56 protein-coding genes and 1 tRNA gene are annotated in these 54,913 nt (G+C 67.8%); 25 read left to right on the top strand and 32 right to left on the bottom strand.

Translation table 11 applies throughout. The features are described 5' to 3' along the window. Positions 1-120 precede the first annotated feature (120 nt). A complete protein-coding gene (locus Q0916_RS10260; protein WP_299237163.1) occupies positions 121-1,608 on the bottom strand; it encodes a lipopolysaccharide biosynthesis protein in 1,488 nt (495 codons plus the stop codon). Positions 1,609-1,868: 260 nt separating this feature from the next. On the opposite strand from Q0916_RS10260, the gene Q0916_RS10255 reads away from it, so the two are divergent. Next, on the top strand, positions 1,869-2,276 hold the full coding sequence (locus Q0916_RS10255; RefSeq protein WP_299237162.1) for a cyclic nucleotide-binding/CBS domain-containing protein: 408 nt from the start codon (positions 1,869-1,871) through the stop codon (positions 2,274-2,276). An 18-nt stretch (positions 2,277-2,294) separates the two neighbouring features. Here Q0916_RS10255 and Q0916_RS10250 read toward each other — a convergent pair whose 3' ends face one another. The 7 genes from Q0916_RS10250 to Q0916_RS10220 all read right to left on the bottom strand — a co-directional run bounded on the left by Q0916_RS10250 (position 2,295) and on the right by Q0916_RS10220 (position 7,495). Next, positions 2,295-3,200: an acyltransferase gene (locus Q0916_RS10250; protein ID WP_299237161.1), complete on the bottom strand. Its 906-nt coding sequence runs from the start codon at positions 3,198-3,200 to the stop codon at positions 2,295-2,297. A gap of 257 nt (positions 3,201-3,457) precedes the next feature. Next, entirely contained in the window at positions 3,458-4,267 is an 810-nt protein-coding gene (gene pyrF / locus Q0916_RS10245) for an orotidine-5'-phosphate decarboxylase (RefSeq protein WP_299237160.1), read from the bottom strand. 91 nt (positions 4,268-4,358) lie between these two features. After that, a complete protein-coding gene (locus tag Q0916_RS10240) occupies positions 4,359-5,711 on the bottom strand; it encodes an NAD(P)/FAD-dependent oxidoreductase (protein ID WP_299237159.1) in 1,353 nt (450 codons plus the stop codon). A gap of 45 nt (positions 5,712-5,756) precedes the next feature. Then, positions 5,757-6,293 carry a cob(I)yrinic acid a,c-diamide adenosyltransferase gene (locus Q0916_RS10235; protein ID WP_299237158.1) on the bottom strand — a complete coding sequence of 179 codons (537 nt, stop codon included), beginning with the start codon at positions 6,291-6,293 and terminating at the stop codon, positions 5,757-5,759. A 37-nt stretch (positions 6,294-6,330) separates the two neighbouring features. After that, entirely contained in the window at positions 6,331-6,537 is a 207-nt protein-coding gene (locus tag Q0916_RS10230; RefSeq protein WP_299237157.1) for a hypothetical protein, read from the bottom strand. A 73-nt stretch (positions 6,538-6,610) separates the two neighbouring features. Continuing rightward, the gene (locus tag Q0916_RS10225; RefSeq protein WP_299237156.1) at positions 6,611-6,889 is read right to left on the bottom strand and encodes a PadR family transcriptional regulator; all 279 of its coding nucleotides are present in this window, start codon (positions 6,887-6,889) and stop codon (positions 6,611-6,613) included. Between the two features lie 459 nt (positions 6,890-7,348). After that, entirely contained in the window at positions 7,349-7,495 is a 147-nt protein-coding gene (locus Q0916_RS10220) for a hypothetical protein (RefSeq protein WP_299237155.1), read from the bottom strand. Positions 7,496-7,654: 159 nt separating this feature from the next. Here Q0916_RS10220 and Q0916_RS10215 point away from each other — a divergent pair, with 159 nt between their 5' ends. Continuing rightward, on the top strand, positions 7,655-8,371 hold the full coding sequence (locus tag Q0916_RS10215; protein WP_299237154.1) for a DUF7117 family protein: 717 nt from the start codon (positions 7,655-7,657) through the stop codon (positions 8,369-8,371). 143 nt (positions 8,372-8,514) lie between these two features. Beyond that, positions 8,515-9,591 carry a citramalate synthase gene (locus Q0916_RS10210; protein ID WP_299237153.1) on the top strand — a complete coding sequence of 359 codons (1,077 nt, stop codon included), beginning with the start codon at positions 8,515-8,517 and terminating at the stop codon, positions 9,589-9,591. A gap of 132 nt (positions 9,592-9,723) precedes the next feature. On the opposite strand, the gene Q0916_RS10205 is transcribed toward Q0916_RS10210, so the two are convergent. The 4 genes from Q0916_RS10205 to Q0916_RS10190 all read right to left on the bottom strand — a co-directional run bounded on the left by Q0916_RS10205 (position 9,724) and on the right by Q0916_RS10190 (position 13,077). Continuing rightward, positions 9,724-10,227, bottom strand: a complete 504-nt coding sequence (locus Q0916_RS10205) for an NUDIX domain-containing protein (RefSeq protein WP_299237152.1) — start codon at positions 10,225-10,227, stop codon at positions 9,724-9,726. Further along, positions 10,228-11,121, bottom strand: coding sequence for a tetrahydrofolate dehydrogenase/cyclohydrolase catalytic domain-containing protein (locus tag Q0916_RS10200; protein ID WP_299237151.1), 894 nt, complete (start codon positions 11,119-11,121; stop codon positions 10,228-10,230). It lies immediately after the preceding gene. Positions 11,122-11,187: 66 nt separating this feature from the next. Next, positions 11,188-12,597 (bottom strand): FAD-dependent oxidoreductase, encoded by a 1,410-nt coding sequence (locus tag Q0916_RS10195; protein WP_299237150.1) that lies wholly within the window; start codon positions 12,595-12,597, stop codon positions 11,188-11,190. A 96-nt stretch (positions 12,598-12,693) separates the two neighbouring features. Further along, entirely contained in the window at positions 12,694-13,077 is a 384-nt protein-coding gene (locus tag Q0916_RS10190; RefSeq protein WP_349254527.1) for a hypothetical protein, read from the bottom strand. 158 nt (positions 13,078-13,235) lie between these two features. On the opposite strand from Q0916_RS10190, the gene Q0916_RS10185 reads away from it, so the two are divergent. Further along, positions 13,236-14,030: an N-acyl homoserine lactonase family protein gene (locus Q0916_RS10185; protein WP_299237148.1), complete on the top strand. Its 795-nt coding sequence runs from the start codon at positions 13,236-13,238 to the stop codon at positions 14,028-14,030. A gap of 6 nt (positions 14,031-14,036) precedes the next feature. Here the strand turns inward: Q0916_RS10185 and glyA are convergent, their stop codons facing one another. Beyond that, the gene (gene glyA / locus Q0916_RS10180) at positions 14,037-15,311 is read right to left on the bottom strand and encodes a serine hydroxymethyltransferase (RefSeq protein WP_299237147.1); all 1,275 of its coding nucleotides are present in this window, start codon (positions 15,309-15,311) and stop codon (positions 14,037-14,039) included. A 288-nt stretch (positions 15,312-15,599) separates the two neighbouring features. Here glyA and tbsP point away from each other — a divergent pair, with 288 nt between their 5' ends. The 3 genes from tbsP to Q0916_RS10165 all read left to right on the top strand — a co-directional run bounded on the left by tbsP (position 15,600) and on the right by Q0916_RS10165 (position 19,550). Next, positions 15,600-16,406: a transcriptional regulator TbsP gene (tbsP, locus tag Q0916_RS10175; protein WP_299237146.1), complete on the top strand. Its 807-nt coding sequence runs from the start codon at positions 15,600-15,602 to the stop codon at positions 16,404-16,406. A 121-nt stretch (positions 16,407-16,527) separates the two neighbouring features. Then, positions 16,528-18,225: a YcaO-like family protein gene (locus Q0916_RS10170; protein ID WP_299237145.1), complete on the top strand. Its 1,698-nt coding sequence runs from the start codon at positions 16,528-16,530 to the stop codon at positions 18,223-18,225. Positions 18,226-18,401: 176 nt separating this feature from the next. Further along, positions 18,402-19,550, top strand: coding sequence for a mechanosensitive ion channel family protein (locus Q0916_RS10165; RefSeq protein WP_299237144.1), 1,149 nt, complete (start codon positions 18,402-18,404; stop codon positions 19,548-19,550). On the opposite strand, the gene Q0916_RS10160 is transcribed toward Q0916_RS10165, so the two are convergent. Both Q0916_RS10160 and Q0916_RS10155 read right to left on the bottom strand, forming a co-directional pair. Then, positions 19,534-19,935: a universal stress protein gene (locus Q0916_RS10160; protein ID WP_299237143.1), complete on the bottom strand. Its 402-nt coding sequence runs from the start codon at positions 19,933-19,935 to the stop codon at positions 19,534-19,536. The two genes, Q0916_RS10165 and Q0916_RS10160, sit on opposite strands and share 17 nt — an antisense overlap. Positions 19,936-20,030: 95 nt before the next feature. After that, positions 20,031-21,392: a bifunctional metallophosphatase/5'-nucleotidase gene (locus Q0916_RS10155; protein ID WP_299237142.1), complete on the bottom strand. Its 1,362-nt coding sequence runs from the start codon at positions 21,390-21,392 to the stop codon at positions 20,031-20,033. Positions 21,393-21,491: 99 nt separating this feature from the next. Here Q0916_RS10155 and Q0916_RS10150 point away from each other — a divergent pair, with 99 nt between their 5' ends. Further along, the gene (locus tag Q0916_RS10150; RefSeq protein WP_299237141.1) at positions 21,492-21,728 is read left to right on the top strand and encodes a DUF5816 domain-containing protein; all 237 of its coding nucleotides are present in this window, start codon (positions 21,492-21,494) and stop codon (positions 21,726-21,728) included. A gap of 115 nt (positions 21,729-21,843) precedes the next feature. Next, positions 21,844-22,158, top strand: a complete 315-nt coding sequence (locus Q0916_RS10145; RefSeq protein ID WP_299237140.1) for a DUF7116 family protein — start codon at positions 21,844-21,846, stop codon at positions 22,156-22,158. 169 nt (positions 22,159-22,327) lie between these two features. On the opposite strand, the gene Q0916_RS10140 is transcribed toward Q0916_RS10145, so the two are convergent. Then, the gene (locus tag Q0916_RS10140) at positions 22,328-24,334 is read right to left on the bottom strand and encodes a hypothetical protein (RefSeq protein ID WP_299237139.1); all 2,007 of its coding nucleotides are present in this window, start codon (positions 24,332-24,334) and stop codon (positions 22,328-22,330) included. A gap of 357 nt (positions 24,335-24,691) precedes the next feature. Here Q0916_RS10140 and Q0916_RS10135 point away from each other — a divergent pair, with 357 nt between their 5' ends. The 3 genes from Q0916_RS10135 (at position 24,692) to Q0916_RS10125 (ending at position 26,958) form a co-directional block, all read left to right on the top strand. After that, the gene (locus tag Q0916_RS10135) at positions 24,692-24,889 is read left to right on the top strand and encodes a dodecin (RefSeq protein ID WP_299237138.1); all 198 of its coding nucleotides are present in this window, start codon (positions 24,692-24,694) and stop codon (positions 24,887-24,889) included. Positions 24,890-25,013: 124 nt separating this feature from the next. Then, entirely contained in the window at positions 25,014-25,736 is a 723-nt protein-coding gene (locus Q0916_RS10130; RefSeq protein ID WP_299237137.1) for a DICT sensory domain-containing protein, read from the top strand. 67 nt (positions 25,737-25,803) lie between these two features. Beyond that, positions 25,804-26,958, top strand: coding sequence for a DHH family phosphoesterase (locus Q0916_RS10125; protein ID WP_299237136.1), 1,155 nt, complete (start codon positions 25,804-25,806; stop codon positions 26,956-26,958). A 30-nt stretch (positions 26,959-26,988) separates the two neighbouring features. On the opposite strand, the gene Q0916_RS10120 is transcribed toward Q0916_RS10125, so the two are convergent. After that, complete coding sequence (locus Q0916_RS10120) at positions 26,989-28,143, bottom strand: acyl-CoA dehydrogenase family protein (protein ID WP_299237135.1); 1,155 nt, start codon at positions 28,141-28,143, stop codon at positions 26,989-26,991. A 111-nt stretch (positions 28,144-28,254) separates the two neighbouring features. On the opposite strand from Q0916_RS10120, the gene Q0916_RS10115 reads away from it, so the two are divergent. From Q0916_RS10115 to hemA, 3 genes are read left to right on the top strand one after another with little or no spacing between them, the layout of a single operon-like run. Further along, complete coding sequence (locus Q0916_RS10115; RefSeq protein WP_299237134.1) at positions 28,255-29,313, top strand: Lrp/AsnC family transcriptional regulator; 1,059 nt, start codon at positions 28,255-28,257, stop codon at positions 29,311-29,313. A gap of 1 nt (position 29,314) precedes the next feature. Next, entirely contained in the window at positions 29,315-29,962 is a 648-nt protein-coding gene (locus tag Q0916_RS10110; RefSeq protein WP_299237133.1) for a precorrin-2 dehydrogenase/sirohydrochlorin ferrochelatase family protein, read from the top strand. Beyond that, positions 29,959-31,329: a glutamyl-tRNA reductase gene (hemA, locus tag Q0916_RS10105; RefSeq protein ID WP_299237132.1), complete on the top strand. Its 1,371-nt coding sequence runs from the start codon at positions 29,959-29,961 to the stop codon at positions 31,327-31,329. The genes Q0916_RS10110 and hemA overlap by 4 nt, the downstream gene beginning before the upstream one ends. A 40-nt stretch (positions 31,330-31,369) precedes the next feature. Here the strand turns inward: hemA and Q0916_RS10100 are convergent, their stop codons facing one another. Together Q0916_RS10100 and carB are read right to left on the bottom strand one after the other, a co-directional pair. After that, positions 31,370-32,515 carry a CBS domain-containing protein gene (locus Q0916_RS10100; protein WP_299237131.1) on the bottom strand — a complete coding sequence of 382 codons (1,146 nt, stop codon included), beginning with the start codon at positions 32,513-32,515 and terminating at the stop codon, positions 31,370-31,372. Between the two features lie 139 nt (positions 32,516-32,654). After that, positions 32,655-35,885, bottom strand: a complete 3,231-nt coding sequence (gene carB / locus Q0916_RS10095) for a carbamoyl-phosphate synthase large subunit (RefSeq protein WP_299237130.1) — start codon at positions 35,883-35,885, stop codon at positions 32,655-32,657. Positions 35,886-36,074: 189 nt separating this feature from the next. Between carB and Q0916_RS10090 the strand changes: the two genes are divergently transcribed. Next, positions 36,075-36,389 carry a cupin domain-containing protein gene (locus Q0916_RS10090; protein ID WP_299237129.1) on the top strand — a complete coding sequence of 105 codons (315 nt, stop codon included), beginning with the start codon at positions 36,075-36,077 and terminating at the stop codon, positions 36,387-36,389. 54 nt (positions 36,390-36,443) lie between these two features. Here the strand turns inward: Q0916_RS10090 and Q0916_RS10085 are convergent, their stop codons facing one another. Then, positions 36,444-37,097, bottom strand: coding sequence for a MogA/MoaB family molybdenum cofactor biosynthesis protein (locus Q0916_RS10085; RefSeq protein ID WP_299237128.1), 654 nt, complete (start codon positions 37,095-37,097; stop codon positions 36,444-36,446). Between the two features lie 86 nt (positions 37,098-37,183). Between Q0916_RS10085 and Q0916_RS10080 the strand changes: the two genes are divergently transcribed. Genes Q0916_RS10080 through Q0916_RS10070 form a run of 3 tightly spaced genes read left to right on the top strand, consistent with a single transcriptional unit; the run spans position 37,184 to position 39,834 of the window. Further along, positions 37,184-38,239, top strand: a complete 1,056-nt coding sequence (locus Q0916_RS10080) for a zinc-binding dehydrogenase (RefSeq protein WP_299237127.1) — start codon at positions 37,184-37,186, stop codon at positions 38,237-38,239. Beyond that, positions 38,236-38,502 (top strand): hypothetical protein, encoded by a 267-nt coding sequence (locus tag Q0916_RS10075; protein ID WP_299237126.1) that lies wholly within the window; start codon positions 38,236-38,238, stop codon positions 38,500-38,502. Before Q0916_RS10080 ends, Q0916_RS10075 begins: the two co-directional genes overlap by 4 nt. Before the next feature lie 45 nt (positions 38,503-38,547). Then, the gene (locus tag Q0916_RS10070) at positions 38,548-39,834 is read left to right on the top strand and encodes an MmgE/PrpD family protein (RefSeq protein ID WP_299237125.1); all 1,287 of its coding nucleotides are present in this window, start codon (positions 38,548-38,550) and stop codon (positions 39,832-39,834) included. A gap of 87 nt (positions 39,835-39,921) precedes the next feature. Here Q0916_RS10070 and Q0916_RS10065 read toward each other — a convergent pair whose 3' ends face one another. Both Q0916_RS10065 and Q0916_RS10060 read right to left on the bottom strand, forming a co-directional pair. Then, the gene (locus tag Q0916_RS10065) at positions 39,922-40,515 is read right to left on the bottom strand and encodes an NUDIX hydrolase (RefSeq protein ID WP_299237124.1); all 594 of its coding nucleotides are present in this window, start codon (positions 40,513-40,515) and stop codon (positions 39,922-39,924) included. Between the two features lie 39 nt (positions 40,516-40,554). Beyond that, a complete protein-coding gene (locus Q0916_RS10060) occupies positions 40,555-40,968 on the bottom strand; it encodes an Lrp/AsnC family transcriptional regulator (protein WP_299237123.1) in 414 nt (137 codons plus the stop codon). Between the two features lie 102 nt (positions 40,969-41,070). On the opposite strand from Q0916_RS10060, the gene carA reads away from it, so the two are divergent. Beyond that, the gene (gene carA / locus Q0916_RS10055) at positions 41,071-42,114 is read left to right on the top strand and encodes a glutamine-hydrolyzing carbamoyl-phosphate synthase small subunit (RefSeq protein WP_299237122.1); all 1,044 of its coding nucleotides are present in this window, start codon (positions 41,071-41,073) and stop codon (positions 42,112-42,114) included. Positions 42,115-42,203: 89 nt separating this feature from the next. Here carA and hmgB read toward each other — a convergent pair whose 3' ends face one another. Then, a complete protein-coding gene (gene hmgB / locus Q0916_RS10050) occupies positions 42,204-43,541 on the bottom strand; it encodes a hydroxymethylglutaryl-CoA synthase (protein ID WP_299237121.1) in 1,338 nt (445 codons plus the stop codon). Between the two features lie 99 nt (positions 43,542-43,640). On the opposite strand from hmgB, the gene Q0916_RS10045 reads away from it, so the two are divergent. Further along, positions 43,641-43,781: a hypothetical protein gene (locus tag Q0916_RS10045; protein WP_299237120.1), complete on the top strand. Its 141-nt coding sequence runs from the start codon at positions 43,641-43,643 to the stop codon at positions 43,779-43,781. A 250-nt stretch (positions 43,782-44,031) separates the two neighbouring features. Here the strand turns inward: Q0916_RS10045 and Q0916_RS10040 are convergent, their stop codons facing one another. Genes Q0916_RS10040 through Q0916_RS10030 form a run of 3 tightly spaced genes read right to left on the bottom strand, consistent with a single transcriptional unit; the run spans position 44,032 to position 46,260 of the window. Next, entirely contained in the window at positions 44,032-45,273 is a 1,242-nt protein-coding gene (locus Q0916_RS10040) for a hypothetical protein (protein WP_299237119.1), read from the bottom strand. Positions 45,274-45,310: 37 nt separating this feature from the next. Beyond that, on the bottom strand, positions 45,311-45,895 hold the full coding sequence (locus Q0916_RS10035) for a DUF2150 family protein (protein ID WP_299237118.1): 585 nt from the start codon (positions 45,893-45,895) through the stop codon (positions 45,311-45,313). A gap of 53 nt (positions 45,896-45,948) precedes the next feature. Further along, entirely contained in the window at positions 45,949-46,260 is a 312-nt protein-coding gene (locus Q0916_RS10030) for an MTH1187 family thiamine-binding protein (protein WP_299237117.1), read from the bottom strand. Positions 46,261-46,342: 82 nt separating this feature from the next. Here Q0916_RS10030 and Q0916_RS10025 point away from each other — a divergent pair, with 82 nt between their 5' ends. Next, positions 46,343-47,251, top strand: coding sequence for an alpha/beta fold hydrolase (locus tag Q0916_RS10025; protein WP_299237116.1), 909 nt, complete (start codon positions 46,343-46,345; stop codon positions 47,249-47,251). A 15-nt stretch (positions 47,252-47,266) separates the two neighbouring features. On the opposite strand, the gene menD is transcribed toward Q0916_RS10025, so the two are convergent. The 4 genes from menD to Q0916_RS10005 all read right to left on the bottom strand — a co-directional run bounded on the left by menD (position 47,267) and on the right by Q0916_RS10005 (position 51,128). After that, positions 47,267-49,036, bottom strand: coding sequence for a 2-succinyl-5-enolpyruvyl-6-hydroxy-3-cyclohexene-1-carboxylic-acid synthase (menD, locus tag Q0916_RS10020; protein ID WP_299237115.1), 1,770 nt, complete (start codon positions 49,034-49,036; stop codon positions 47,267-47,269). Positions 49,037-49,040: 4 nt separating this feature from the next. Beyond that, positions 49,041-50,378, bottom strand: a complete 1,338-nt coding sequence (locus Q0916_RS10015; protein ID WP_299237114.1) for an isochorismate synthase — start codon at positions 50,376-50,378, stop codon at positions 49,041-49,043. Positions 50,379-50,460: 82 nt separating this feature from the next. Next, positions 50,461-50,739 carry a UPF0058 family protein gene (locus Q0916_RS10010; protein ID WP_299237113.1) on the bottom strand — a complete coding sequence of 93 codons (279 nt, stop codon included), beginning with the start codon at positions 50,737-50,739 and terminating at the stop codon, positions 50,461-50,463. A gap of 176 nt (positions 50,740-50,915) precedes the next feature. After that, complete coding sequence (locus Q0916_RS10005) at positions 50,916-51,128, bottom strand: ribbon-helix-helix domain-containing protein (RefSeq protein ID WP_299237112.1); 213 nt, start codon at positions 51,126-51,128, stop codon at positions 50,916-50,918. Positions 51,129-51,315: 187 nt separating this feature from the next. Between Q0916_RS10005 and Q0916_RS10000 the strand changes: the two genes are divergently transcribed. Next, the gene (locus Q0916_RS10000) at positions 51,316-51,903 is read left to right on the top strand and encodes a molybdopterin-dependent oxidoreductase (protein WP_299237111.1); all 588 of its coding nucleotides are present in this window, start codon (positions 51,316-51,318) and stop codon (positions 51,901-51,903) included. A 65-nt stretch (positions 51,904-51,968) separates the two neighbouring features. After that, positions 51,969-52,985, top strand: coding sequence for a response regulator (locus Q0916_RS09995; protein ID WP_299237110.1), 1,017 nt, complete (start codon positions 51,969-51,971; stop codon positions 52,983-52,985). A 49-nt stretch (positions 52,986-53,034) separates the two neighbouring features. Here Q0916_RS09995 and meaB read toward each other — a convergent pair whose 3' ends face one another. Both meaB and Q0916_RS09985 read right to left on the bottom strand, forming a co-directional pair. After that, on the bottom strand, positions 53,035-54,087 hold the full coding sequence (gene meaB / locus Q0916_RS09990) for a methylmalonyl Co-A mutase-associated GTPase MeaB (protein WP_299237108.1): 1,053 nt from the start codon (positions 54,085-54,087) through the stop codon (positions 53,035-53,037). Continuing rightward, the gene (locus Q0916_RS09985; protein ID WP_299237106.1) at positions 54,088-54,504 is read right to left on the bottom strand and encodes a cobalamin B12-binding domain-containing protein; all 417 of its coding nucleotides are present in this window, start codon (positions 54,502-54,504) and stop codon (positions 54,088-54,090) included. 156 nt (positions 54,505-54,660) lie between these two features. Between Q0916_RS09985 and Q0916_RS09980 the strand changes: the two genes are divergently transcribed. Further along, a tRNA-Ala gene (locus tag Q0916_RS09980) sits at positions 54,661-54,732 on the top strand. The last annotated feature ends 181 nt before the right edge of the window (positions 54,733-54,913 follow it).

Genomic DNA, 54,913 nt, shown 5'->3' with positions numbered 1-54,913 from the left:
CAGTTCACCGAAGCCCGAAACCGACAGGAGAGGAGGCAACGGGTGGCCGTAACCGCGTCCTCGTGGAGCGTTGCTCCGCGGTGATTCGAATTCGCGCCGGCCCACGTTTTCACCGACGCGTCAGGTCACCAGCGCTCGGACCGCCGTTTTGTCGGCCACCCGGAGCAGGAAGCGGTGTCCGACCCAGACGTATATCCCGATCACGAGGAGCGCAACGACCAGACTTGCCCGGGTGCTGACTGTCAGTTTAGCCGACCGGATGGCACCGATAGCCGGGAGCACCGAGAGTACCGCATACGCCTGCTCGCGACTGAACGGGGTAAACCCGTCGCGGAGATACAGGACGAGAAGTTCGGTCGTGTTGTTGACGACCACCGACAGCAGGTACGCAACCCCTAGCCCGAGTGCCCCGAACTTGGTGGTGAGAACGATCATCAGTGGAAGTGCGACGCCGGCGTTGAACACCTGTGTGAGCAGACTCGCGCGTTCGTTGTCGGTCATGAGCAACAACAGCCCCACGCTCCCGAACATGGTTGCGGCGTACTGTGCGAGAAGTACCGCACGGAGAACCGCTGCCTGTCGAGCGTACGCCTCGTTGAACGTCGTGAGCAACTCCGGGGCGTACGCGTATCCGAGTACGAACGCTGGCGTTGTCGCGACGATCGCCAGTCGACTCGTCCGTTGATAAAGTCGTTGTAGACTCTGGGTTTGCCCGTCATCGTAAAGCGATGCGGCTATTGGGGGCAAGATCCCGTTCACCCCGCTTAGCGGCCATCTAACGGCGAGTGCGAAGACGATAGAGAGGCTGAACGCGCCGGCGGCCACCGGCGAGAGGTACAGAGCCATGACCGCGAACACGGCACGCCGCTGGACGAGTTCCAGTGCCGCGACCCCGCTCGCGTCCCCGGAGTAGCTGAGAAAATATCGGACCGTCGAACGGTGTGCCCGAACTGACCCGAACCGCACGCGGGTGGAACGGAACAACAGGCCTGCCCCGGCTGTTACCAGGAGGAGAACCGTACCGACGACGCCTATCCACAGGTTCAACAGCGAACGCTCGCTGGTGACGACGCCGACAGCCAGGACCCCGGTCAGCAACGCCAGCGGAACGAATATCCGCGACACCAGCATCGCGAGTTTGATCCGCCGGAGTGCCCGGAATATGTCCCGGAAGTTTCGTAACAACAGAAACGGCAACAGTCCGAGTGCGAACACCACGACGACTGTCTCGTGGCGCGGTTGGAGAAGCGTCACGTCGACGAGACGCTCTCGAAACGCGATGACCGGCGCCGCGACGACGACCCAGACGGCGACGTACCCGGCGGTGCCAACGCTCAACAGCGTTCGCTGTGCGGATATCGACACTCTCGGTACCGTTCTGGTGTATCCGTCTCCGAGGCCGGCGACCAGATTCCGGGAGATCGTCTCGCCGCGAATGAACACGGACAGAAATCCGTACGCCGCCGCGCCCGAAACCGTCGTGACGGCATACGCGACCCCGGTCAGAAGGATGCGTTCGGAGACGAACGCCACGATTCCGACCGAAGACTTCTCCACCACCTCCGCGAGCAGGTCGTCATCGCTCTCCTCCTTCGGGGGGGCCGTCATCGCAACCGTGCGTCCATGTGCCCGACCTAATCGCCTCTCCCACTTAGTCTGCTTCCGGGCAACCGCAAGAAGCTGTGCATTGTCCACCAGGGCAGCGGTAACCGCGATTCGAATTCGCGCCGGCCCACTACCGTTCCCGCACTCAACGAACGCCGAGCGGCGGCGAGGCGTTGTGAGTGTGGGGCGTCGTGTCGCCGAGCGAACGCGTCCGAAACCGCCGCTGCCCGTATATTTACGTCCGGTGAAGCGGTACCGCGGGTATGGACGATACGCCCGTCGGCGAGTTGATGACGGAACCGGTGCTGACAGTCAACCCCGAGGATCGGATCGACGAGGTCGGGGAGGCCATGCTCCACCAGTCGATCAAGTCGGTCGTGGTGATCGACTCGGAGTGTCGACCCCAGGGGATCCTCACGTCGACGGACTTCATCGAGATCGCAACGAAGCGCGCGGACGTGACCGAATCGACCGTCGAGGAGTGGATGACCGCACGGACCCTCACGGTCGAGTCCGACGCGTCGGTTCGGCGGGCCACCGATGAGATGCTGTCGAACGGGATCAGTCACCTCCCCGTGGTCGAGGCCGACGGCGGTGTCGTCGGCATCCTCTCGATGACGGACATCGTCAGCGGAAGCGTCGAGAGCGTCGAAGCGGGCGGCGTCGCGTAGGGGCTGTGACCGGCGGGGTCACGAGGACGTGCCCGGCGGCGAGAGGCTCCGCCCGAACTCGTCGAACTCCTCGAAGTCGGCCGGTAGCTCCCGCCCGAGGCGGCGGTCCTCGCGGTTGTCGGCGAGCGGACCGAGGGTCTCGGCGGCGTCCTCCCACCCGGGCTTGATCTTGACGCTTTTTGCCGGCGCGCCGACGGCGACGTGGTGGGCCGGCACGTCGCCGAGGACCGACGCCGAGGCCCCGACCATCGCGTTCTCGCCGACCCGACAGCCGGCGTTTACCATCGATCCGTAGCCGAGTCTGGCGTCGTCCTCGACGGTCGTCCGGTACGTCGTCACGTCGGTCTGGTCGACGAGGTCGTGGTTGTGGGTGTGGAGGTGCGCCCGGTCGGCGATCGAGACGCGGTCGCCGATGACGAGTTCGCCGCGGTCGTCGAGCAACACGTCGTTGTGGACGACGACGTTGTCGCCCATCTCGATGTTCGAACCGCACTGGATCTTGATCCCGCCGAACAGCCGGAGGTCGTCGCCGGCCTCCGAAAACAGGTGATCGGCGAGCAGCTGTCGGAACGGGAGCGCGAAGGCGACGTTGTTCGACAGCGGCGAGCGGTCGAACCCCTCCCAGAGGTACCGGAGCGGCTTCGAGGCTTCGAGCTTGTCGGGGTCCTGTTCGGCCCAGTGCTCCGTCTCGGTGACGGCGTTGCGGGGGTCGTAGCTCTCGATCCGCATCCGGGTCATCGGGTCGAGCGTCTCGCCGGCGAGGTACCGCTCGTAGGCCGGGCGGTCGCCGAAGGCGTCGACGAGCAGCTCCTGGACGACGGCGCCGGTCGGGTCGTCGGAGCTGAGTCGGTCGTCCGCGTACTCGATCGCGGCGTCGATCGAGGCCTGCGTCGCCGCCGACACGTCGACGTGGCGCTTCGTCACGGCTCTACCCCCCGCGGCGAGCCGAGGGCGCCCGCGCGTCGGCCGGTCGGATCGTTCGGGTTCGTTTGCTCGGATAATTCGAATAAGCGACTGCGTATGATCACAATATCTCGTTACAACCACTGATATGTAAATATTTTCCCGCGCGAGCGGGACGAACGGACTCCTCGAAGGCGGTCGGACGCGAGAAGAACCGATCCCGACCCGATCCGGCCGGAATCGCGGAGGCGGCCCACCAGGTCCGGTCTCCGCGTCGCTCAGCGGTGCTCGTTCAGCCGTCGCTTCAGCCGCTTTGCCGCCTCGCCGGCCGCCCGGAAGTACGACGCCTCGTCGTCGGCCCCCTCGCCGGCGAAGATGATGCCGCGCGAGGAGTTGATCGCGCCGACGCCGTCCGCGAGGCCGTACTCGACCGCGGCGGCCGCGTCGCCGCCCTGTGCGCCGACGCCCGGGACGAGAAACGGCACGTCGACGAGGTCTCTGAGCGCCGCCAGCTCCTCGGGGGCGGTCGCGCCGACGACGAGCCCGACGTTGTCGTTGTCGTTCCACTCGGCACAGCGCTGGGCGACGTACTGGTACAGCGGCTTTCCGTTGCCGACGTCGAGGTCCTGGAAGTCGCCGCCGCCGCTGTTGGAGGTCCGACAGAGGACGAAAACACCCTTCTCGGCCCGCGAGAGGTACGGCTCCAGCGTGTCCCGGCCCATGTAGGGGTTGACGGTGACGGCGTCGGCACCGAGTCCGTCGTCGTCGAGAAGCCCCGCGTACCGGCGGGCCGTGTTGCCGATGTCGCCGCGCTTGGCGTCGAGGACGACGGGGACGCCTTTGCCGTGGGCGTACGCGACGGTCTCTGCGAGGGCGCGCCAGCCGTCCGGGTCCTCGTAGAAGGCCGCGTTCGGCTTGTAGCAGGCGGCGTGTTCGTGGGTCGCGTCGATGATCCGGCGGTTGAACGCCCACCGCGGGAGCTCCGCGTCCAGAAACGGCGGCAGCCGGGTCGGGTCGGGGTCGAGACCGACCGAGACGACGCTGTCGGTCGAGTCGATGCGCGCGGCCACGTCCTCGAAGAATCCCATAGGGGTGCTCCGACAGCGGCGGATAAAAAACCGCCTCCGACCGCGCCGTCGGAGCGGCCGATGCGGGATCGCGGTCCGGTACGGGGTCGGCCTATACGGCGTACTCGTCCTCGCGGATCTGCGCGTACCGCCCGTTCCGGTAGCCGAACTTCGTCCAGCGGTACTCACCGTAGAGCCTCGCGCCTGTCAGCCCCGCCCGGAGCGCGCCCTCGGTCTCGAAGCGTTCGTCGCCTTGCACGTCGTTGACGAGGCCGAACAGCCGGTCCCAGTCGTCGGGCTGGTACCCCCGAACCATGTCGGCGAAGACGCAGTTGCGGCGGATCTCGTCGCCGACCGCGCGACGCCACTCGGCGTTGAACGCCCGGAGCGCGCCGAGTCCGGCGAGCCGTCCGGCGATCGATCCCGTCCGGATCGCAACGTGGTCGCCGCCCTCGTGGAACGCCGAGGTCGCGCCCATCGCGCCGCCGACGATGGCGACGTTCGCGGCCGTCGGCGACTCGATGGGCCGCGTCGAGGAGATGGGGTACGTCTCGGTGCCACCGGACTTGCCGCGGTCGGTCTGAAGCGGGAACTCCTCGGTGTCGTACTCGGGGTAGACCGCCTCGATGAGCCGCTCGACGTACGTCGCCCCCCGCGGGATCCGCTCGTCGTCGGCCTCGAGCAGCCGGTAGTGCTCGCGGTTCTCGACGGAATCGAGATCCAGCCCGATCGGCATCGTCAGCCCGATCCGAGCGACACGGCCGTCGTTCGGGAACACCCACGGGTAGGCCGTGTGCCCCGGCATGTAGCCCCACCAGAACTTGATCCGGTCGTCCTCGAATAGCTCCGCCGGGAGCCGCCGGTACTCCTGATAGGCGATGTGGTTCGTCCGCCCGGCGGCCAGACGCTCGGTCGCGTCCTCAGGGAGCCACCGCTCGAGCACCTGCCCCGTGACGGTCCGCTGTGGCCCGTCGGCGAGGATCAGGTACTCGGCCTCGATCTCGGTCCCGTCGCGGAGCGTGACCGTGTGTGAGACGCCCCGCGTCAGGTCCGTCTCGACGTCTGAAACGGCGGTACCGACGCGGTACGTCGCGCCGGCGTTCTCGGCGCGCTCGCGGAGCCAGTCGTCGAAGCGGGCCCGGTGCATCGTGAACCCGAAGTTCGGGTACGACGAGTCGAGTCCGGTGTCGGTCAACTCGACGGACTCGGTCGGGCCGATGAACTCCGCGGCCGACAGTTCCCGGTGTTTGACGCGCTCGGGGATCGGCTCGCCGAGGGCCATGAGGTCGACCCAGTAATCGAGGATGCCGGCGGCGTCGGTCGAGTCGGGTCCCGGCTGCTCGCGGTCCGCGCGCGGAACGCCCTTTTCGACGACCACGGCGTCGGCCCCTTCGCTGGCGGCCGCGTGGCCAGCCGCGGCTCCGGCGGGACCGCCGCCGACGATCACGACGTCTGCGTGCTGCATACAACGCCCGATCGGTCGGGCGCGGCTTAAAACGATTGGAGCGCGTCAGTACTCCGGGGCAGACTCGGGGACGCCCTCTCGTTTGTTCACGACGCGGGCGAGGACGAACAGCGCGTCCGAGAGGCGGTTGAGGTACGCCACGGAGGCGTCGTTCACCGGCTCGTCGGTCGCCAGCGCGACCGATCGCCGTTCCGCGCGCCGACAGACCGACCGGGCGTGGTGCAGCTTCGCGCCCGCCTCCGAACCGCCAGGGAGGATGAAGCTCTGTAGGGGATCGAGTTCCTCGTCGAAGGCGTCCATCCAGTCTTCGAGTTTCTGGACGTGGTGGGCCTCGATGTGCGGCGTGTCGGGGTCGTCCTTGTCGGGGCTCGCGAAGTCGGCCTGGATGATGTGGAGGTGGTTCTGGATCGTCGCCAGCTTCTCGTCGATGTCGTCGTGCCCCGAGGGCTGGACGACGCCGACGAGGCTGTTCACCTCGTCGACGGTGCCGTACGCCTCGATCCGCGAACTCGTCTTCGAGACCCGGGACATGTCCCGGAGGTCCGTCATCCCCTCGTCGCCGCGACCGGTGTAGATTTTCATGAAACGCGGTACGGTCCAGGCGGAGTTAAACGTACGGCTATCCGTTCGGTCCGGGCGGTTCGGCGTCGTCGGTCGGCCTGACGAAGAGATACGCGAACGCCGCGAAGGCGACGCCGAGGCCGAACCCCCACCGGATCCCGACGCGGGGCGTGCCGATGAGGACCCCGCCGACGGCCGCACAACAGAACGCGAGCGCGAAAAACGTCGCCGTCCGGACGACGGGGTCGGCGACGAGACGGCGCATTACCCTTCGTAATCGTCCCGGCAACTAAAACGTCCGCCCGGGGCGGGGCGAGGGGCTTCGGGCTGAGCCGCCGTCACTCGATCTCGACGTACTGCTCTTCCCACTGGCGTCTGGCATCTATCTCGCGTCGGCCCCGCCGCGTCAGCGTATAGAAGTTCGTCCGGCGGTCGCGCTCGCCTTTCTCCACCAGCCCCTTCTCGACGAGCGTATCGAGGTTCGGGTACAGGCGGCCGTGGTGGATCTCCTTTTCGTAGTAGTCCTCGAGTTCCTCCTTTATCGCGAGTCCGTGCGGCTCCTCGCGGCCGGTGATAACGTACATCAGGTCCCGTTGAAAGCCTGTCAGGTCGTACATCGGTAGGGTCTGTTCGCGTGTTACTGTCGCTGAAGTTTAAATATACCGAACGCGACGTGTTCTGACGCGTAAACGTCGCGCGGTCGAAGAACGGGTGTCCTGCCGGCCGACGCTGGCCGTCTCCAACATCGAGCGCGGCGAACGTGTCCGTATCGTTATCCGTAGTGGTGACGGTTTTCATCACCGAACCGAGACGACACGCTTCGGGAGTGATGGCCATCGGATCGACTACAACGCCCTCCGTCGGGCGCGACAAACGGGTTCGTTTACCTGCCCGTGGACGTGTGTTGGTCCAGCGAGAGTGGAAAGCGATCCGGCCGGATGAAAAGAGCCGGCCGGACGCTTGCCGCCCTGAATTGGTCCCCGCTGACGCTTCGGCCCTCCAAGCGAAGCGTCATCAGGTAGTAACCGCCTATGGAGCATAAATGTACCGGACTTCTCCGGGGGCGGTCGGTGCGCTCAGATGTGCTCCTCTTCGAGCGTCCAGCCGAGCGCTCGCTTGTAGTACGTGAACATCTGTCGAACGCCTTCGTGGTTCATGTCCTCGTCGTCCAACTCGGCCTTCAGGAACTCGTACTGTTGGCGGATCTCCTCTTCGTCGCGCATACCCACCCGTTTGTGGACGACGGAAATGAAGCTTCGTCCTCCGGACAGCCAGACGCGCGCGATCGGTCCGGGGGTCACGTCGTCGGCCGCGGGGTCGGTGAACACGGGTCGCGCCGGGCGACCGGGGGTTTTTGATCCGGCCGGCCCCAACGCATTCGCATGGAGATCCGGGGGCGGCGGCGATGCAAGTCGTGCGGGACGCGCTGGTCGTACTACGAGACCGGCTCGGTGTCGTGTCCCGACTGCGGGAGCCGCCACAGCGTCGGGATCGACGAGGAGCGCGTCGTACACACCGCAACCGCGGCGACGCTCGATTTAGCGCCGATACGGGCGGACGTCGACGCCGAACCGCTCCGGCGACTCGCCGAGCGCGGGAACGAACGCGGCCGGGAGTTCACCCGTGGGTACGGGTTCATCGACGCCGGGGAGCTCGTCGGGCTCGACGAGACGTACCTGGCGGCGATGGAGCTCCGGTACGCGTCGGCCGAGCTGTCGCGCCGGATGGACGTCGGCGATCGGGCGGAGCAGTACTTTTTGAGCCTGCTCCGGGCCGACGAGGGAAAGCGGCCGGATCCGGACGCCGTGCCCCGGTCGATGTGGTCGACGCGGGGGATGGCCTACGCCGACGCGGTCGAGGAGTACCGCTCGGATCTCAGGACGTACGCGGCCGAGGGCGAGCGCCCGGACGCCGCGATCGACGGTGTCATCGAGCGGATGTCCACCCACGTCAGGCGGATTCGGGCGCTGGACGGCGACGTCGAGCCGGCGGTGTCCGGTCGCCTCGTCGCCGTTGCGCGCGATATCGGACGGTATCTCTCCGAGGGCGACGAAGAGGCGCTCGCCGCGGCCGAGGCGGGGCTCGACGCGTTGGCGTGACGGCGCCGGTCGGCGTCCGAACGGCTCGGCGCCGCCGGACGTCGCGCAGTCGACCGGAGCCGAGGCCGAGGCCGGGTCGGACCGGCCCGGCGGTAACGGGCCAGCGCCGGGACACTTGAGACGTTGGGGAACGTTCGGATCGTATGCGTATCTGTGACGTGACGCTCGAGGAACTGTCGACGCGTCCGGACGAAACGTACACGAGCGAACAGTACGTCGAAGCGGGACGCGCGCTGGATCGACTCGGCGTCCCGCTGATCCAGTTTGACGATCCCGGGTCCGGTTCGATCGACGCGGAGACGGTGCGGCGGCTCTCGGAGGACCTGTCGGCCGACGGTATCGTCGCCACGGACGGGCTCAACGGCGACGCGGACGCGGCGGTCGAGGCCGGTGTCGACGCGATAGAGGTTCGCGTTCCGGTATCGACCGCGCGGATAGAACGGACCACCCACGGCTCTCGGGAGGCGGTGTTCGACGCCGCAGAGCGGACCGTCCGGCGGGCGGAGAGCGCGGGCTGTGACGTGCGGCTCAGGCTGACCGACGCGTTTCGGGCCGAGATCCCGGCTGTCGCCGGCGCGTTCGGGCGTTTCGACTGTCCGATCGTCCTGGCCGACAGCGTCGGGGTCCGGACGCCGCCGTTCGTCGCCGGGTTCCTCCGGACGCTGGCCGACGCGAGCGCGGATCTGACGCGGGCCGGCGTCCGGTTCCGCGACGACCTCGGCTGCGGGACGGCGAACGCCGTCGTCGCCACCGAGACGGGGATCGATCGGGTCGACGCCAGCGTCGCCGGACTCGGCCGGGGCATCGGCCCGACCGCGACGGAGGAGATCGTCGTTGCGACCGCCGTCGCCGGCGGGGATCCCGGCGTCGATCCCGCGGAGACGATCCCGGCGTGTGAGGCGGTCCTCGACGCGTTCGGTGCCTCTGTCCCGGACGGAAAGCCGGTGCTCGGAGCCGACGCGACGACGCGGTGGGCGACCGACGAGACCGACGGGATCGCCTCCGATCCCGAGCCCTTCGAGCCCTTCGCCCCGGCGGCGTTCGGCGGGACGCGGCGGCTTCGTTTCGGCGAACGGACCGGGCGGGACGACGCGAGACGGCTCATCGAACGCGCCGGGGGCGTGCCGGACCGAAACGCCGTCGAAGCGCTGTTGGATCGGCTGGCCTCGGAGGGACCGCTCGGGCTCGAAGGGGCGCTCGAACTCGCCGGAGAGGTCTGAGAGCCGCCGGCTGCCGTGGCGAGCAGGCGACGCGGCGTGAGTCGGGGGTCCGCGCTCGGCGCGTCGCGCGATCGCCGAGGCCGAACGCGGTCGAAGGGTCAGCGCACGGGGTCGCTGGTCGCGTACCGATACTTAAACCCGCGCCTCGAGGAGCCGACGGACGAGCCCGCGATCGAAGGTGTTCTGCGGGAGCTCTCCGCGCCACGCCGTCTCGTCGATCGCGGGGTCATCGGGCCCGGTGGCCGCCCGCGGATCGGGGACGGAGGGCTCCCCGAAGAACGTCGCAAAGCGGAACTCGTAGCACTCATCCGAGCCCTCCCGGAGGAACGTCTGTTCGGCGATCGCGGCGAGCCCGTCGATCGCTATCTCGAGGCCCGTCTCCTCGCGGACCTCCCGTTTCGCCCCCGCCTCGGCCGACTCGCCGGACTCGAGGCGCCCGCCCGGGAGGAGCCACGTCTCGCCCTCCCGAACGAGGAGCGCGGCCCCGTCGTGAACGACCAACGCGCCGACGCCCCACGCCCCGTCGTCGCCGCGCTCGACCCCCTTCCGGAAGCGTTCGGCCGGGAGTTCGATCCGTTCGCTCTTCCGGTAGGGCTCGCCGTACCGGGCGACGAGGTCCGACGCCGAGGGCGACATTCAGGGGAGCGAAACGTCCGTGTCGGTCTGGAGCCCGGCGGCGTCGACCGTGTTGTACAGAAGCATCGCGCGCGTCATGGGGCCGACACCGCCGGGGACCGGCGTCAGCGCGCCCGCGGTTCCGGAGACGCTGTCGTGATCGACGTCGCCGACGAGCTCGTAGCCCTTCTCGGTGTCGGCGTCGACGCGGTTGATGCCGACATCGACGACCGTCGCCCCCTCGCGGATCATCCCGGCGTCGATGAACTCGGGGATCCCCGCCGCGGCGACGACGATGTCGGCCGATCGGGTCTTCTCGGCGAGGTCCTCGGTGTGGGAGTGACAGACGGTCACGGTCGCGTTGCCGTCGGCGGCCTTCTGAACGAGGAGGTTCGCCAGCGGCTTGCCGACGATGTTCGAGCGACCGACGATGACCGCGTCGGCCCCGTCGGTGTCGATGTCGTACGCCGCGAGGAGCTTCTGGACGCCGTGCGGCGTGCAGGGCCGGTAGCGGTCGTCGCCGGCGACGAGGCGGCCGACGTTCTCGGGGTGGAAGCCGTCGACGTCCTTGATCGGGTCGATCCGGCGGAGGACGCGGCGCTCGTCGACGTGCTCGGGGACCGGCATCTGGACCAAGATCCCGTGGACGTCGGGGTCGGTGTTGAGGTCGTCGATCGTCTCGTAGAGCGCCTCGGCCGGGGCGTCGGGGTCGATCTCGACGTGCGTGCTGTCGATGCCGACCTCGGCGCAGTCGCGCTGTTTCATCGAGACGTACGTCTCGCTCGCGGGGTCGTCGCTCATCAACACGGTCGCAAGCCCCGGGGTGACGCCGTCAGCCTCGAGCTCCGCGATCGAGTCCGTCAGCGAGTCGCGGACGTCGGCGGCGACGGCCTCGCCGTCGATGCGGGTTGTCATTACGTGATCGGCGGCGCGCGGACGTATCAATCGTTCGGGTCCGGCCGTGACGGGCGAGCGGGGCGGTCAGAGCGTTCCGCCGAGGACCTTCGCGGCCGTCAACACCGGGTCCCACGTGGTGTTGAACGGCGGGGCGTACGCGAGGTCGTAGTTCGAGAGCGCCTCGAGGTCGATCCCCTCGGTGACCGCCCCGACGAGGGCGTGGCTCCGGTGGACCGCCCCTTCGCCGTACTCGCTGACGAGACTCGCGCCCAGCACGCGGCCGGATCCGCGGTCGGCCGTGAGCGTGACGCGGACGGTGCCGCCCTCGGGGTAGTAGCCGGCCCGCGATTTGGCGTCGATCGTCTCGGTGACGGGGTCGAAGCCGGCCTCGGTCGCGGCCTCGTGATCCAGGATCCCCGTCCGGGCGGCCTCGATCTCGAATACCTTGACGGCCGCCGTGCCGGCGACGCCGCCGCCCTCGGTTGGCGTGCCGGCGACGGTGCGCCCGATGGCGCGGCCGTGGCGGTTGGCCGTCAGCGCCAGCGGGACGTGCGTCGGCTCCCCGGTGACGACGTGTTCGGCCTCGGCGCAGTCGCCGGCGGCGTAGACGTCCTCGCGGTTCGTCTCGCGGTAGCGGTCGGTCGCGATCGCGCCCGTCGGACCCAACTCGATGCCGGCCGCCTCGGCGAGGTCGGTCCGGGGGCGCACGCCGGTCCCGAGCAGCGCCATCTCGACTGTGACGCGCCCGTCGGCGGTCCTGATGGCCTCGATCCGGTCGTCGCCCTCGAAGGCCTCGACGGCCGAGCCGAGATACAGCGCGACGTCCTGCTCGGCGAGGTGCTCGGCGACGGTCTCGCTCGTCGCCTCGCTGAACCCCTTCAGCACGCGGTCGCCGCGCTGGAACAGGTGGACCTCGAAGCCGTTGGCCGCGAGCGCCTCGGCCATCTCGACGCCGATGTACCCGCCGCCGACGACGGCGACCGCGCCGCTGCAGCCCTCGAGAAAGTGACACGCCGGGCCGCTGTCGGGCTGTTCGGTCGGGCTCTCCTCGCGGGAGCGGGCGACGAAATCGCGGAGCTCCTTCCCGTCGGTCATCGATCCGAGCGTGTACACGCCCGCTAAGTCCGTGCCCTCGATGGGCGGGACGACCGCCTCGGCACCCGTCGCAACGAGGAGGTGATCGTACGGCTGTACCGTTTTGCCGTCCCCACCGACCGCGGTGACGGTCCGGTCCTCTGGGTCGACCTCGACGACCTCGTGGCCGGTCCGGAGGTCGATGTCGCGCTCCTCGCGGAACTGCTCGGGGGTGACCGAGACGAGGTCCTCCAGCGTTTCGATCTCGCCTTTGACGTAGTACGGCAGCCCGCAGGCCCCGTAGGACACCCACTCGCCCTTCTCGAAGACGACGACGTCGAGATCCGGGTCGTCCCGTTTCGCTTTGCTCGCGGCAGACATCCCCGCGGCGTCCCCGCCGACGACGACGAACGTGCTCATACCGCGGCGTTCGACGCGGACGTATATAAACGCGGGTCGGGTGTGTACCGAGGACAGCCGAACGAACAACCGAACGAACGAGCGGACGACCCTCGATCACCGGGGCGTTTCGGGACCGACGGGCGGGCTCGGACGGGTGTACCACCACGCCCACCCGATGAGGACGATCTGTGCGGGGAGTCTGGCCCACCGAACCGCCCCGGAGGGGTCGACGGTCCCGATCGGGGTGCCCGGGACGGCGACGCCGCTCGTCGCCATGTACACGTTCGCCGGGAAGACCGCTATCAGGAGTCCGACGAGCCCCCACGCCGCCGCGCGCCGGGTGCGGGGATGGAGGAGCCCGGCCCCGAGGGCGATCTCGGCGATCCCCGAGAGGTACACCGCCGCGAGCCGTCCCGGGAGGGCCGGCGGGACGATCCGGAGGTAGGCCCCAGGGGCGAGAAAATGCATCGCTCCGGCGAGGACGTACAGAACCGCCATCGCGTACCGGAGCGGTCGCTTGTACCGTCCGAGCGCCTCGGAGACGGAGACGCGTTGCACGGTCGTGTTCGCGGCGCGGCGGGGATAGCCGTTGTGCCGCCGGGCGGTACGAGGGATGGATTTACGTCGGGAGCGCGCGTCGTCACGGTCGTCGATCCATGACGACAGCTAACGTCATCCACGCGTTCGACACGGCGAGATGGGCGCTCGACAACAGCTTCATGGAACAGTTGACCGACCCCGGCGAGGCCTACGAGGCGGCGTGTCCCTTTTATCTCATCGAGCACCCGGAGGGGCTCGTCGTCGTCGACACGGGGCTGAGCCACGAGATGCTGGATGACCCCGCCGGGTACGGCCAACACGGCGCGGGGTTCATGGAGGCGTTCCTGCCGGCCATCGAGTACGGCCCCGAGACCCACCCTGAAGCGCAACTGGAGGCCGCCGGGTACGCCCCGGATGAGGTCGACTACGTCGTCATGACGCATTTGCACTCCGATCACGCCGGCCACATCGACACGTTCCCGGACGCGGAGTTCCTCGTGCAGACGCGCGAACTCCGGTACGCGAACTGGCCGGTGCCGGTCCAGGACGTCTTCTATCTGGAGGGCGATTTCGACGTGTTGCGCTCCGACGGCTACGACGTGACGCCGCTCGAGGGCGAGTACGACGTGTTCGGCGACGGGACCGTCCGGACGATGCCGACGCCGGGACACACGCCGGGCCAGCAGTCGGTCGCCGTCGAGGTGCCATCGGGAACGGTCGTTCTCGGGGCCGACATCGCCCACAAGCAGTCGGGCTACGACAGAGAGCACCTCGCGTCGTTCAACTGGGACCTACAGACGTCGATCGAGTCGCTCCGGAAGATCAAGGCCTTCGCCCGCGCGAACGACGCCGACGTCTACGTCACCCACGACAACGACCACATCGAGGCCTTCGAGGGCGGCCTGCGGTGAGCGCCGTCACTCGACGTCGGTGATCCGCCCCTCGCGGTCATAAAGCGGGAACTCCGCACAGAGCGCCTCGACCTCCGAGGCGGCCTCGGCTTTGATCGCCTCGTCGTCGGGGTTGTCGACGACCCGGTAGATGACGTCCGCGACGCGCTCGCAGGCCGCTTCGTCGAACCCGCGGGTGGTGAGCGCGGGCGTCCCGGCGCGGATGCCGGAGGGGTTAAACGGCGAGCGCGTCTCGCCGGGCACCGTGTTCTTGTTCAGGACGATGCCGACCTCCTCGAGGGCCTCCTCGGCGACCGTCCCCGAGGTGTCGGGGTGGGACTCCCGGAGGTCGATCAACACGAGGTGGGTGTCGGTCCCGCCGGAGACGAGCGAGAACCCGTGGGACTGGAGCCGCGAGCCGAGCGCCTCGGCGTTGTCGACGACGCGCCGTGCGTACTCCTCGAACCCCGGCGAGAGGGCCTCCTCGAACCCGACGGCCTTGCCGGCGACGTTGTGCATGAGCGGCCCGCCCTGGGCGCCCGGGAAGACGGAGGCGTCGATGTCGTCGGCGTACTCCTCGTCGCACATGATGATCCCGCCGCGGCCGGCGCGGATCGTCTTGTGCGTCGAGCCGGTGACGAAGTCGGCCACGCCGACCGGCGAGGTGTGGACGCCGGCGGCGACGAGGCCGGTGATGTGGGCGATGTCGGCGAGGTGGTAGGCGTCGGCCGCCTCGGCGGCCGCCTGAACGCGCTCGAAGTCGACCTCGCGGGGGTACGCCGAGTACCCCGAGACGACGATGTCGGGGTCGAAGCGCTCGGCGCGGTCGTAGAGGCCCTCGTAGTCGATGTAGCCGGTCTCGGGGTCGACCTCGTACTGCTCGACCTCGTACGTCTGGCCGGTGAAGTTCGCCGGGTGGCCGTGGCTGAGATGCCCCCCGTGTTCGAGCTCCAGCGACAGGATCTTATCGCCCGGATCGAGCATCGCGAGATACACCGCCATGTTCGCCTGCGTCCCGGCGTGCGGTTGGACGTTCACGTGGTCGGCCCCCCACAGCTCCTTTGCGCGTTCGACCGCGAGTTCCTCGACCTCGTCGGCGCGCTCACAGCCCGCGTAGTACCGCTCGCCGGGGTAGCCCTCGGCGTACTTGTTCGTCAGCTCCGAGCTCTGGGCCTGCATGACCGCCTCCGAGACGTGGTTCTCGGAGGCGATCATCGCAAGCGTGTTCTCCTGGCGTTCGCGCTCCCCGGCGAGGGCGTCCGCGACCGCCGGATCGACGCCGCGAACCTGGTCGTAATCCATACCCACCGTTGGGGACGGCGAAGTAAGAAGCTACCCGTTATCGGCCATCATCGCGGGTATCGCTCCGATCCGACGAGGCCGCGGCGCGGCGGGTGCGAACGCGGGCGCGATCGCCGCGGCGCCTGTTCTCCCGGGCGCCGATCGCGGGGTCACAGGCGCGCACCGGCGAGCCCGCCGGGGATCCGATCGGGCGGCTCAAACCGCCAGAAGGGCTCCTCTGCGTAATGATTTCCCGAACCGTCGGCACTAATATTAAGTACGATCCCGCCCATAGAGGCGGTCACGCCGATGAACGCGAACGTCACGGGAACGACGGTGGCCGACGTTCTCGACAGCGTCCTCGAGGCCGAGGGCGACCGGCTCTCCGTCGTCGCCCCGGACGCGGGGACGGTCGAGGCGCTCGTCGAGGCGATCGATGGGGACGGTCCGACGGTCCGTCTGCTCTCGGATCCGGAGACGCTCAAGGAGGCGACCGACGGCTTTCTGATCGCCGGGCGCACGGCGGACCACGTCGACGGCGGCCGCCTCGAGATCAGGACCGGCCGCGAGGGATCGAACGCGGTGGTGCTCACCGAAACGGCCGTCGTCGCGATCGTGCGCGGACACGACCGCGTCGCGGGGGTGAAAACGGCCGATGAGGAGATCGTCGAGAGCGTCGGGGAGCGGTTCGCCGCGGCGTGGGGCGACGCCGAGGCGTACGCCCTCCGGACGCCGCCGCTCGGCCGGGTCCGGGAGACACTCGAGCGGGACCTCGGGGCGGCGACCGCCGAGGACTTCGACGCGGTCGTCTCGTCGATCAACGCGGTGCGCGGCGAGGGCGCGCTCGACGAGGTCGACATATCGCTTCTGGTCGCCGCGCGGAACGAACAGCTCCTGTACGACGTCTCGAAGTGGGGCGAGGACGTCGATATCGCCTCGAAGGCGACGTTCTCGCGGACAAAAAAGCGCCTCGAGGAGGCCGGGGTGATCGGCACCGAGAAGGTCCCGATCGAGGTCGGTCGCCCCCGGCTCAGGCTCACGCTGGCGGACGAGGAGATCGGGGAGGCCGACCCGGAGCGCTTGGCGCACATCGCACAGTCGAGACTCGAGGACTGACCCGCCGGCGACCCGTGCTTCGGCGGGCGCGAGGTCCGTCCGGGCGTTTTATCGCGCGTCGGGGCGACCCGTAGGCCATGGAACCGAACTCACACTCGAGGGCGTCCGTCGGTGGCTCGGCGTGACGACGGTCGGATCGGTCGGTGACGGCGCCGCGGTCGCGGCGATCCGCGCCGCGGTAGGGGACACGGACGCCGAGGCGGTGTCGATCGCCGCCGAGGGCGTCGGCCGAACGGACGTCGCGGTCCTCGCGGACGACGTCGGATCGAGCGCGTTCGAGGCCGCCGCCCAGCGCGGGCGGGAGACCGAGACGCCGCTCGTCTGCGTCGAACTCGGCGGGGTCGGCGGCATTCCCGTCGACGGCGTCGAGGCGGCGGTCTCGGGGTACGCGCCGGGAACGGCGTGTCACGCGTGCCTGTGCGATCGCGTCGAGGCGGGGGCTCCCGAAACGGACGAGGGGGCCTACGACGCGTCGACCGCGCGGTTCGTCGGCGCGCTCGCCGGGCGGGAACTCGCCGCGCTCCTCGAGGGCCGCGAGTCGGCTGTACTCGGCGGCGTGATCGAGGTTCCCCACGCCCGTCGGCGGGTGCTCCCGGTGCCGTACTGCGCGTGTGCGGACCGACGAGAGGGGACGGACGGTCTCCTCGACGGCGTCGAGCCCCGGTCGCTCCAGGAGTCGATCGCGCTGGCCGAGGCCGCCTTTGACGAGCGGGTCGGCCCGATCGCGTCCGTCGGCGAGGCGGAGTCGTTCCCCGTGCCGTACTACGTGGCCGCGCTCGCCGACTCGCCGTTTTCGGACGGCGACGCGCCGGATCACGCCGCCGGCGTCGGGATCGACTGGGACCCCGCGTTCATGAAGGCCCTCGGAGAGGGCTTAGAGCGGTACAGCGCCGCGGTGTACCGGACGGCCGGGCTCGTCTCCGAGCCGGACCGACCGATCGCCCCCGAACGGTTCGTTTCGCCTGACGGCGGGTCCGACAGCGTGGAGCACTGGCACGACGCCGAACCCATCGGCGGCGGCGAGACCGTACAGGTCCCGGCCGAGACCGCCGTGTTCCCGCCGCCGGAACGGGCGGTCCGACCCGCGATCACGACCGGATTGGGCCTCGGAAACGACGGGGGCGAGGCGGTCCGCTCGGGGCTCTACGAGGTCATCGAACGCGACGCCGCCATGCTGGCGTGGTACTCGACGTACGAACCGATGGGCCTGTCCGTCGACGATGAGGCGTTCGACACGCTCAGGGCGCGGGCGGGCAGCGAGGGGCTCTCGGTGACCGCGCTGTTGCTCACGCAGGACATCGACGTCCCCGTCGTCGGCGCGTGCGTCCACCGCACCGGCGGGTGGCCCCGGTTCGCCGCCGGATCGGACGCGGACCTCGACCCGGCCGCCGCCGCCCGCGGGGCGTTAGAGGAGGCGCTGCAGAACTGGCTGGAACTGCGGCGGATGGGCCGCGAGGACGCCACAGAGACGGGCGGTGCGATCGGCACGCACGCGGAGTTCACCGAGGCGGGTCGGCGGTTCGTCGATCCGGCGACGACGGTGCCGGCCTCGAGCGTCGGCCCGACGGCCCCGCCGGAGGGCCGAGCGGTCGTCCCGTGGCTCGGCGAGCGCCTCGCGGACGCGGGGCTGGACGCCTACGCCGCGCGGTTGACCCCGCGGGACGTCGAGGGCCTCGGCTTCGAGGCCGCCCGCGCGATCGTCCCCGGCGCGCAGCCGCTTTTTACCGGCGATCCGTACTTCGGCGAGCGCGCGCGGTCCGTCCCGGCGGCGCTCGGGTTCGAACCGCGCCTCGATCGGACGTACCACCCGTTCCCGTGATCACACGCACGCCCGGTCGTCCTCCCGTCCTCGAAGGGCGCGGTCGCCGGGACCTCGACGGACGGGTCTGACTCGCATCCCATGGCGGCCGTTCGTCCTCCGAGAACGTGTACACCGATCGCGTCTCGGGCGGCGACAGTAGGAACGTTTTTTGCCGCGTCCGATCGAACGACCGTATGAACGGACCGGCCGTCCCGGCGCAGACGGGGGCGGAGCCCTCGTCCGCCGGCGGCCAGGGGATCTTCCCGCCGGCGTGGCTACCAGAGACCGTGCCCGTGTCGCTGTACCGGCTCGTCGTCGCGGCGGGTCTCATGGTCGTGGCGTACTACGCCTCGAAGCTCGCCCGCCAGATGCTGGGCCGGCGGGTCGCGCGGTACTTCGATCGGCCGTCGGTGACGCAGACGGTGCTGCGCGGCCTGCAGGCGGCCATCGTGCTCGCGGCGGCGCTGACCGCGCTCGGGTTCTTCGGGCTCGGGTTCGGCAACATCGCCCTCTCGGTCGGCGTCTTCTCGGCGGTCGTCGGCATCGTTCTTGCGCCGATCATCGGCAACGTCATCAGCGGTGTGTTCGTCCTCTCCGAGCAGCCCTACGAGATCGGCGACATGATCGAGCTCAGCGACACCGAGACGAAGGGGTTCGTCGAGGAGATCACGCTCGTCTACACGAAGGTGTTCACCCTCGACAACACCTTCATGGTGCTGCCCAACGGAACGATGCGGGAACGGGACGTCATCAACTACTCCGCGGAGGACACGCGGATCCGGATGACCCTCGACGTCGGCGTGACCTACGAGAGCGACATCGACGTCGCGCGGACGCAGATGGAGTCGGCGGCCCGCGCCGTCGACGCGGTCGTCAACGGCGGCCCCGGCATCCGCATCGGGGCCGCTCGGTACCCGGCCTCGCCGAGCTGTTACATCCGCGAGTTCGGCGACAGCGAGGTCTCGCTGCGGCTCCGGTACTGGGCCAACGAGCCGTACAAGCAGACGACGGTTCGCTCCCGGGTGATGACCGAGGTCTGGCGGCGGTTCGACGAGCACGACATCGAGATCCCCTACCCCCACTCGCACATGGTGTTCGACGACACCAGCGGGGAGTTGCAGGTGTCGACGCGGGAGGCGACGGCGGCCGCCGAGTCCAGACCCGGCGGGGCGACGACGAGACAGGGCGACAAGGCGGCCGACGGCGGAGGCGGCGGGGACCGACCGGCGGTCGACGGCGCCGAGGGAGACGGAGGCGGAGACGGGGACGCGGGCGAGAGCGGGGCGGACGGAAGCGAGGACGGCGGGGACGGCCCGGCCGACGCGGCTACGGACCCACCGTGATCACTTCGCACTCGAGTTCGCGGCGCAGGAATCCCTCTATGTCCGGGTCGTCGACGATCCGGCGGATCATCCGCCGCCACCGGCCCGTCTGTTTGCGGCCGATGACGACGTAGTCGGCCCCCTCGGCGGCGACCTCGTCGAGGATCGTCTCCTCGACCAGAAAGCCCGGTCGGACGGCGTACCTGGCGTACGGGAGCCGGCCGAAGGCCCGCTCGACGGCGTTTTTCAGCTCCGTTCGGGAGGTGTCGCCGTCGTTCTGATAGAGGTTGACGTGTAGCACCGTGAGGTCGGCGCCGTGCTCCTCGGCGACCTCGATGGCCCGCTCGAGGGTCGCCTTCGAGTGTTCCGAAAGCGGGTACCGGACCGGGACGACGACGAGAGACATCAGCTAGTCGTGTCCGAACAGCCGCGACGGCCTGAAGCTTCCGGTCGGAGGGGCGGGGGTCGGCGGCTCCGCAGGGGACGGCCGCCGCGAGCGCCTCAGAGACCCCGCCGGTCGATTCGGCCCTCGATCGCGGGGTCGACGCCGACCGTTTCGGCGTACTCGATGAGGACATCGTACTGCGTCTGTAGCCGTTCGACGACGTGCGACTCGGTCAGCGTCGGGAACTCGACGTCGGTGTGCAACAGGAACGCCGAGGCCGCGAGGCGGTACCGTCGCCCGTCGTCGATCGGTTCGCCGTCGACGGCGGCCTCGACGAGCCGCCCCTCCGCGTGGTCGTAGGCGAGCCGGACGCCGGAGACGTGGGCGTGCCACCACGTCGGCTCGCCGAACCCCGGCGTGTCGCCGCCCTCGGAGAGCACGGAGCGCAGTTCATCGCCGGCGAGGTCGGCGACGACGAGCGGTTCGTCGAACGGGACGACGCCGACGAGATCCGCGGTCGTGACCGAACCCGAAAGCGGCGGGCCGGTCCTGATCCCGCCGCTGTTCTGCAGTCCGACGACCGGGGGGTCGGCGCCGACGGCGCGCTCGGCCGCCCACCGGTAGGCGTCGGCGACGAAGTTGCCGATCCGGCTCTCGCCGCCGAAGGCCTCCGGTTTGCCCCGATGGATCGGCTCGTCGACGCGGCCGACGACCTCGTCGAGCCCGGCCGCCGCGAGTCGGTCCCGGTAGGCGGCCGCGAGGTCGGCGTCGATCGGCCCGTCGGCGACGTCGTGTCGGGAGACGGTCCCCTCGGAGAGATCGACTTCGAGGACCGTCTCCCCGCCGTTGCCGGGGCGGGTGAGGACCGTCCCCTCGATGCGTTCGACGCGCTCGCTGTGGACGTGGCCGCCGAGGATCACGTCGACATCGCAGGCCGCCGCCAGCCGGTCGTCGCCGCGGCCGAGATGCGACAGCGCGACGACGTGATCGACGCGGCGCTCGCGGAGCTGATCGATCGCCCGCCGGGCCGCGGGGATCGGGTCCGAGAAACGGACGCCGTCCTCGGGGCCGCCGATCGTCGGCGTGGTCGGATCGGTGAGGCCGAAAAAGCCGACGCGCTCGCCGCCGACGCGCTCGATCCTCCACGGTTCGACGCCGCAAAAGGCCTCGCCGTCGCGGCGGACGTTGGCCGAGAGCCACCGCTGGGGCGAGCGGTCGATCAGCTCCGCCGTCCGGTCGGGTCCGAAGTCGAAATCGTGGTTGCCGAGCGTCTCGACGGCCGGCGAGACCGCCGAGAAAAACGAGAGGGCGATTTCGCCGCGGGAGACGAGCGGCAACACGCCGGGGGCGAGGTCGTCGCCGGTCCCGCAGACGAGCGTCCGGTCGTCGTCGAGCGACCGGATCGTTCCGGCGAGGCGGCCGATCCGCTCGGGGTCGTCGTGGGCGTTCTCGACGTCGGAGTACTGGACCAGCCGCACGGTCCGTGTTCCGAGTGGAGACGGAAAAACCGTGTCGTCTCGCCGCGGGGGCCCCTGAGGGACCGTGAGCGTTTTGTCGCCGGGTGCCGCATCCGCGGTATGGACGAACGAACCGGGCCGAACGGCGACACGCTGTATCTCGCTTCGTCGGCGGAGACGGGGAACAAAGGGCCGTTCCGGATCGTCTACGCCGACGGCGAGGGGACGCGCCGCTGGGGCTTTTTTTGTGAGAACTGCGAGTCGTTCGACAACGCCGTCGATTCGATGGGGCGGATCCAGTGCAACCGGTGTTCGAACTTCCACAAGGCCGAGGAGTGGGACTCGGCCCACGAGTGACAGGATCTGAGGGCCGGGCCGGCACGCGGTTTCGGCCGACCTACCGGTTCGTGGACAGGTCACCGAACGAGCACGTGCGAATGTTTATTTCCCGTGGCGTGCAATCCGAAGCTGAATGGGAGCTGTTAGCACGTCCCTCATACAGAAGGCACGCACCGTCTTCCGCGAACTCGGCTACGAGGTCACCGACGAGGGTGACGAACTCCGCGCGGAACGGAAGTGGCGGACGGTCTACGTGACGGCCGCCGATCCGGCGGAGGCGAACACGCACGGGCGGCTCCGGTGTTTCGTCGCCCGACCCGACCGCGCCGCGGACGTGCGGGATCGGCTACTCGAGCTCGAACCCGACTACGATTGGGCCGTCGTGGCCGTCGACGAAGGCGATTCGAGCGTGCTCCACCCGAGCGCCGACGTGCTCCCGGCCCCCTGAACGGCGTGCGGCGCGGGCGGCAAACGTGTCCGTCTGTTGATACATCAGGGTACCTTTACTACCCGCCCGGGCGAACCACGCGTGTTATGGTGTTCAAGAAGGTCACCAATCTGAAGTGAACATCTAGTGTTGAGAATTAGGATTGGGCGAAATAAGAGTGAGACCTCCACTAGTAGGTCGATGATTCTTCAACTGGTGTCGGCGGAAGTTCGGCCTGCCAACTCGGGTCTCTGGTAATCATCCCGATTGGAGCAGGAGTAGATGTCTCGATATATACATACTCATCACCTTGGTACTCGTACGTCGCTGGGACGAACAGACCCTGAACATCATCATCCCCACCAGCCGTTATTACTTCACTAATTCCTAGCTCTTCTTTCGGAACTGCCGTCGATACGTGACCGACAGTACCCCCGCCACTATTGAACTGGTCTATACCTTCCAGATGACCTGCACCAACATCTATATTAAACTGGTCGGTCAATGCTATTGCATTAAATAGGACAGTAAAGTCTTCACAGTCACCCAATCCAGTATAGAGAGTCCAGACTGGATGGCTGACAGTTCCACCTAGGCTGATGCTACTGTAGTATTGTGTTGGAACGTCCGACATATCACCCCAAACGGGTTCAAGATCATCATAGTCTGTAGAGACGTGTGGAAGATACTGAACAAAGTCAGCGACAACTCGGAGTTGAGCCGCCTTTGAATCCGCTCCAATATTATCGCAGACAGTCTTTAGCTTTGACGCCACCTCTTGGAGCTTCTGGTGCTGAAGAACCCTATCATCCTCGTACATAACTGTAAACGTATTCTGTCCTTGATTACTGGCTTGTTGAATCATCTGTAACCCTTCTCTTTTTGCCTCCTGTGCAACCTGTTCTGGAATTGTATAATCAATACCCCACATATTCTGCACGTTACCTCGAATAAGGTTTGATGCTATCATCCCTGCGTACTTGAGTGGGTCATCACCCCTTGTCGAGTCCATACGAGCAATCTCTTTCATTTCTGGACTGTGTCGACCATAATGGGATATTCTGAAATGATTCACAGTATTTGTTCCTCCGTCTCGTTCGACGCTCGTATGGAATCCAGGTCTGTTGAAAACATCATAGTAGAGAACAAACTTCTGCGTTGTAACGTGCAGAGGATTTGGCTTCTTGTCCTTATCATTTACTGTTGGATGTTCAATACCATCATACCCTAGACTGGTTGGGTTCTGTACTTCATCTCCTACTCGGACAAACTGACCTGTCTGTGCAACAATTTCTCCAGCTCTATCTGAAACTGTTGGTTGTTCCGTCCAAGCAAAGGTGAATATCCCAGGTGTTGTTTTTGGGATTTCCTTATCTAGTTCGATGTCTTTTATATATGGGAAATGATATACTGGCTGAACATCCAACGGATATGTTCCAACAGCTTGATTCTGGGAGACTAGATGAACTCCAGAAGAGGTATTTTGTGCGTTGTTTACCCTGTATAGTCGCTTATCGTACCTGTCACCGACGGAAGGAAGCTGAGTATACCAGTCTTTGTATTCTGTAGTAAGATAGTTCATTCCAGTACTACTATAGAGATACTCTGGAAGCTCATCTTTGCTGAGTCCTTCTGGAGGATTAACATCCTCTGATACCATTCCCGCCGCTCCCGATGGTACAGTAAAGCTCGCAACTTTCTCCCCGTATTCTTGTGCTTCAAAGCTTTCACGAGGCGTCAGCTCAAATCTTCCGCTTTTCTTTCCCTCAGGAACGTCAGGAACCCACGTGTGAGTTTCCCTGTCGTATGAGGTATTTGCGGAGTTCACAATTGGTTTATTGTATTCCCAGTCTGTTGGTAGCTGACCAAGAGGTGTAAAGTACACTTCAATATCGTAGTCAGCAAGTGGATTCGGCATCGCCTGCATTCCTATTGATACCGATGTTGGCGTTATATCCCATATATTGTAGACTTGTATGCTTGGGCCAACATTCATCTGACCGTCTGAGACGTACTCAGACTCCTGTGGGCTTGTTTTGATGGTTACAGTCTTGTCTTGCCCCTCAGTCTGGGTTTGACCTTCCTCACCCGATGAACTCACAACATCAAACGCGGAGCAACCTGCTAGCCCTGCAGTTATACTCGCTCCAATACCTGCTAGGATTTGCCGTCGGGTGTTATCTCTCCACATACTCATGTCATCTAATAAGAATGGACGAATATATGCTCTATCCTTCGTTACCCGATAAGAGATGGGCTAACAAACTCATATTGCGGTGTAATCAACTAATTACAGGGTCGTGATTAGTTAAGCGACGACTGACTGAAAAACCACCAACAGGCGAGGACTGGAAGGAGCTGCGTTCTTGACGAGCGGGATGATGCGAGGACAGCAGGACGATATCCGAGGACCGCAGTTAATCGCAGGCATCGAGAGCGTAGGCGCTTCCGAATTATTCACTTCTCCTTTCGGGACAGATTCGATGTTAACTAAATAGTATCACGCGACGCTCCCTGAGACTTATGCTACGACGTGTCGTAGCGTAACGTGACGATGGTCTTCAAGAAGATCACACTGATCGGAACCAGCGACGAGAGCTTCGACGACGCGGCGGAGAGCGCGCTCGATCGCGCCGAGGACACGCTCGACAACATCTACTGGGCTGAGGTCGAGGAGTTCGGCGTCGAGATCGCCTCGGCCGACGGCAGGGAGTACCAGGCCGAACTCGAGGTCGCCTTCGAGTTGGAGTAACCGGACGCCGGGAGCGTCGGGGGCTTACGCCATAGGGTTCGGGGCGCCCTCGCGGGCGGTCGGTCGCGTTTCGAGGCGTGCCACAGGCTTATAACCCACACCGTCATGGGTCCGGATGTATCGCATGTCGCTCGCCGAGCTCATCGCAGGGGTCGAAGGACATCAAAAGGAGTTGACGGTGTTCAACGCCGAGGAGCACTCGGTTTCGGCCCTGCGCGAGCGGTTCCACGACCGGAACGTCTCCGTCGGGGCCGAGCACACGCCCAGCGGGAGGCCGACGGCCTTTGCGGTCCTCTCGGACGGCGAGGAGTTCGTCGCCGCCGCCGACATCGACGCTGTGCTTCGCCCCGAGGACGGCACCGCTTCGGGGGGCGAGGACGGTCCCCACCGGCCGATCGTCGAGCACCTGGACAAGACGCTTTTCACCTCGTACGACATCGACCAGATGGTCTCGGCCTCGCGCGAGATCGAGGACCGCGCGTGGCGGGTCGGATCGGGCGCGCTTCACGCGGGGTTCCAGAAGCTCTCGATCCTCGGCGAGCAGATGGACATCTACGAACGCCTGGCGGAAAACGGGTCGCTCGACATCCACGCCTACGCGATCCCGGACGCGGAGGTGCCGGACCACGGCGACGGCCTCACGATCCACGTCGAGCGGAGCGACGAGATCGGCCGGTCGTGGTTCGTCGCCTACGACGGGGACGGCGTCGACGTGAACAAGTGCGCGCTCGTGGCCGAGGAGCGCGATCCGCGCTCGTTCTACGGCTTTTGGACGTACGATCCCGCGACCGTCGATTGGATCATCGAACACCTCGAATCGACGTACGGCCTCGTAGAGACGCGCTGACCGGGTGACGGCGGCGCCGTCGGAACGCCCCGAAGCTACTTGGTCGCGGCCGAGCCACGTCTTTCGTATGCAACCGGAGCGACTCGGGGAGGCGGTCGTCGCCGCCGAGTCAGCCCTTGAGGCCGCCGTCGGCCTCGCGCGCCGGAACCCGCGGCTCTCGGTCGCCGTCGGCGTGGTCGTTGCGCTGCTCGTCCTCGCCGCGCTCTGGTGGTACCTCCGCCCGAGCACCGTCGACAGGTTCCGTTCGGCCCTCGCCGATCGAGACCGGATAACCGTGCTCACGCACCCCAACCCCGACCCGGACGCGATGGCCGCCGCGATGGGCGTCGCCGCGCTGGCCGGGGCGGTGGGCACGGACGCGAGCGTGCAGTACCCCGGTGAGATACGGCACCCCGAGAACCGGGCGTTCGAGGCGGTGTTGGACTGCGATTTCGACCGCATCGAGAGCGCCGACGAACTCGACTCCGAGGCCGTCGTGTTGGTCGATCACAACGAACCGCGGGGGTTCGGCGGGGCCGAGACGGTCGAGCCCTACGCCGTCGTCGATCACCACCCCGGAAACGGCGAGGGCCAGGCGTTTACCGACGTGCGCCCGGAGCGGGGGTCTTGCGCCGGCATCCTCGCGGAGTACGTCGAGGAGTGCGGGTACTCGAACGGCGTGGACGGGCGCGACGGGCCGTCGCTGACGCCGGCGCTGGCGACGGCGCTTCTGTACGGGATCCAATCGGACACGACGGCGTTCACCCGGAGTTGCACGCCCGAGGAGTTCGACGCCGCGGCGTACCTCTTTCCGGCCGCCGACTCCGATTCGCTGGACCGCATCGCGAACCCGCAGATCGACAACGAGACGCTCGAGGTCAAGGCCAGAGCGATCGAGGACCGGACCATCGAGGGGTCGTTCCTGCTCAGCCACGTCGGGACGGTGTCGAACCGCGACGCGCTGCCGGTCGCCGCCGAGGAACTCGTCCGCCTGGAGGGTGTCACGGCGGCCGTCGTCGCCGGCGAACACGAGGGGACGATACACGTCTCCGGGCGCTCGCGCGACGACCGCGTCCACATGGGCAAGTCGCTGTCGAGGGCGCTGGATGCGATCCCGGAGGCCAGCGCCGGCGGGCACGCCCGGATGGGCGGCGGACAGGCGCCGCTTTCGGGGGGCGACGGCGTCGCCGAACCGGACGCGCTGCGCGATCGGGTCTTCGCCGCGATGAACGGGAAACTGTGAGACTACCCGGCCGTCGGTGCGTTCGGCCCGTCACCACTGCGCTTGCTTGTAGATGAGGTTCCGCTGGATCTCGTTTGCGCCCTCGTAGATCACGGGCACCCGGACGTCGCGGTAGACGCGGGCGATCCGGTTTTCGGTGAGCACCGAGCGGCCGCCGTGCAGTTGCATGCCGCGCTCGGCGCAGGCCGTCGCCGTCTCGGTCGATTTGACCTTCGCCATCGCGGCCCAGTGGCCCGCGGCGTCGCCGTCGGCGACGCGGTTGGCGGCCTGCCAGTTGAGCGTCCGGGCGGCCTGGAACTCGGTCACCATATCGGAGAGGATGTGCTGTACCGCCTGGAACTCGGTGATCTTCCTGTCGAAGGCCGTCCTGCCGTGTGCGAAGTCGGCGGCCTCCTCGATCGCGGCGGCGGCGAGTCCGATGCCGTGCCCGCCGACGATGACCCGCCCCTGGTTGAAGAACTCGGCCAGCATGTAGAACCCCGCCCCCTCGGTCCCGACGAGGTTCTCCTCGGGGATCCGCGCGTCGTTCAGTTCGATGTGGGCCTGCTTCGACGCCCGAAAGCCCATCTTCTCGGGGATGTGCTCGGCGTCGTAGCCGTCGGTGTCGGTCGGAACGATGAACATCGAGAAGTTCCCGTAGCGGTTGTTCGGGTCGTCGCCGGTCTTCGCGTACAGCGTGATCCAGTCGGCCTCGACGCCGTTGCCGACCCAGTACTTCTCGCCGTTCAGCACCCACTCGTCGCCGTCTTTCTCGGCGGTCGTTTCCATGCCGGCGAGGTCCGATCCGGTCTCCGGTTCGGAGACGCCGAGCCCCGAGATCTGCTCGTGTTCGGCGACGGGGCGGAGCCACCGCTCGCGCTGTTCGTCGCTGCCGTACTCCTCGACGATGTCGGTCCCGAAACTCGCGAGTTGCAGCGTGAGCGCGATGCCGGCGTCGGCGCGGTAGAACTCCTCGGCGACCGCGAGGGTCTGATGGAGGTCCCACCCGCCGCCGCCGTACTCCTCGCCGATGTTCCGGGCGACGAGCCCCGCCTCCATGCCGGCGTCGAGGATCTCCCAGGGGTACTCCCCGGACTCGTAGTACTCGGCCGCGTTCGGCGCGATATGCTCCTCGGCGAAGTCTCTGGCCTCCCGCTTCAGATCGTGTGCGCGCTCCGGAACGACGGCGGTATCTAACAGTTCCATCTTCGAACGCGTTTGCGCTTCCAGTGGTAAATACCTTCCTCGGAGCGCCGAACGGTGCTGCCGTCGGGGTCGAACGAGGGGCTTATTTCCGTGACGCCCTTCGGGACGGTAATGAGCGAAACCGCCGGAATCGACCGGATCGACCGCGCCGTTATCAACGCGTACCAGGGTGGCTTTCCGGTCGTCGAAGCGCCGTTCGAGCCGGCGGCCGCGGCGCTTCGGGACCGCGGCGTCGAGATCACGGCCGCCGAGTTGCTCGAGCGCGTTCGCGCGCTCGACGAGGAAGGGACACTGACCAGATTCGGGGCGTTGATAAACGCCGCGGAGATCGGCGGGGCGGCGACGCTCGTCGCCATGCACGCCCCCGAGGACCGCTTCGAGGAGATCGCGGAGGCGGTCAACGCCCACCGCGAGGTCGCGCACAACTACCGCCGCGAGCACCCCCATCTGAACATGTGGTTCGTGGTCTCGGTCGCCGACCCCGACGCCGTCGAGCGCGTCCTCGGCGAGATCGAGGCCGAGACGGGACAGGAGACGTACAACCTGCCGAAGCGGCGGGAGTTCCGCGTCGAGGCGAAGTTCCTGCTCGAGGGACCGATCTCCGAGGGCGACGTCGATCTCTCCGCGCTCGGACCGGCCGTCGAACCGACCGATCGGGGGACGCTGACGCCGGCCGAGCGGGACCTCGTCGTCGAGATACAGGGCGGGCTCCCGGTGTCCGCGACGCCGTACGCCGACGTCGCCGACGCACTCGGCGTCGACACCGGGTGGGTCTTAGAGACGATAAAACGGTTCGACGCCGAGGGGAAGGTCCGCCGCGTCGGGGTGATCCCGAACCACTACGCGCTCGGGTACACCGAAAACGGCATGACCGTCTGGGACGTCCCCGACGAGTTACTCGACACGGTGGGGCCGAAGGTCGCCGCGCTCGGGTTCGTGACGCACTGCTATGAGCGGCCGAGACACGAGGGCGTCTGGCCGTACAACTTCTTCGCGATGACCCACGGCCGCAGCGAGGCCGAGAGCGACCGCCGGATACGGCGCGTGAAGTCCGTCATGGAGGAGTACTGGGATGTCGGGGCGGACGACTGGGACTCGCTGTTCTCGACGGAGATACTCAAAAAGACCGGGATCAGAGTCGACGAGCGCGCGGCGGCCAACACCGAGTGAGATGATCCCGCTGTACCACGATTTCGGCGGCGAGACGGTGCTCGTCTTCGGCGGCGGCCCGGTCGGCGCGCGGAAGGCGAGACGCTTCGCCCGCGAGGCCCGGACCCGCGTCGTGAGCCCGGCGTTTCCCGAGGACGACTACGGCGGCGCGGAACTGATCCGGGCCGCCCCGAGCCCCGAGGGGATCTCGGGGTGGTTCGATCGGGCCGCGCCGGCGCTCGTCGTCGCCGCGACGGACGCGGCCGCGGTCAACGAGGCGATCGGGTCAGAGGCGCGCTCCCGGGGCGTTCTCGTCAACCGGGCCGACAACTCCGGGGAGCGCGACCACGGCAGCGTCGTCGTCCCGGCGACGGTCGAGGACGGGGGCGTCACGGTCGCCGTGTCGACGGGCGGGCGGAGTCCGGCGCTCTCGAAGGAACTGCGGCGGCGCATCGAAGCGGAGATCGAGGGGGTCGGGGAGTTGGCGGACATCACGGCGAGCGTCCGGCGGTCGCTGAAGGACCGGGGCGTCGACCCCGAGCGGCGGCGCCGGGCCGTGCGCGACGTGGTCCGGTCCGCGGGCGTTTGGAAGGATTTAGATAGCGCTGAGACGAACCCACGACAGACGGTCGACGCCGTCGTCGAGGCGGCGCTGGGTGAGAACACGTGACAACGAGAACGGATGTCGTCGTGGGTGTCAGCGTCTCCCACAGCGACGCGGCGATCGAGGACATAGAGCGCGCGGCGGCGGCCTCGGGGCGGGCGGCCGTCGAGTCGCTCATGGAGCGTCCGGGCGTCTCGGAGGCGTTCGTGCTACAGACCTGCAACCGCGCGGAGGCCTACGTGGTGACGGAGGAGCCGGCGGCCGGACGCGACGCGCTGTCGGCGTACCTCGGCGGCGTCGATCCGGCGGTGGTTCGGGAGCTCGACCACGAGGGGAGCCTCAGACACCTCATGCGCGTCGCCTGCGGGCTCGAGTCGCTCGTGGTGGGCGAAGACCAGATACTCGGGCAGTTCAGGGAGGCCTACGAGAGCGCACGCGGGGTCGGTGCGGTCGGGGTCGTCCTCGACGACGCGCTGCTCAAGGCGCTTCACGTCGGCGAGCGCGCCCGAAGCGAGACCGCGATCAACGAGGGGACGCTCTCGCTTGGCTCCGCGGCCGTCCGGTTCGCCGCCGCCGAGCACGAGTTAGAGGGCGCGACCGGGCTGGTCATCGGGGCCGGGGAGATCGCGACGCTCGCGGCGGAGGCCCTCGACGAGCGCGTCGGGGAGCTCGTGATCGCGAACCGGACGCTGCCGCACGCCGAACACGTCGCCTCTCAGCTCCGGACGGACGCCTCGGCCGTCGGGCTGGACGCGCTTTCGGAGGCGATCGAGGCGGCGGACGTGGTCGTCTCGGCGACCGGCAGCGCCGATCACGTCGTCGGGGCGGAGGCGTTCGAGACCGCAGGCGAGACGTGCGTCGTCGACATCGCACAGCCGCGGGACGTCCCGGCGGCGGCGGAGGCCTTCGAGTCGGTATCGGTGTACGACCTCGACGAGATCGAGACGGTGACAGACGGGACCAGACGGCAGCGGCGGGCCGCCGCCGAGAGCGTCGAGGCGATGATCGACTCGGAGTTCGAACACCTGATGCAGCAGTACAAGCGGCGACGGGCCGATCAGGTCATCGCCGCGATGTACGAGGGCGCCGAGCGGATGAAGACACAGGAGCTCCGGACGGCGATGCGCAAACTCGAAAGCGAGCGTGGCAGCGAAATCCCTGAAGCCGAACGCGAGATCGTCAACTCGATGGCGGACGCCCTCGTCAGCCAGCTCCTCTCGGCGCCGACACAGAGCCTCCGGGACGCGGCCGAAAACGACGAGTGGTCGACGATACGGACCGCGCTGACGCTGTTCGGTCCGGCGTTCGACATCGAGCCGGCCGAGCCCCCCGAGGCCCCGGACGCCCCCGAAAGCCCGGAGTCGATCCCGGCGGAGATGCGCGATCGGATGCCGGATCACGTCCTCGAACAGCTGACGGGCGACGACGAGTGATCGGCCGAAAAAACGCGGCGAGCAGCGTCGCGTCGGGGTCTTAGAGCTCGTTCAGCTTCCGGAGGAGCTGCCCCTCGTACTCCGCGTCGGCACGGATGCCCTTCAGCTCGAGGACGTTCCGCTCGAGCTTGTCGAGTGCGACCCGAAACGCCGTCTCGGCGCCGTAGCCCTCCCCGGACCCGGCGATCTGCCCGCGGTTCGTCCGGAGCCTGATCTGACAGCGCATCAGCGGCGTCCCGCGGAGGCGCTCTTTGTGCTCGCTGAACCGGACGTGGGCGTGGTGGACCTGCATGTCCTGGTACTTGTCGACGACCTCGGTGATCGCCTCCTGGATCGCCTCCCGGGAGAGCGTCTCGAGGAGGGCGACGTTCGTGATCTGGACATCCATGCTCTCCTCTTCGGTGTACGTCAGCGCGCGGAGCACGTCGGTCTTCGTGACGATGCCCCCAACGGCGGTGTCGTCGTCCGACGGCGTGACGACGAGCCCGGAGTAGTCGTTGTCGAACATCCGCTCGACGGCCGTCCTGACCGACGCGTCGCCGGTGATCGTCGCGACGGGGCTGTTCATCAGGTCGTAGACCGGGAGATCGAGCATTCGGTCGGTGTCGCCGGAGCGATCGCCCTTCTGTTGGCGCTCCATCGTCCTGACGGCGAAGTCGGCGATGTCGTGCGTCGTGACCATGCCCGCCAGCCGACCGCTCTCGTTGACCACCGGGAGCCGCGAGATGTCGTTCTCCCGGAGGTAGTTGATCGCCTTGCCGAGGTGGTCGTCCTCCCGCAGGGAGATCACCTCGTCGGTGTAGATCTGATCGACGGTGAGGACATCGAGGTTATCGAGGACGGCCCGGAGGATCGCGTCCTCGGTGACGATACCCCACAGCGACCCGTTCTCGAAGACCGGCGCGACCTTCGTTCCCCCCTCGACGAGCATCCGGGCGACCTCCCGGACCCCGTCGTCGCGTTCGACGCGGGGGACGTTGTTCCGGACGAGGACGCTTGCCTTCGCGTTGTCCTCGATGTGCGACTGCAACAGCTGTCGCTCCGTGATGACGCCCGCGTACTCGCCGCCCTCGGTCACGACGATCCCCTTGGGGTTTTGCCTCTCGAAGACGGCGCGGACCTTGCCGAGTCGCTCGTCGCTGTCCACCTGGACGTACTCCTCGGTGGCGATATCTGTGATCTTCATCTCTGTCCGAGAACTTGGCCGCGACGGCTCTTGAAACTACTCCCCCTCGCCGGTCCGCACCGGAGCGTGCGGTTCGACGCCGGGCTCGAGGCGTCGCACGCCCCGATCGCGACGCACCGCTCGCGGCGGTCGCGAGGCGCTACTCGCCCCAGTTTCGGCGTTCGGTCGGCCGATCGGAGAGCGCCATCACGTCGAGCGGTTCCTCGGCGGTGCCGATCGCCTCGAGTGTGGCCCGCGCGCTCGGGACCGTCGAGAAGTAGGTGATGTCCTCCTCGACGGCGACCTCGAGGAGATCCCGGTCCCGCGAGAAGACCACGTCGATCTCGCCGTCGCGCAACGCCCCCGGGAGGTCCTCGAAGTCGTCCTTGCGCCGCACGTCGAAGGTGCGCTCGGCCCCCTCCTGGACGTCCGAGATGTCCTCGTTTTTCTGTGACATCCCCCGGAGGGTGTCGAGATCGACGATCGCCGTGCCGCCGGTCGGGATCGACTTGCCGGTCGCGGACTGCGCTTTCAGGTAGGCCTTGCCGAACGAGCGGGCCGTCCCCATCACCTCGCCGGTCGATTTCATCTCCGGCCCGAGGCGGGGGTCCGAACCCGGCAGTCGGTCGAACGGAAGCACGACCTCCTTGACCGAGACGTGTTCGGGGACCTGCTCGTGTGTGTCGAGATCCCCAAGAGAGCCCCCGGCCATGACCTTCGCGGCGAGTTTCGCGATCGGGACGCCGGTGGCCTTCGAGACGAACGGGACGGTCCGCGAGGAGCGGGGGTTTGCCTCCAGTACGTACACCTCGCCGTCGCGGACGGCCAACTGGACGTTCAGCAGGCCGACCGTATCGAGACCGCGGGCGATGTCGAGGGTGACCGCCCGGACGCGCTCGAGGACGTCCCGCGAGAGCGACCGGGGCGGGATGAGACACGCCGAATCGCCCGAGTGGACCCCGGCCGCCTCGACGTGCTCCATGATCCCGCCGATGAGGACGTCCTCGCCGTCGGCGACCGCGTCGACATCGAGTTCGACCGCGTCGGCGAGGAAGTCGTCGACGAGGATGGGCTTGTCCGGGGCGACCCGGACGGCCTCCTCGATGTACCCCTCGAGTTCCTCGTCGGAGTACACCACGTCCATCGCGCGGCCGCCGAGGACGTAGGAGGGGCGGACCAACACGGGGTAGCCGATCTCGTGGGCGAGATCCAGCGCCTCGGGCTTGCTCGTCGCGGTGCCGCCCTCCGGTTGGCTGATGTCCGACTCGTCCATCAGGGCGTTGAACCGGTCGCGGTCCTCGGCGAGGTCCATCGCCTCGACGGACGTGCCGAGGATCTCACACTCGAGGCCGCGACGGTCGAGTTCCGCCTCCAGCGGTTCGCCGACGTTGACCGACGTCTGGCCGCCGAACTGGACCATCACGCCGTCGGACTCCGTCTCCTCGACGATGTCGGCGATCTCCTCGGCGGTGATCGGCTCGAAGAAGAGCCCGTCGGAGGTGTCGTAGTCCGTCGACACCGTCTCGGGGTTGTTGTTGACGACGTGGGCCTCGACGCCGACCTCCCGGAGGGCGCGCACGGCGTGGACCGCACAGTAGTCGAACTCGACGCCCTGGCCGATCCGGATCGGGCCGCCGCCGACCACGACGACGCTCTCGACGTCGCGGTCGACCTGGACCTCGCTGCCGCCCCGGCCCGTCGGCGGCTCCCGCGCCGAGTAGTAGTACGGCGTCGAGGCGCGGAACTCGCCGGCGCAGGTGTCGACCTGCTTGAACGTCCGACGCGAGGTGTCGCCCTCGACGTCCTCGACGGTCGCCCTGGCGCCGTCGGTCTCGAGGGGCCGTCCGGTCTCGGCGTCGCCGGGCGCCGCCGAGGGGATCCACGAGGCGTGCGTGTCGTTGAACTCGCCGCCCGCCATGGCCGCGATCTCCTGGTTCGTGAACCCGGCGTCGGCCGCCGGCTCGAACTCCCCCTCGACCGCGTCGGCGGCGGCCTCGGCGATCCGTCCGAACCGCTCGAGGTACCACTCGTAGATCCCGGTCAGGTCGTGGATCTCTTCGACGGTGTAGCCCCGCATGAACGCCTCGAGGATCGCGTACGGGCGGTCCGGGGTGGGCCGGACGAGATACTCCGATTCGAGTTCGTCGTCGCCGACGTCGGCCCACTCGACGGCGGGGTCGTACTCCGAGGAGCGAAGCGCTTTCAGCAACGACTCCTCGAAGGTCCGGCCGATCGACATTGCCTCGCCGGTCGATTTCATCGCCGGGCCGAGTTCGAACTCGACGTCGGAGAACTTGTCGATGGGCCACCGCGGGACCTTCGTGACGATGTAATCGATCGCCGGCTCGAAGGCGGCGGTCGTCTGGCCGGTGATCTCGTTGTCGATCTCGTGGAGCCGCTTGCCCATTGCGACCTTCGCCGTGACGCGGGCGATCGGGTAGCCGGTCGCCTTCGATGCCAGCGCCGACGACCGGGAGACGCGGGGGTTGACCTCGACGACGCGGTACTCCCCGGAGGGCGTCCCGTCGTCGCGCCAGGCGTGTTGGATGTTACAGCCGCCCTCGATCCCCAGCTCGCGGATGACCTTCAGCGCCGAGTTCCGCATCTCCTGGTGGGCCTCGTCGGGGATGACCTGCGAGGGCGTGACGACGGTCGACTCCCCGGTGTGGATCCCCATCGGATCGATGTTCTCCATGTTGCAGATGATGATACAGGAGTCGTCGGCGTCGCGCATCACCTCGTACTCGAGTTCGACCCAGCCGGCGATCGATTCGGTGATCTGGACCTCGTGGTTCCGCGAGAGCTGAAACCCCTTGCGGGCGATCTCGCGCAGTTCCGCCATGTCGTCGACGACGCCCGAGCCGGAGCCCCCGAGCGTGTAGGCGGTCCGGGCGATGACCGGGAGGCCGCCGACCGATTCGACGGCGTCCTCGAGTTCGTCCATCGATCCGATCGTCTCGGAGCGACAGACCGGTTCGCCGATGTCCCGCATGCGCTCGCGGAACAGTTCGCGGTCCTCCGTGGCGTAGATCGTGTCCAGCGGCGTCCCCATGATGTCGACGTCGTACTCCTCGAGGACGCCCTGCTCGGCGAGCTCGGCGGTGACGTTCAGCCCCGTCTGCCCGCCGAGACCGGCGATGACGCCGTCCGGTCGCTCGTTCCGGACCACCTCGGCGATGGCCTCGGGCGTGATGGGTTCGACGTAGACCTTGTCGGCCATCTCGGGGTCGGTCATGATCGTCGCGGGGTTCGAGTTGACGAGGACGACCCGGGCACCCTCCTCCCGGAGCGCCCGACACGCCTGTGCGCCGGAGTAGTCGAACTCGGCTGCCTGTCCGATCTGGATCGGCCCGCTGCCGATGAGCAGGATGGTGCGGTCCTCGTCTGGCATTACTCGATCCGAGCCCGTACATCGTAATAAGCCCGGCGAAAGGGTGCGGAATTCGTAGCTCGGATACGAATTTCGAACCGCGCCGCCGCCGTACGGTGGGCCGCGGTCGGCTCGCGTTCGAAGCCGCGGCCGTCCGGCGCGTGATCGCGTCGGCGGGGGGTTTTAGCCGTCCCGACGCCGAAGTCCGGTATGACGCTGAACGAACTGCCCGAGATCGCGCCGGAGGCGGGGACGGTCGAAACCGCAGAACTCGTCGTCGAGGACGACGTGCTCGTGAAACTGTTCGCGATCGGTCCCGGGGCCGCCTTCGACCCCCACGTCCACGACGACTGCGAGAACGTCTTCCATCTGCTCGAGGGCGAGGTCGTCGTCACCCAGGGCGACACGGAGGAGACGGTCGCCGCGCCGGCGGTCGTTCACAACCCCCGCGGCGTCCCCCACGGGGCGAGAAACGACGCCGAGGAGCCGGCGCTCCTGACGGCGAGTCTCTGCCCGCTGCCCTGAGCCCGAACGGTGCCGCGTCCCGAGGGCCCGCGTGTTTCAGGGGTTCAGACAGTTTCAGTCGTCTCTGTCGTCGCCGTCGCCACCCTCGTCCCCGTCGTCGCCGGGGGCGTGCCTTTCTGGGTCGTCGTCTTCGGACCCGTCGTCGCGGGTCGCCAACCCAACCAGGTGCGGCGCTTCCTCGACGACGATCTCCGCCGTACCGAGCCGGACCGCGCTCTCGCTGCCGGGCAGACAGAACACCGGCGCCCCGTCGGCGATGCCCGCCGTCGCCCGCGTCCCGACGACCTTGGTTCCGATCTGCTCGCGCGAGAGGCTCCGGAACAGCTCGCCGAACCCGGGGAGGCGCTTGTCGAAGAGCGGTTCGAGCGCCTCGACGGTCACGTCGTCCGGGGTGACGCCGGTGCCCCCGGTCGTGACGACGCAGTCGGTGTCGCCCCGGTTGACGAAGCGATCGACGGTGTCCTGTACGGCGTCGTAGTCGTCGTTTATCAGCTCCCGGACCGAGACCTCGTGGCCGGCCTCCCGGACGATCTCACAGATCGCCTCACCGGCGGCGTCCTCCGCGCTGCCGCGGCTCGAGGAGACGGTCAACACCGCGACCTCGAGTTCCGCCACGTCGTGGTGGTGGTGATCGTGTTCGTGCCCGTCTCCGTCTCCGTGTTCGTGTTCCGTGCCCTCGGCCCGCCCGCCCTCGTCGTGGTCGTCCATGCGCGTCGTTCGGGCGGCGTCGGTGAAAAACGCCCTGAAGCGGGCTACCGCTAACGTTTTGAGTCGGCCGGACACAACAGGAGGGTATGAAGGCGATCTTTTACGACGAACACGGTTCGACCGACGTCCTCCAGTACGACGAGTTCGACGACCCGGCGATCGGCCCCGAGGAGGTCCTCGTCGACGTCAAGGCCGGCGGCCTGAATCACCTCGACGTCTGGACCCGCCGCGGGATGCCCAGCCCCGAGGAACTGCCGCACATCCCCGGCAGCGACGCCGCGGGGGTCGTAAGCGAGGCCGGTGACCGCGTGACCCGCTTCGAGGCGGGCGATCGCGTCGTCGTCGATCCCGGGCTGTACTGCGGCGAGTGTGAGTTCTGCCGGAAGGGCGAGCAGTCGCTGTGCACCGACTACAAGATGATCGGCGAGCACGTCCGCGGCGTCCACAGCGACTTCGCGGCCGTCCCCGAGCGGAACCTGCTGTCGCTGCCCGACGACGTCGGGTTCGTCACCGCCGCGGCCGCGCCGCTCGTCTTCCAGACCGCCTGGCGGATGATGACGACGCGGGCGGAGATCGACCAGTCCGACAGCGTGCTCGTGTTGGGCGCCTCGGGCGGCGTCGGGCACGCCTGCGTCCAGATCGCCGCCAACGAGGGGTGTGAGGTCTTCGCAACCGCCTCCTCCGAAGAGAAACTCGAGTTGGCCCGCGAGTGCGGGGCCGATCACCTCATCAACTACGAGGAGGAGCCGTTCGACGAGGCCGTCACGGAGCTGACCGACGGCCGCGGCGTCGACGTCGTCGCCGACCACGTCGGCGAAGCGACGTGGGACAAGTCCCTGAGCGCGGCCGCGCGCGGCGGCGCCGTCGTGACCTGCGGGGCGACCTCGGGGGTTTCCCCCGAGACGAACATCCCCAAGGTGTTCTGGAAACAGCTCGACATCCTCGGTTCAACGATGGGGACGCCCGGCGAGATGGACGAGGTGATGGCGAAGGTGTTCGACGGGACGTTCGAGCCCCACGTCCGGGAGGTGCTGCCGATGAGCGAGATCGTCCGCGGCCACGAGATCCTCGAGTCCCGGGAGGGCTTCGGGTCGGTCGTCGTCGTGCCGGACGACGAGTACGAGGCCGGGACCTACGAGTGAGAAGCGACGGCGGCGGCGACGACGCCGAGGACGACCGAGGGATGGTCCACCCCGACGAGGTCGACCGGGAGTTCGACTGGCGTGGCTGGGCGCTCGTCGCGACCGTCTTCGTCGCCCTGCTCGTCGTTCCGGCGATCATCTACCTGTTCCCCAAGGTGCCGACGGGGTTCGGGCTGAGCCGCCGGGACGCGTTCCTCGCGTTGCCGATGGTGTCCGCGACCGTCCTCGGCATCCTCGCGGTCTGGGCGACGACGCGGCCCTGAACCGGCCGCGGAACGCTTTTTTTGTCGCCGGTGTTCGGGTACGGTATGAGTTCGAGCGGGGCGATCGCCGAGTTCGCGGCGGACGTTCGCTACGAGCGGCTGCCCGAGGACGTCCGCGCGGCCACGAAACGGCGCGTGCTCGACGCGGTCGGCGTCGGCCTCGGGACCCGAGAGACCGGCGAACGCGACGCGATCGCGCGGGCGGTCGGAGGCGGTGGCAGCGGGGACGGCAGCGGCGGCGAAAGCCGGCTGTGGGGGGCGACGACGGCGTCGGCGCCGATGGCCGCCCTTCATAACGCGGCGCTCGCCGAGGCCGGCAACGGCGCCGTCTTCCTCTCGCCGGCGCTCGCTCGCGCATACGGACCCCTCGGGGCCGTCCTCGCGGCCGCCGAGACGGAGGGGTCGACCGGCGACGCGACGCTCGCCGGGCTCGCGGTCGCGCTCGAGGTCCACGGCGAGTTGGCCTGGAGCGCCCCGCTCGAGGGGTTCGGGCCGGCGACCCACGCCGGCCTCGCCGCCGCGGCTGGCGTCGGACGGGCGATGGGGCTCGGCGCGGACGGGATTGAGCGGGCGATCGGGCTGACCGCGAGCCGCGTTTCGCTGTCGGTCGGCGGGGAGGCGTTCCGCCCGGTGTCGTCGGGGCTTGCGTCGCAGGCGGCGGTCGTGGCCTGCCGGCTCGCCGCCGAGGGCGTCGAAGCGCCCGACGCGATGACCGCGGCGGGCGGGTGGCACGACCGGGTGGGCGCGTTCGATCTCGATTTGGACCCGGGCTGTGAGCGGGTTCGCGACGCCGCGGTGTTGCCGTACGACGCCCACCCGTACGGACAGTCGGCGATCGAGGCGGCGATCGGACTCGCCGAGGAAACCGCCATCGATCCGGCCGACATCGGGCGGGTCGGGGTCGAGACCGTCGAGCGGGCGGTCCCCGAGGTCGACGCCGAGCGGATCGCGGCCGCCCTCGTCGATCGGGCGCTCGCGGTGCATCGGGCGGGGCGGGCCGACCTCCGCCCGGTCGCCGAAAGGGTGACCGTATCGTCGATCGGGCGGTCGGACGATCGCCCCGATACCGCGGCGATGCCGGCCCGGGTGACGGTCGAGACCCGCGACGGCGCCACGCACGAGCGGGCCGTCGAGCGCTTCAGCGGCCACCCGGCCGCCCCGGCGTCGTGGGGGACGGTCGAGGGGAAGTTCCACGCACAAGCGGCGGCGTACGACCGCGACCGCCGCGAGGACATCGTCCGTACCGTCCGGAGCTTCGAGGCCGAGACGGCCGTCGAACTCGCGCGGCTGCTCGGGCGGGCGCGGTCGGACACAGAGCCGGGTCAGGCCTGACGGCGGGATCGACGTTCGGAGACGGAAAACGGGAGCGGCGGGCGATCCGTCCGCAGCCGACGGCCGGTCTATGAGAACCCGGCGGGGCTACTCGTCGGCGAAGTCCCGCCGCATCGCGATCTCGAACCACGGGCAGAGCCGGAGCTGTCGGTACCACTTCGGGTGCTCGTGGAGTCGGTCGTAGGGGACCCACATCACGCCGGCGACCTCCGTCTCGTCGGGGTCGAGCGACCGGTCGTCGAGCGTGCACTGCAGCACCGAACAGACCTCCCACTCGAGGCCCTGATCGAGGTAGTACCGCTTGTACTCGAACTTGTCCGTCACCCGGAGGTCGTCGTACTGCTCGGGCGTGACGCCGAGTTCCTCCTCGAGACGCGCCTCCGTCGCCGCCACCTGGCTCTGTCCCTCGATCGGGTGCGAGGCCACGGTGCCGTCCCAGTGGGTGTCCCAGAGCCGCTTGTCGGGGGCTCGCTGGGCCAACAGCACGTTCCCGTCGCCGTCGAAGACGAGCGCGGTGAACGCCCGGTGGCGCACGCCGTCGCCCGTGTGGGCGTCGAGTCGGTTGATCGTTCCCGTCGCCGTGTCGTCGGCGTCGACGACGACGACGTCCTGTTCGGCGTTCTCGTGGCGCTCGGCGGCTTCGGCGCTCGACCCGGCGGGGTCGGCGTCGTCCGTGCTCATACGCGCTACGACGGGGGACTGTATTAAGTTCCCTTCGGATCACCCGAGTTTCTCGTCGAGGATGAGCCGGGTCTTCGTCGAGACGACCTCGTCGAGTTCGCGGGCCCGCGTTATCAGGTCGTTGAGCGTGCCGGTGTCGGTCGTATCGACGACGACGACGACGTCCTCCTCGCCCGAGACCTGCCAGACGAAGTCGACCTCGGCCCACTCGGCCATCCGGTCGGAGATCTCGCCCGTGTCGACATCGACGGCGACGCCGATCTCGACCATCGCTTTGATGTTCCCCGTCCGGGTCGACACGGTAAAGCGTTCGATGACGCCGCGCTCCGAGAGGGCCTCGACGCGGTTCCGGACGGTCCCCTCGGAGGTCCCGACCCGATCGGCGATCTCGGTGTAGGGCGTCCGGGCGTCCCGGCGGAGGATCGCGAGGATCCGGCGATCGAGGTCGTCCATCGAGGTCTGTGCGTTCCACGCGGGGGCACTTACCGATTACGAATTTCGTAACCGAACTTCGAACACAAGCGTTAATTGCGGATGTGTCGTACGGATCTCGTAATGACCGACGCCTATCTGGCGCTGGAGGACGGCCGCACCGTCGAGGCCCGCGCCCGTGCGCCCGGACGCACCCGCGGCGAGTTGGTGTTCACCACCGCCTACACCGGCTACGAGGAATCGCTCACCGACCCGAGCTACGAGGAGCAGATACTCACCTTCTCGTACCCGCTCATCGGCAACTACGGGGTGCGCGAGGAGCGCTTCGAGTCCGACCGCGTCCACCCCCGCGGCGTCGTCGCCAGGGAGCTGACCGAGGACGTCGCCGAGTGGCTGGCGAGCGAGGGCGTGCCCGCCGTCGACGAACTCGACACCAGAGACCTCGTGACCGGGGTCCGCGAGCAGGGCGCGATGAAGTGCGGGATCGCCGCCGGGGCCGACGCGACAGCCGCCGACGCCGCGGCGGAACTCGCCGAGTGCAAGGCGATGAGCGAACACGTCGACATCGGATCGCAGGTATCGGTGAGCGAGCCGGTGACGCACAACCCCGAGGGCGACGGCCCGACGGTGGCGCTCGTCGACTGCGGCGCGAAGGGGTCGATCGCCGCCTCGCTCGTCGAGCGGGGCGCGACCGTCGAGCGGATCCCCTACGACGCGACGGCCACGGACGTTGAGGCGATCGGTCCGGACGTGCTTTTCATCTCGAACGGCCCCGGCGACCCCGAGAACTACGGGGCCGCCGCCTCGCTCGTCGACGAGTACGTCGGCGACGTGCCGCTGGCCGGGATCTGTCTGGGCCAGCAGGTGATCGCGAACGCGCTGGGCGGCGGCACCGAGAAGATGGAGTTCGGCCACCGAGGAGTCAACCAGCCGGTCAGGGACCTCCGGTCGGACCAGGTCGTCATGACGACACAGAACCACGGGTACACCGTCACCGAGTCCGGCGAACTCGACGTCACCCAGATCAACGTCAACGACGACACCCCGGAGGGGCTCGAAAGCGACGAACTCGAGGTCATCACACGACAGTACCACCCCGAGGCGAACCCCGGTCCACACGATACGCTCGGCTTCTTCGACGACGTGATCGCGATGGTTGACCGGTAGCTGGCTAAAAGCGGCCTGGCTCCATTACGCTTCGAGCGCCGATAGGACCCCACAGCCGCGCGTCGGCGGGACCACAGAGCGGCCGTGGGTCACTCGACGAAGCGGTACTTCCGTTCGCCCATCCGGCCCCAGCCGTCGAAGGCGAACTCCGAGTCCGGGGTCGTGAACTCCTCGACGGCGGCGTCCTCGTCGTGGTTGTGGGCGTCGTGGACGTCCTCGTACTCCGCGAAGGTGAGCTCGTAGCGGTCGGCGAGCTGTTCGTCGATATTCAGGGCGTCGATCTCCTCGCGCCAGTTCTCCTGGATCGTCTCGACGTGGATCTCGGCTTGGGCCCCCGAGCCGTACGAGCCGACGAGGAGCCGCTTGCCGGCCGCGTCTTCGCCGTCCTCGGCGAGCGATTTCAGCCCCGAGACGCGGGCGACGTGGACCGAGCAGGTGTACCAGTTGCCGACGCGCCTGGAGATGTCGAGCGTCGGGTCAATCGTCCGGTCGTACCACGAGCGGTACCGCTCGGTCTCTTTCAGCGCGTCGGTGTACTCCGAGAGCGCCTCCCGGTAGGTCTCGTCGTCGTCGAAGGCCTCGCTGCGCGGTTGGCGGCCGATCTCCGCGGCGAGTTCGTCCTCGATGTCCGTGTCGCGGGTGATGTGTCGGTACGCCAACAGCGCGGCCTTCCGGACCATGCCCGGGAACGGCGTGTGAAACGGCCCGAGCCGGAAGTCCTCGGCGTGGATCGTCCCGCCGACGCGTTGGTAGTCGACGAGCGCCTCCCGCATCCGGGCGAGATAGACGTTGACCGACCGCTTGCCGTCGACGCTCGGGAACTGCTGTTGGGGCTTCAGGAAGTCGGTCTCGTCGGCCGACCCGTAGCCCTGCTCCGTCGAGAGTTCGACCAGATCGGGGTCCTCGTCGATCACCATCGCAACGGCGCCCGCGCCTTGGGTCGCCTCGCCGGGGTCGTCGCGGGCGTACAGCGCCGTGTCGGTGGTGATCACGAGCGCCGCCCGCCCGCGGTGGCGGTCGGCCCTGATCCAGTTGTACGCGTCGTCGATGCTCTGGGTGCCCGCCACGCAGGCGAACTTCCGCTCGCCCTTGTTGGCGTGATGGAAGTCGCCCTCGAAGACGTCTTCGAGACAGCCCGCGATGTACGTCGACACCGGCTTGGAGTGGTCGAACGCCGACTCGGTGGCGACGTCGATCCGGCCGATGTCGTCCGGTTCGAGCCCCTTTCGTCTCATCAGCCGGTGGGCGGCGTTGGCCCCCATGGTGACGATGTCCTCGTAGGTGTCGGGGAAGGAACTGGCGTGGAGGCCGAGGCCCTTCGTGTACTTCTCCGGCGAGTCGCCCATCGCCGGCGCGAACGTCTCCGGGAGGTCGAGTCTGAGTTTGCCCGTGTGGATCTCGATCCCGTCGATACCGACGCCTGTCATACTCGGGGTCTCGGGGAGCGGGTATATTATTTTGTCGATGGATATTTCGACAGTCGTCGAAAAGACCGCGGCGCAAACGTTTCCGCCGGAGCGGCCTATATGATCACGGCCGTTCTCGCGGTCGCCGTCGGCGCGGTCGCCGTCCTGACGAACGTCGGCATCGCCTTCGCGGCGGGCGTGGTCTGGTACGCCGTCACCGAGCGCGCGTCGGGGGAACGCTCCGGGACGGAATCGTCATGAGACGGGCGCTTGGGCGACACCTGTCATGCTCGGGGGCTCTTGTACTGTCGATGATTGTTTCGACGGTTATTAGAATAATTTACAGCGTGCGGTCCGAATTATTGTCAAATTATTTATCAGGGTGATATTGCTCCGACAGTTATTAGCAATTTGACAAAATAATAAGATATCAAAATAATGCGATCGAACGAAGAATTGTTCTATCAGATATTGTTATCCAATAATAAATGATCGCGGCCTGAACTAGTCATTAAATCGGCTCTGTACGGCGGTCCTGCTCAACCCCGTTAGAATCATACAGAATGACGCGCACCTCCGAAGCCTGGTTTGCGCCTTGGATATTTTCGGTCTGTGGTTGCGTTCCGTCAACATTAATAATACCTGTGCTATCTCGAACGGTGCCATCGTTGTCCAGTGACTGTACATTCACCTGCGCGTTCGGATCAGTTGTGTCAATCTCGAATGTGACTTCAATGTCGTTTCCGCCGGGTGTTTGTGGATCCACACTCACGACATCGTACGTATCCGATCCACCGGGACCCCCGACAGCACCTTGTCCCTCGATTTGCATCGGGGTAAGCGTTTTATCATTTACCTGAGCATCATTATCAACTCCGACCCGGGTCACACGGAGGTTGTAGCTGTCATTGGCAAGCGTGACACGAATGTCGTCGTCGTCAGGATCGGGTGGCGTCTCGAAATCAACGCCGTCTAATGATTGGATCGTACTGTTCCACGCCGTTGGCGACCGGGTCGGGATCTGCACCGTTATCGGGTCCGTACCGCTTCTGTTGATCGGTACCGTGTCCGTTGGTCCATCCAGAGTTTGCGGGTCTATACTGATTGCTTGAGAACCCGATCTCGAGAGATTACCCTCAAGCAGGACGATATTTATTCGAGTAGCGTTTGGTCGTATTACTGTCTGCTGAGTGACAGGGATGCGGGCGTTCTGAAACTCATTATACATGAACGAGTGTTCCAAAACGGTTGTCGGTGGGGTTTGATACTCCGTGTACACAGGATTATATATTAAAAAGTTCGTGCTCATGTCTGCTGCCGGGTCCGTGCCTAGCAGCTTCTCGGGATCTTCGTGAAACTCACTGTCTATTTTAGACGTGTTGACGCCAGCATTTTCGATGCGGAATTCGCTTTGGGATTCTTCGGTCCGCAATTCTCCGGAGGGTGCGGGTGGGTTCAACGCGATCAGTCGTGCCGGATACTGTGTTCCTAAACGGATCCGGACCGATCGGTGTTCTGAGATAACTGTATACTCGCCTTTGCCAAATCGTTCTACCGACCGCACGTCCAAAAGCGAGTTCCGAAGCTCCTGCATGTCGGTTTGGACGTCGCCGTTGTGGTTGAACTCCACCTCGGCGTTCTGGTTCGGAACGACGAAGGCCTGGTACGACGAGAAGGCGATGATCAGGATCGCAAACAGCAGTATCGCGCCGACGAGCGTCGATTGTGCGCGCTCGTCGGAGCGAAATCCCATAGACGACAAACGGCAGTCCCGGATAAAAACGTACGCCCTATTCGTCCTCTTCGACGACCGAGGGGTCGGCGAGGGCCCGCCCCAGCGAATCGAGCCCGTTGATCCAATCGGCGACGAGGCCGTACTCGATCTCCTCGGCGATGTCCATCGAGAGGTCGGCCCCGTCGACGACGAGCGTGCCGGCCTGCACGCAGTGAGCCAACGCCGTGTCGAGGTCCTCGTTCTCGGTTTCGGCGGCGGCGGCGGCCTGGAGGTGTTCCTCGACGGTCCCCTCCGAGGCGGGGCCGCCGACGATGTACTCCTCGGCGGTGTACAGCGCGCACACGAGGGAGGTCTGGATGCCGTCGACGAGCGTCAGTTTCTCCTCGTCGTCGATGTCGACCTCCGAGAGCACGATCTCCCGGACCCGGCCCAGCTCCGCGGTCGCGGCGTCGGCGTCCTCGAACTCGCCGTCGGTGTGGTCGGTGAGGATCTTTGCGATGGCGATGGTGGCGTCGTCGAGCAGATTGAAAAACAGCCGCGCGGAGTCGTCGCTCTCCGGGTCGATCTCCTCCTCGCGGAGCCGATCGAGCCAGTTGTTCCAGCGTTCTGCGGTGTAATATTCGCCGGGAGGCGCACTCATGCCCGAAGGTATCGGATGCCCGGGGATATGCCTTTTCCTTGCGTCGCTTTGGCCTATCGCTCCCGTTTCGCGTCGCGGCCGAGTTCCCGCTTGACGGCCTCGACCTTCTCGGAGGCCCGCTGGTCCCGGGTCCGCTTGTCGTCGATCTTCAGGAACGTGCTCACGCGATCGGCGTCGACCGCCTTGTGTGCCGCCCCGACCGCCGCCAACAGCGTGTCGACGTCGTCGGCCTCGATGACGGTTCCCATCGGGTTCGTCTCGTAGGAGACGTCGAACTCCTCGAGGGCCGCGACGGCCGCCGCGACCTCGCCCGCCATGCTGTCCTCGATCACCGGCGCGACGCTCAACAGCGCGATCACGCTCATGGGTGCGCCTCGGTTTCCACGCTCATACCGGTGTCGTCGGGGCGCCGGTAGTTACTTGATAGCCCCGTGTTCACGCCTGGGTATGAGCAGCGAGACCGCCGACCCCCACCGGAAGCGGCGGCGGGTCGACGCCAACGGGCTGACCTTCGAGTGTCTGGTCGTCGGCGACGGCGACCGGCTGGCGCTCTGTCTGCACGGGTTCCCGGACAACGCCGGGTCGATGACGCCGATCCTCTATCGGCTCGCGGAGGCCGGGTTCACCGCTGTCGCGCCGTTCATGCGCGGGTACGCGCCGACCGACCCGGCCCCGGACGGCGACTACTCCGGCGGGGCGCTCGGGCGGGACGCGATCGCGCTTTCGGAGGCGCTCGGGGAGGAACTCGGCACCGACGACGCCGTGCTCGTCGGCCACGACTGGGGCGCGGTCGCCGCATACGCCGCCGACCGGCGCGACCCCGAGGCCTTCTCGGAGCTCGTGACGCTTGCCGTCCCGCCGGGGTTCGAGCCGCTGTTGTTCGAGTACCCGAGACAGGCGCTGCGGAGCTGGTACATGTGGCTGTTTCAGCTCCCGGACGCGCCGGAGCGGGCGCTCAGGTGGCGGAACTTCGCCGCCATCGAGTTCCTGTGGGGGCTCTGGAGCCCCGGCTGGGACTACCCCGACGCGCGGATCAACGACGTCAAAGAGACGTTCCGGGCCGAGGGGACCGTCGAGAACGCCCTGGGGTACTACCGCGATACCGTCAGCCTCCCGGCGGCGGCGGGCGTCGTCGGCGATCGGCCCTCCGTGGCGGACGTCCCGCCGATCCGGACGCCGACGCTCGTCGTCTGCGGCGAGCGCGACGGCTGTATCGGCCCCGAACTGTTCGAGCACGCCGGGGCGGTCATCGAGGACTGCCGCGTGGTTCGGGTCCCGGGGGCGGGCCACTTCATGCACCAGGAGCGACCCGAGGTAGTCTGTGACGAGATCGTCGCGTTCCTCCGATCCGAATAGCGAGGAGAGCGGGTCTCACCCGCCGTCGTGGATGCGGTCGTGGACGGCTTCTTGTAGCCGGCGGCGCTCGTCGTGGTTCGACGCCGAATCGGTTCGGACCTCGATGAGTTGGGTCCCGTCGCTCTCGAGGGAGTCGGCGTACAGCTCCCGGAAGCGATCGCGGTCGTCCGTCCGGGCGAACCGGAGGTCGTACAGCCCGGCCGAGTGCTCGAAATCGAGGCCGTGGGGGGTTCGGAACCACGACTCGAAGCTCTCGTGGTCCTCGATCGGCAGCAGGTGGAATATCCCGCCCCCGTCGTTGTTGAGACAGACGATCGTCGCGTCGACGCCGGCCCGTTCGACCGCGAGCAGGCCGTTCATGTCGTGGTACTGCGCGAGGTCGCCGAGGACGAGGATCAGAGGGTCGTCGGTCCCGTAGCCGGCCCCGAGCGCGCTCGAGACGATCCCGTCGATCCCCGACGCGCCGCGGTTGCCCAAGACGGTGAGTGCCGCCGTGCGGGGCTTTCCGAACCGATCGAGGTCCCGGACCGGCATCGAGTTCGAGACAAAAATCGTCGCCGGATCGGGGGCCAGCCGGGCCGCGTCGGCGAGGATCGCCCCTTCGGGCGGTTCGCTGCCCTCGACGAACTCCCAGTAGGCGGTTTCGGCCGCTCGGAGCCGATCGGCGTACGAACCCGGCCGGCGGTCGATCTCCGCCGCGAGGTCGGCGGCAAAGCGGGTCTCGTCGGCGACGACGAGATCGCCCGCGGTGAACGTCGCCTCGCGGTACCCGCCGGCCGGATCGACGAGGAACTGCCGGCCGCCGGCCTCGCGGAGGTAGTTCCGCAGCGGCTTCGACGTCGGGGACGCGCCGAACCGGACGACGGTCTCGGGGGTCGCCTCGAGTGCGGCCGCGTAGCCGTCGTACCCGCCGCAGACGGCGACCGACTCGACGTGGGGGCCAAACCGGTGTCCCGAGAGCGGGTCGGCGACCACCGGGAAGCCGCTTGCCCGCGACAGTTCGGCGAGCGCCTCGGCCGCCGGGGCGGGGCGGTCCGTCGGCCCACAGACGATCAGGCCGCTGTCGGCGTCCTCGAGGGTCTCGGCGATCCTCCGGCGCTCGCGTTCCGGGAGCCGGCTCTCGCCGCGGGTCGTCGAGACGAACGGCCCGTCCCGTCCGGCGGTGGCGGGTCGCGGCGGCGTTTCGAACCCCGACGGGACCGCCCCCTCAGGGACGCCGGGCGGGAGTCCGCCGGCGTCGGCGGTCGGTTCGAGCGGCTTGCGCAGCGGGACATCGAGGTGGACGGGCCCGGGCTCGGACCCGGTGGCCGTTCCGACCGCCCGGGACACGGCGGTGCGGAGCGACCGGAGCTTCCGGTCGGCGGCCTCGGGCTCGGGGAGTTTCCGGTAGTGCCGGACGAAGCCGCCGTAGAACTTCTCCTGATCGATCGTCTGGTTCGCGCCGCTGTCGGCGAGTTCCGGCGGCCGATCGGCCGTCAGGAGGACCACCGGCACCCGGGCCGCGTCGGCCTCGACGACCGCCGGGTGGAGATTCGAGAGGGCGGTCCCGGAGGTGCAGACGAGCGCCGCGGCGCGGCCGGTCCGTTTTGCGTACCCGAGCGCGAAGAAGGCGGCCGAGCGCTCGTCGAGGTGCGAGACCGCCTCGATGTCGGGGCGCTCGGAGACGGCGACCGTCAGCGGCGTCGACCGGCTTCCGGGCGCGAGGACCGCGGTCTCGACGCCGGCGGCGGCAAGTTCGTCGGCGACGGTCCGGCCCCAGAGCGCGTTGATGTTCGGTTCGCTCATCGGCTCACTCCAGTTCGTCGAGGATCGGCCGGTACTTCAGCTGCACCTCGTCCCACTCCCTGTCCGGGTCCGAGTCGGCCACGATCCCGACCCCGGCAAACAGGGTCGCAACGTCGCCGCGGGCGATCGCCGACCGGAGCGCGACCGCGAACGAGCCGTACCCGGCCGCGTCGAACCACCCGACCGGCGCGGCGTACCAGCCCCGGTCGAACGGCTCGGTGTCGCGGATCGTCTCGAGCGCGCTGTCCGGCGGTAGCCCGCCGACAGCCGGCGTCGGGTGGAGCGCCTCGACGAGCGTCAGGACGTGTTCGTCCGTTGCGAGCTCGGCCGTGATCGGCGTCTCGATGTGCTGGACCGTCGCGAGCCGCCTGATCCGCCTGGCGCCCGCCCGGACCGACGCCGCGTGTGGTTCGAGCTGCTCGCGGACGGCCCCAACGACGAGGTCGTGTTCGTGGCTATTCTTGTCGTCGGCCAACAGTTCGGCGGCGAGCCACTCGTCTTCCTCCGGCGTCTCGCCGCGGCCGGTCGTTCCGGCGAGGGCGCCGGTTTCGACGGTCCGCCCGCGGAGGTCGACCAGCCGCTCGGGGGTCGCTCCGAAGAAGCCGGCGGAGCCGTCGGCGGGTTCGAACAGAAACCGGTAGCAGTCGGGGTACGTCTCCCCCAGCCGCGCGAGGACGTCGGGGATCGAGACCCGCTCGGCGAGGGCGGTTCTGAGCGCCTGCGCGAGGACGACCTTGTCGAGTTCGCCGGCGGCGATGCGGTCGGTCGCGGCGGTGACCCCGCGCCGCCACTGCGCCTTCGAGGCGGTGCGGGTGCGGGAGACGACCCCCGGCGGCGTGTTGATCGCCGACGGGTCCGGGAGAGACTGGACGCGCTCGCGGGTCCGCTCGAGGCGCGTCTCGACCGCGCTCGCGTCCGCTCCGACGGCGTTGACCGTCAGCCACGCCTCGCCATCGACGTACGTGATCTGCGTCCGCGGGAGCACGAACTTCGCGCTCGGGTAGCCCGCCCACGCGCCCTCCTCGGCGTGGTCGTCGTGAAACGAAAACCCGCCGAACAGCCGGGGGCGGGCCTCGAGGGCGCCCGCGTGAACGTCGCCGACCGAAAACAGCCGCTCGGCGGTCGCGCGGACGCTCCCAAAGCGGTCGGTCCCGGCCGCCTCGAGGGTCCTCGCCGCGCCGCTGCCGACGACCGTCGCCTGGTCGGGGGCCGCCCACAGGGTCCGGGGCGGGTCCGCAACGGAGAGGGCGGCCCGCGGCTGTGGGGGCGTCGACAGGCGGGTCGCCCGACTCGTTATCCCCGCGGACTCGGGGGCCGTCTCGTCGCTCCCCGGCGGTTTCATTACCGGGCGTTCGGGTCCCACCGGTTTAGGTTACGCGTTCAACGACGACCCCGGGGCCCGCACGCGGTACGCGCGTGGCGTCTCAGAGCTTCGACTCGGCGTCGTCGGCGAGTTCCTCCATGCGCTTGCCGATGCGGCCGGCGTCGGAGAACTCGTCTTCGGCCATCACGTTCGCCAGGGCGTTCCCGAGGACGAACACCGCGTGTTTGTGCTCGCTTTTCGACTTGTGGACGTCGTCGGGCGTGACGTCGAGTTCGTCGTAGGGCTCGAACACCGCGTTGTCGATCCCGTCCATGTCGCGGAAGTGATCCATAATGGAGACCATCTTGGCGTGTAGCTCCAGCAGTTCCTCCTTGTGCATGCCGTCGCGTAGGACAACCGCGCGTTTAACGCTTGTGCGGGTCGGACCGCTCCGCGAGCGGTGAACGCTCCGGAGTCGGCGGTGCGAGGGCGTTCCGAACGCGGAGACGGGCGGGAGGACGGAAACGGGCGGACCGGCAGGGGCGAGGCGGGGACCGTGCCGAGGTCACCGAGCGGTCAGAAGACGTACTCGTCGTCGTGGCCCATCATCCCGTCGTCCTCGAAACCGGGTTCGTCGTCCTCGATCGGGCCGCTCGTTTTGTACGCCCGGAGCCCAGTGGACAGCAGTTCTTCGATGGCTTCCTCCCTGTTGACGAACTCGCCGTCCTCGACGAGTTGTGCGATCTGCATCTCGAGGTGCTCCGGAACCGTGAGTTGTACCTTCGGCATCGGGACAGTCGGTCATTCGGGTATGGGGTATTTAATACTGTCGGGGATTTTTCGTTACCACGAAAATTGACATCGATAAATCGGAAGGATATTTTCGTTATTCGCCAGCTAATCTATCACTCAAAGCGAAACGAGTGTGGGCGCCGTCGGGCGACAAACATACCTGTCGGGTGCTCCTGCCTCCGGTATGCGAGACCTGACGGACATTCACGAGGCGTTCGACGGGGACCGGCTCCCGCCCGGTCAGCGGGAGACGGACCGGTTCCCGACGCTCTCGAAGGGCGAAACGCCGTCGGTGCCGGACTCGGCGACGCTCGACGTGTGGGGCGCTGTCGGGTCGGAGCTCTCCGTCCCGCTGAGCGAGTTCAAGACCTTCGACAGCGAGACACAGCGCCAGGACTTCCATTGCGTCACCGGCTGGTCCCGGTTCGACTGCCTGTTTCACGGCGTTCCGTTCTCGGCGCTCGCCGACCGCGTCGGCATCGACGAGGCGGCGACGCACGTGCTGTTTCACGCACACGACGGCTACACGACCGATCTGCCCCTCGAGGAGTGCCTCCGGGAGGGGGTGCTCTTCGCCTGGGAGTTCGACGGCGAGCCGCTGGCGGGCGAACACGGCGGGCCACTGCGGGTCGTGACGCCGCACAGGTACGCCTACAAGGGCGCAAAGTGGGTCTCCGGCGTCGAGATACTGACCGAGCCGGAACGGGGGTACTGGGAGCAGCGCGGCTACTCGGCGAGCGCGAACCCCTGGAACGAAGAGCGGTACGTCTGAGACACTCCCGGCTCGGGTCGTGAGTCAGCCAGAAGCATTAACCCCCTATATGCCCGACTTCTCATATGGCCGGTCCCACGCGCGTACTGCTCGTCGACGACGATCCGTCCTTGGCCGATCTCATGGCGAACCAACTCGGCACGCTCGGCGAGGAGTTCTCCATCCGCATCGAAACCGATCCGAGCGACGCCCTTGAGGCGGTCGACGACGGCGACGCCGACTGCGTCGTCAGCGACTACCACATGCCGGAGATGACGGGGCTCGAACTGCTCGAATACGTCCGCGAGATCGACGCCGATCTCCCCTTTATTCTGTTTACCGCCCGCGGCAGCGAGGAGATCGCGAGCGAGGCGGTCTCGGCGGGCGTCACCGACTACTTCCGGAAACGACGGGGGGCCGATCAGTGGCGGATCCTCGCAAACCGGATCGAGAACGTCTCGGCGCGGTACCGGGCCGAGGAGGCGGTCCAGCGGCGCGAATCCGCGCTCAGGCGGCTCGCGCGGACCGTCATCGACAGCGTCTCGACGCCGACCGAGGAGCTCGCCGAACTCGGCCGCGAAACGCTCGACGCGGAGTACGGCGCGTTGGTCACCGACGACGGGGACGGCGTCGAGATCCTCGTCGAGAGCAGCGACGGAGGGCTCCCGTTCGACACCGCCGAGGGGGTCCCGCTGGCCGACGACGTCGAGGACCTGACCGTCGACGGCAGCGGCATCGTCGCCGTCGCAACCGACGCCGACGGCGAGTCGGGGTTTTCCTCGTACATCGGAACGCCGGTGTACGTCGGCGATCGCCGCCACGGGACGCTCTGTTTCTGTGACCGCGGGGACAGAGCCGAGTTCACCGCCTGGGAGCGGGCCTTCGTCGAGCTGCTCGGCGACTGGCTCGGCCACGAGTTGACCGGCGAGTGGGCCCGCGACCAGAGCGAGGCCGTCAGCTCCGCCGAGAACCGGATCGCGAAGGCCCGCAAGGCGCTCTCGGAGGGCGAAACGGCGGCGGTGCGCTCGGAGCTCGACGCGATCGAGGACCTCCTAAGCCGGGAGCCACCGGCGGCGACGCCGGTGTCGATCGAGTTCTCCTGAGCGTTCTGGCGTTGCGGCCGAAAAGAGGAGTCGCCGCCCGGGGCGGCTCTCACTCGCGTCTGTCGCGCACGCAGGCCTCGATCGGGGCGACGAGTTCGTCGGCGACAGAGTAGGGGTCCGTCTCCTTTCGCAACACGCGATCGACGTAGGACTCCAAGCCGCCGCGGGCGTCCAGTTCCTCCTCGAGCAGCGACGCCGTGTCCTCCCGGAGCAGCGTCTCTATCTCGGCCGCGTACCGCTCGCGGGCCTGGGCCTCGCGCTCGCCGCTCTCGGCGAGCCAGGCGGCGTGGTCGGCGATCGTCTCGAGGAACGTCTCGACGCCGTCGCCGTTCTTCGCGACCGTCTCGACGATCGGCGGTTCCCAGCCCGGGTCCGCCTCGTCGTCTCCGGGTCCGGTCTCGTCCCTCTCGGCGGCTCCGGGGTCGACATCGGCGCCGTGGTGGCCCGCGATCGGCGACACGTCGCGCATGTTGATCATCTCTCTGAGTTCCATCACGGTCCGGTCGGCCCCGTCCATGTCGGCCTTGTTGACGACGAAGACGTCGGCGATCTCGAGGATGCCCGCCTTGAGCATCTGGACGTCGTCGCCGGAACCGGGCGGCACCAACACCGCGACCGTGTCGGCGGTCTTGACGATCTCGATCTCGTTTTGGCCCGCGCCGACGGTCTCGACGATGATCTTGTCCTTGCCGAAGGCGTCGAGGGCCTTCACCGCGTCCGTCGTCGCCGTCGAGAGCCCCCCGAGCGAACCGCGGGCCGACATCGAGCGGAAGAAGACGTCCATGTCGCCGACGTTCGAGGCCATCCGGATGCGGTCGCCGAGCACCGCCCCACCGGTAAACGGCGAGGAGGGATCGATCGCGATGACCCCGACCGTCTCCCCCCGCTCGCGGTACGTGGCCGCCATCTTGTCGACGAGCGTCGACTTGCCCGCGCCGGGCGAGCCGGTGATGCCGATGACCTCCGCTTGGCCCGTGTGCTCGTGGAGCCGCGAGACGAGATCGCGGTACCCCGGCGACCGGTTCTCGATGTTCGTGATCACGCGCGCGAGAGCGCGGTGTTTTCCCGCGAGCAGCCCGTCGATGAGCGCGTCCTCGGACATCTATCGTTCCGGGGCGTTCTCGCGGACGAACTCGATCGTCTCGTCCATCGACGACCCGGGGCCGAATATCTCGGCGACGCCGGCCTCGTACAGCGCCGCGCGGTCGTCTTCGGGCACGATCCCACCGACGATGACGAGCGTGTCCTCGAAGGCGTCGTACTCGCGGAGCCCCTCGAGGATCTTCGGAACGAGCGTGTCGTGAGCCCCCGAGAGGATCGAGATCCCGAGGACGTCGACGTCCTCCTGGACGGCCGCCTGAACAATGTCGTCCGGGGACTTGTGTAGACCGGAGTAGATGACCTCGAAGCCGGCGTCCCGAAACGCCCGCGCGATCACATGTGCGCCGCGGTCGTGGCCGTCAAGGCCGACCTTCGCAACCAGACACCTGATGGTTCGCTGTCCCTGTTCCGTGCTCATGACACACACTATCCGCGGGCAGGTGTTTGACTTTAACGGAGCGTCCGAACCGGGCGGGTCGGCCTCGGCGGGCGGTCCGGGAGGGTACGCTCCGGACGGCTCGCCGGCCGCTTCGATGGGTTTATCAATCGCCTCGGGATATGATCCGGTGACCGCGGGCTCGTAGATCAGCGGTAGATCATCCCCCTGGCACGGGGAAGGCCCCGGGTTCAAATCCCGGCGAGTCCATCTCCTTCGTTCGCGGTGCTCACTCAGTCGATGGGCTCGCCGACCCTCGCAAACCCTCCGGGTTTGCTCAGTCCCGGCGAGTCCGTTCGTTCGGTTCGTCTCCTCAAACTCGTGTTCCGCCGGTATGCGTTTCGTGTGGTGACACCCCAGGCCGCACGGCGTGCTTCGAACGCCTCACTCG

Source organism: Natronomonas sp. (assembly GCF_028274965.1).
In the GTDB taxonomy this organism is placed as follows: domain Archaea; phylum Halobacteriota; class Halobacteria; order Halobacteriales; family Haloarculaceae; genus Natronomonas.
The sequence above is the reverse complement of the archived record's forward strand: the minus strand, read 5'-3'. Positions and strand labels throughout refer to the sequence as shown.

Bases quoted from the DNA above. Each gene is read 5' to 3' on its own strand.
- Q0916_RS10260 (WP_299237163.1), bottom strand. From the start codon at position 1,608: ATGACGGCCCCCCCGAAGGAGGAGAGCGATGACGACCTGCTCGCGGAG.
- Q0916_RS10255 (WP_299237162.1), top strand. From the start codon at position 1,869: ATGGACGATACGCCCGTCGGCGAGTTGATGACGGAACCGGTGCTGACA.
- pyrF (WP_299237160.1), bottom strand. From the start codon at position 4,267: ATGGGATTCTTCGAGGACGTGGCCGCGCGCATCGACTCGACCGACAGC.
- Q0916_RS10240 (WP_299237159.1), bottom strand. From the start codon at position 5,711: ATGCAGCACGCAGACGTCGTGATCGTCGGCGGCGGTCCCGCCGGAGCC.
- Q0916_RS10235 (WP_299237158.1), bottom strand. From the start codon at position 6,293: ATGAAAATCTACACCGGTCGCGGCGACGAGGGGATGACGGACCTCCGG.
- Q0916_RS10230 (WP_299237157.1), bottom strand. From the start codon at position 6,537: ATGCGCCGTCTCGTCGCCGACCCCGTCGTCCGGACGGCGACGTTTTTC.
- Q0916_RS10225 (WP_299237156.1), bottom strand. From the start codon at position 6,889: ATGTACGACCTGACAGGCTTTCAACGGGACCTGATGTACGTTATCACC.
- Q0916_RS10220 (WP_299237155.1), bottom strand. From the start codon at position 7,495: ATGCGCGACGAAGAGGAGATCCGCCAACAGTACGAGTTCCTGAAGGCC.
- Q0916_RS10215 (WP_299237154.1), top strand. From the start codon at position 7,655: ATGGAGATCCGGGGGCGGCGGCGATGCAAGTCGTGCGGGACGCGCTGG.
- Q0916_RS10210 (WP_299237153.1), top strand. From the start codon at position 8,515: ATGCGTATCTGTGACGTGACGCTCGAGGAACTGTCGACGCGTCCGGAC.
- Q0916_RS10205 (WP_299237152.1), bottom strand. From the start codon at position 10,227: ATGTCGCCCTCGGCGTCGGACCTCGTCGCCCGGTACGGCGAGCCCTAC.
- Q0916_RS10200 (WP_299237151.1), bottom strand. From the start codon at position 11,121: ATGACAACCCGCATCGACGGCGAGGCCGTCGCCGCCGACGTCCGCGAC.
- Q0916_RS10195 (WP_299237150.1), bottom strand. From the start codon at position 12,597: ATGAGCACGTTCGTCGTCGTCGGCGGGGACGCCGCGGGGATGTCTGCC.
- Q0916_RS10190 (WP_349254527.1), bottom strand. From the start codon at position 13,077: ATGGCGGTTCTGTACGTCCTCGCCGGAGCGATGCATTTTCTCGCCCCT.
- Q0916_RS10185 (WP_299237148.1), top strand. From the start codon at position 13,236: ATGACGACAGCTAACGTCATCCACGCGTTCGACACGGCGAGATGGGCG.
- glyA (WP_299237147.1), bottom strand. From the start codon at position 15,311: ATGGATTACGACCAGGTTCGCGGCGTCGATCCGGCGGTCGCGGACGCC.
- tbsP (WP_299237146.1), top strand. From the start codon at position 15,600: ATGAACGCGAACGTCACGGGAACGACGGTGGCCGACGTTCTCGACAGC.
- Q0916_RS10165 (WP_299237144.1), top strand. From the start codon at position 18,402: ATGAACGGACCGGCCGTCCCGGCGCAGACGGGGGCGGAGCCCTCGTCC.
- Q0916_RS10160 (WP_299237143.1), bottom strand. From the start codon at position 19,935: ATGTCTCTCGTCGTCGTCCCGGTCCGGTACCCGCTTTCGGAACACTCG.
- Q0916_RS10150 (WP_299237141.1), top strand. From the start codon at position 21,492: ATGGACGAACGAACCGGGCCGAACGGCGACACGCTGTATCTCGCTTCG.
- Q0916_RS10145 (WP_299237140.1), top strand. From the start codon at position 21,844: ATGGGAGCTGTTAGCACGTCCCTCATACAGAAGGCACGCACCGTCTTC.
- Q0916_RS10140 (WP_299237139.1), bottom strand. From the start codon at position 24,334: ATGAGTATGTGGAGAGATAACACCCGACGGCAAATCCTAGCAGGTATT.
- Q0916_RS10135 (WP_299237138.1), top strand. From the start codon at position 24,692: ATGGTCTTCAAGAAGATCACACTGATCGGAACCAGCGACGAGAGCTTC.
- Q0916_RS10130 (WP_299237137.1), top strand. From the start codon at position 25,014: ATGTCGCTCGCCGAGCTCATCGCAGGGGTCGAAGGACATCAAAAGGAG.
- Q0916_RS10125 (WP_299237136.1), top strand. From the start codon at position 25,804: ATGCAACCGGAGCGACTCGGGGAGGCGGTCGTCGCCGCCGAGTCAGCC.
- Q0916_RS10120 (WP_299237135.1), bottom strand. From the start codon at position 28,143: ATGGAACTGTTAGATACCGCCGTCGTTCCGGAGCGCGCACACGATCTG.
- Q0916_RS10115 (WP_299237134.1), top strand. From the start codon at position 28,255: ATGAGCGAAACCGCCGGAATCGACCGGATCGACCGCGCCGTTATCAAC.
- Q0916_RS10110 (WP_299237133.1), top strand. From the start codon at position 29,315: ATGATCCCGCTGTACCACGATTTCGGCGGCGAGACGGTGCTCGTCTTC.
- Q0916_RS10100 (WP_299237131.1), bottom strand. From the start codon at position 32,515: ATGAAGATCACAGATATCGCCACCGAGGAGTACGTCCAGGTGGACAGC.
- carB (WP_299237130.1), bottom strand. From the start codon at position 35,885: ATGCCAGACGAGGACCGCACCATCCTGCTCATCGGCAGCGGGCCGATC.
- Q0916_RS10090 (WP_299237129.1), top strand. From the start codon at position 36,075: ATGACGCTGAACGAACTGCCCGAGATCGCGCCGGAGGCGGGGACGGTC.
- Q0916_RS10085 (WP_299237128.1), bottom strand. From the start codon at position 37,097: ATGGACGACCACGACGAGGGCGGGCGGGCCGAGGGCACGGAACACGAA.
- Q0916_RS10080 (WP_299237127.1), top strand. From the start codon at position 37,184: ATGAAGGCGATCTTTTACGACGAACACGGTTCGACCGACGTCCTCCAG.
- Q0916_RS10070 (WP_299237125.1), top strand. From the start codon at position 38,548: ATGAGTTCGAGCGGGGCGATCGCCGAGTTCGCGGCGGACGTTCGCTAC.
- Q0916_RS10065 (WP_299237124.1), bottom strand. From the start codon at position 40,515: ATGAGCACGGACGACGCCGACCCCGCCGGGTCGAGCGCCGAAGCCGCC.
- Q0916_RS10060 (WP_299237123.1), bottom strand. From the start codon at position 40,968: ATGGACGACCTCGATCGCCGGATCCTCGCGATCCTCCGCCGGGACGCC.
- carA (WP_299237122.1), top strand. From the start codon at position 41,071: ATGACCGACGCCTATCTGGCGCTGGAGGACGGCCGCACCGTCGAGGCC.
- hmgB (WP_299237121.1), bottom strand. From the start codon at position 43,541: ATGACAGGCGTCGGTATCGACGGGATCGAGATCCACACGGGCAAACTC.
- Q0916_RS10045 (WP_299237120.1), top strand. From the start codon at position 43,641: ATGATCACGGCCGTTCTCGCGGTCGCCGTCGGCGCGGTCGCCGTCCTG.
- Q0916_RS10040 (WP_299237119.1), bottom strand. From the start codon at position 45,273: ATGGGATTTCGCTCCGACGAGCGCGCACAATCGACGCTCGTCGGCGCG.
- Q0916_RS10035 (WP_299237118.1), bottom strand. From the start codon at position 45,895: ATGAGTGCGCCTCCCGGCGAATATTACACCGCAGAACGCTGGAACAAC.
- Q0916_RS10030 (WP_299237117.1), bottom strand. From the start codon at position 46,260: ATGAGCGTGATCGCGCTGTTGAGCGTCGCGCCGGTGATCGAGGACAGC.
- Q0916_RS10025 (WP_299237116.1), top strand. From the start codon at position 46,343: ATGAGCAGCGAGACCGCCGACCCCCACCGGAAGCGGCGGCGGGTCGAC.
- menD (WP_299237115.1), bottom strand. From the start codon at position 49,036: ATGAGCGAACCGAACATCAACGCGCTCTGGGGCCGGACCGTCGCCGAC.
- Q0916_RS10015 (WP_299237114.1), bottom strand. From the start codon at position 50,378: ATGAAACCGCCGGGGAGCGACGAGACGGCCCCCGAGTCCGCGGGGATA.
- Q0916_RS10010 (WP_299237113.1), bottom strand. From the start codon at position 50,739: ATGCACAAGGAGGAACTGCTGGAGCTACACGCCAAGATGGTCTCCATT.
- Q0916_RS10005 (WP_299237112.1), bottom strand. From the start codon at position 51,128: ATGCCGAAGGTACAACTCACGGTTCCGGAGCACCTCGAGATGCAGATC.
- Q0916_RS10000 (WP_299237111.1), top strand. From the start codon at position 51,316: ATGCGAGACCTGACGGACATTCACGAGGCGTTCGACGGGGACCGGCTC.
- Q0916_RS09995 (WP_299237110.1), top strand. From the start codon at position 51,969: ATGGCCGGTCCCACGCGCGTACTGCTCGTCGACGACGATCCGTCCTTG.
- meaB (WP_299237108.1), bottom strand. From the start codon at position 54,087: ATGTCCGAGGACGCGCTCATCGACGGGCTGCTCGCGGGAAAACACCGC.
- Q0916_RS09985 (WP_299237106.1), bottom strand. From the start codon at position 54,504: ATGAGCACGGAACAGGGACAGCGAACCATCAGGTGTCTGGTTGCGAAG.